We start from the raw sequence: 50717 nt of genomic DNA, 5'->3' as shown, positions 1-50717 counted from the left end.
TCTGACTCCTCTAATGATGAAACTCTTTTCCAAATTCGCTTCATCATAAGGAATTCAGATTCCTTTTACTTCTTTTCTTATGTCGAACTCACGTTATTTATGTAACTTTGGAATTTACTTCTATTCATCGAGAGTTGCTCTTGTAAGGAATCTGATTTTTGCTGGCTTACTAACGACGACTTCTAGTTTTTTGCAATGGTTTGTTCGAGGAGCGATATGCCCAGAACAACATTCCTATGCCTGCAGCAATCATCGGCAGTGACAGCCATTGTCCCATACTGACACCCAAGGTTAATACCCCCATGAAACCATCATCAGGCTCACGAAAAAATTCTGCAAACGAGCGGAATGTGCCATAACCGATCAAGAACATGCCGGAGGCAGCGCCTACTGGGCGTGGTTTACTTGAATAAATCCACAGCAAAATGAACAGCGCAATTCCTTCCAAAGCAAATTCATAAAGTTGGGAGGGATGACGCGGTAGATTATCGACGTGTGGGAAAATCATGCCCCAGGCAACATCTGTGGGGCGTCCCCATAATTCGCCATTGATAAAATTGCCGATTCGTCCCGCTCCCAACCCAAGTGGCACCAGAGGTGCAATGAAATCAGTCACTGCAAGCCATGTTAATTTGTGCTTATGGGCCAGTAACGCCATCGCCACGATGACACCGACAAAGCCACCATGGAATGACATGCCACCTTGCCAAATTGCAAATATTTCCAGCGGGTGCTGTAAGTAATAGCTGAATTGGTAAAACAGCACATGTCCTAGTCTTCCTCCCAGAATGACACCCAAGACGCCATAGAAGAGTGCATCATCGAGTAGAGTATTGGTAAATATTGCTTGCGGATTTTGCTTGATGCGATAACGGCCAAGCACAATGAACAGAAAGAAGCCAAGCAGGTACATCAGGCCGTACCAGTGAATGGAAAGGGGGCCAATGGAGATTGCGACCGGATCGAATTGGGGATGGATAAGCATGGGCTAGGTGCTGATTTACGGTAAAATGCACATTATACGGTAAGTAAGCTTATTACAGCAGTGCGTAGCTGCTTAATCAATTAGATTGCATTTTTGGTTTTTCAGGAGAAATCATGCCAGACAATAAACGTAGTCAAGCCATCACTCAAGGAGCAAAACGTTCGCCCAATCGTGCCATGTTGCGGGCAGTGGGCTTTGGTGATGGAGACTTTGATAAACCCATCGTGGGCGTTGCCAATGGATTTTCTACGATCACTCCCTGCAATATGGGGTTAAATGAGTTGTCCCTCAGCGCTGAGCGTGCCTTGAGAAAGGCAGGGGCAATGCCGCAAATGTTTGGCACGATTACGATTTCCGATGGTATTTCCATGGGAACCGAAGGCATGAAATATTCGCTCGTATCACGCGAAGTGATCGCTGATTCCATTGAGACGGCTGTGCAGGGAGAAAGCATGGATGGCGTGATTGCGATTGGTGGTTGTGACAAGAACATGCCCGGTGCCATGATTGCGCTGGCAAGAATGAATGTGCCGGCTATTTTTGTTTATGGCGGTACCATCAAACCAGGTCATTACAAAGATCGAGATCTGACGATCGTAAGTGCGTTTGAAGCTGTGGGACAGTATACTGCCCATAAAATCGATGACAAGGAATTACTGGAAGTGGAGCGGCATGCCTGTCCCGGTGCGGGTGCCTGTGGTGGCATGTTTACCGCCAATACCATGTCGTCTGCAATCGAAGTAATGGGAATGAGCTTGCCTTATTCGTCCACTATGGCGGCTGAAGATGAAGAAAAACAGATCAGTGCTGCACGTTCTGCAGAAGTTTTAGTCAACGCCATCAAAAAGCAAATTCTTCCACGCGATCTGATCACACGCAAATCACTGGAAAATGCCATCTCTGTGGTGATGGCAGTGGGTGGATCGACCAATGCAGTACTGCATTTATTGGCGATTGCGCATGCCGCCGACGTGGAACTGAGTATTGATGATTTTGAGGAAATCCGTGCAAGAGTACCTGTCTTGTGCGATCTGAAGCCGTCCGGGCGCTATGTGACAACTGATTTGCATCGAGCAGGTGGCATACCTCAGGTCATGAAGATGTTACTGGCGCATGGTTTGCTGCATGGTGATTGCATGACGATCAGCGGTGAAACGATAGCGGAAGTATTACGCGATGTACCCGAGAAGCCACGCCAGGATCAGGATGTCATCAGGCAATGGGACAATCCTTTGTATGCACAAGGTCACTTGGCCATCCTCAAAGGAAATTTGTCGCCGGAAGGATCGGTCGCCAAAATCACTGGCGTGAAAAATCCAAAAATTACTGGGCCTGCGCGTGTGTTCGATTCTGAGGAAGCATGTATGAATGCCATCCTTGCCAGGGAAATTAAGCCGGGAGATGTTGTGGTAATCCGTTATGAAGGTCCGAAGGGCGGACCGGGAATGCGCGAAATGTTGTCACCCACTTCGGCGTTGATTGGTGAAGGTTTAGGGGATTCAGTTGGCCTGATCACGGATGGCAGATTCTCCGGTGGAACCTACGGTATGGTGGTTGGACATGTCGCACCGGAAGCCTTTGTGGGAGGAATCATTGCACTGGTGAAGGAGGGTGATTCCATTACCATAGATGCGCCCCAACGTCTGTTGCAGCTCAATGTTTCCGAGGAGGAGCTCGCGCGACGCCGTGCGGCATGGCAACCGCCTGAGCCACGTTATAAACGTGGTGTGTTGGCGAAGTTTGCAAAACTGGTATCGACTGCCAGTCGGGGAGCGATTACCGATTAAAGAAATGACCGAGAGGTTGTGAAAACGAAGTTTTCACAACCTCTTAGCGGTGAATTACATTGCTAATCCTATGAATGCATATTCAATTATTTATTGAGCAATGCTATGCCCAACCATCTGGCAGGTGAAACAAGTCCTTATCTGTTACAGCATGCAGATAACCCGGTAGACTGGTACCCGTGGGGAGAGGAAGCACTCGTACTGGCACGTACCCAAAATAAGCCAATCCTGCTTTCTATTGGTTATTCTGCCTGTCATTGGTGCCATGTCATGGCGCAAGAGTCATTCGAGGATCAAGAAGTGGCAGCGGCGATGAATGAATACTTTATCAATATTAAAGTAGATCGTGAGGAGCGCCCTGACCTCGATCAGATATATCAGACAGCGCATTACATGCTTAATCATCGTTCTGGCGGCTGGCCATTGACCATGTTTCTCACGCCAGAACAGAAGCCTTTCTTTGGGGGTACTTATTTTCCTAAAGAGCCTCGTCATGGTATGCCTGGTTTTCTTGAGTTATTGCCAAAGATTGCTGAGATATATCGTACGCGTAGAGAAGATATTGAGCAGCAAAATAGTGCGCTACTGAAAATACTTGCGGAGACTTTACCAGCTACAAGTGTCAATATTTCTGTATTTTCTCGCCATCTTATTGAGCAGGCAGTCACTCAGCTGCTAGAAAACTTTGATCGAGAGTATGGCGGGCTTGGTTCTGCGCCAAAATTTCTTCATCCTGCAGAACTAAAATTCTGCCTGCAATGCTACTTCTCTGAAAATGATACCCAAGCACAATATATTGTGGCTTATACCTTGGAGAAAATGGCTAACGGAGGCATTTACGATCAGTTAGGGGGAGGATTTTATCGTTATAGTACAGATCAGTACTGGTGTATTCCCCATTTTGAAAAGATGCTGTACGACAATGGTCCCTTGTTACAGCTCTATGCCGACGCCTGGCTTGCAACCCGTAACTCCTTGTTTAAACGAATTGTAGAGGAGACAGCTGCCTGGGTGATGCGGGAGATGCAATTCGGACAAAAGGAAGGAGGCTATTACTCAGCTCTAGACGCTGATTCAGAACATGAAGAAGGAAAATTTTACGTCTGGGATAAAGATGAAATCGCATGTGTCTTGACAGCCGATGAATATACTGTAATCGCACCTTACTATGGTCTTTCGCGTCTTCCCAATTTTGAAAACAAATATTGGCATCTCGAAATCAATCAGTCTGTTGCAGCTATAGCTAACGATATGGGTATTAGCCAAGAGGAAGTGCAACAGCGGATTGAATCGGCGCGGCACAAGCTTTTCAATAAGCGGGAACAGCGCGTTCATCCTGGTCGTGACGAAAAAACCCTGGTTAGTTGGAACGGCTTAATGATCAAGGGTATGGCGCGAGCAGGTATGATTTTTGGAAGTAGCGAATGGATAAAATCCGCCATGCTGGCGGTAGATTTTATCCGCGCCACCCTCTGGAAAAATAACCGGCTACTCGCTACCTTCAAGGATGGCAAGGCGCATCTCAATGCATATCTCGATGATTATGCCTTTTTGCTAGATGGTCTGTTGGAGCTCATGCAAGTGGAATTTCGTCAATCTGATCTGGATTTTGCTATAGCGCTGGCAGAGGTATTGCTAGATCAGTTCGAAGATAAACAGCTAGGTGGGTTCTTTTTTACGAGTCATGATCATGAAAGGCTGATTCATCGACCTAAAACAGGTCAGGACAATGCGATTCCGTCTGGTAATGGTTTAGTAGCGATATCGCTCCAACGACTTGGCCATTTGCTCGGCGAATATCGTTATTTGCAATCAGCTGAACGAACACTTAAATTGTTTTATCCTGAAATGCGGCACCATCCAAGCGTTTACTGCAGTTTATTGATCGTGTTGAAAGAATGGCTTACGCTACCTCAAATTGTCATTTTGCGTGGGAAAGGCGCTCTCTTGAGTGAGTGGCATCGAGCACTGGTCTTGCATGCACCCGCTACGATTGTGCTGGCGTTACCGATGGAGTTAACCGGATTACCGCCAAGTTTGAATAAACCCTTATCCGTAGATCAAGGTGTCAATGCCTGGGTTTGTCAAGGTGAGAAATGTTTGCCAGAAATTACAGACTTACAGGAATTGCTGCAAGTCTGTAAAGTTAAGGGTAGAATGTTATTCCCTTTATAATTCAAATAAGGAAAAAATAAGATGAGAAAAGTTTTGTTAGGTGTAATGGCAGCATCTGCTGTATTGTGGATTAGCAATGTACAAGCAAGTGCTGAATTGGCAAAAAGCAGTGGTTGCCTGAACTGCCACAATGTTGACACCAAATTGGTTGGTCCAGCACTTAAAGATGTTGCTGCAAAATACGCAGGTCAAGCTGATGCAGCTACTTACTTGGCAGGAAAAATTAAAAATGGTAGCAGTGGAGTATGGGGAACCATTCCGATGCCACCTAACGCAAATGTTAGCGATGAAAACGCTAAGACTCTAGCGGAATTTATTCTGACGCTTAAGTAATACGAATCTTGGAGGGAAGGCCGATGCGTGCTAAAGGTGCATCGGCCTATTATTTTGTCCTGATAAAATACTCTGTATAATCCTAATTTCATTTCTAAATCAAACCTGACTTTGTCGGCTTCTCCGCTGTATTATTTATACTATCTGCGACTTACCTTCGCGTCATGTTTGATTTGGAAATGGAATAAAAAAACCGCTTTTAGGATTATTTTTATTTTGGAATGAGCGGCGTTCGTAGATAGTGTTATCCAAGGAAATATATTTTGGGCTATGGCTATCGAAAAAATTATCTTTGGTGCTGGTTGTTTCTGGGGTGTGGAGGCTACTTTTCGTGGCGTTCATGGCGTAGTTAATGTCAGGTCTGGGTATGCCGGTGGCCATACTCGCTTTCCTGCTTACCATGATGTTTGCTCAGATCAGACAGGCCACGCAGAAGTTGTGCTGGTAGAATATGATCCTTCGCTGGTTTCTTTTGAAAATTTACTTGATACTTTCTGGCATTGCCATAATCCTACTACCCTTAATCGTCAAGGGCCGGATGAAGGTTCTCAATACCGGTCAGTTATATTTTTTTATACACCGGAGCAGAAAGCTGCCGCAATAGCTTCACGAGACGCATTGCAGCAAAGCGGGCATTGGCGAGATCCGATCGTAACCGAAATTTTGCCTGCTTCTGAGTTTTATCCTGCGGAAGAATATCACCAACGTTATTTTGAGAAACATGGAGTGCATTAAAATAACTTTAATGGTTTCTCAGATTGAAAACATCATGAAGTGATTAGGCATACTAAATAAATATTGACTCACCTTAATAGAAATTTTCTTCTCAAAATGTAAGGGAAATTCAATATAATCATAATATGAGTAGTTTATTTATAATCAGTGCTCCTTCAGGGGCTGGTAAGACCAGCTTGATCAAAGCATTGCTTCAGGCTCGTATTGGTTTAAATCTATCGATTTCACACACCACTCGCCAACCACGCCCCAATGAAATAAATGGGCAAGATTATTTTTTTATCGATCGAGACACCTTTAATCAAATGTTGGAACGAGGAGAATTTCTTGAAAGTGCAGAAGTTTATGGGAATTTATATGGCACTTCACAACATTGGGTAAAGGAAACGATGGAATCAGGTCAAGATGTTTTGATGGAGATTGACTGTCAGGGAGCGCAGCAGGTACGGCAAATTTTTCCCGAGGCAGTAAGCATTTTTATTTTACCTCCTTCTCTAGCATTGTTAGAAGCTCGTTTGAAACAGCGTGGACAAGATGATCCAGAAACAATTGCGCGGCGTTTAAAGGCAGCCCGAGAAGAAATAAGTCAAGTGAACAAATTTGGTTACGTTGTGATCAATAATGAACTGGATGAAGCATTCAAAGATATTTGTTGTATTATTCGAGCAGAGCGCCTCAGAATGAAGCGTCAGCTTGTCAAACAGCATGCATTGTTAGCGCAATTTGCCTGAATAATATTTTTTAGTGAAATTTTTAACGAAAAAAGAAAAGGAATAAATTATGGCTCGTATCACTGTTGATGATTGTTTAAAAATTATTCCCAATCGCTTTGATATGACAATGGCTGCTACTGCCCGGGCAAGGCAGATAGCAATTGGTTCTGCTCCAATGGTAGATGCTGCTCGAGATAAGCCCACTGTCATTGCACTACGTGAATTGGCTAAAGGGAAGGTAGGACTTGAAATTCTTAATACCATCCGTTAAAAGATAAGTAGTAAGAAAATTAAACCATAACAGAAAAAAATTGAAATAATCTATAAGTAACAAATTTTCTGGCGATAGAACGTGTAGTATTATTAAATTGCCTATTAAAATTTTTTAATTTCACTCCTCTGATCTTGCATAATACAAAAATCACTATAAATTCAGGAGTATCCTGGATATATTATGTTGATTTTTATCTCAAACGTATTTGATCAGAAATATTTGTAATTCCAACATCGTAGTTACAATTACAGAAAAAAATCCATTTCCAAATCAAACATGACGCGGAGACGAGCCGCAAACAATATAAATAATACGGCAAGAAGAAGTCGATAAAGTCGGGCTTGATTTAGAAATGGAATAATCTGCTATTTGTAAAATAAAGTTGAATTAGCACCGCGAAAAATTGGGAAATGCTTATGTCAGAGTTTTCATTATCGAACTCTCATGTAATAACGTCTGGAGCTGAGTCGTTATTTTCTGAGGTATCGAAATATTTTAAGCCTGAAGATCTAGCTTTACTCAAGAATGCGTATTTTTTCAGTCATGGTGCTCATTCTGGGCAATTCCGTATGACTGGGGAACCTTATATTTCTCATCCCGTGACGGTTGCTCATATCCTTTGTGAACTCCATCTAGATGTAATCACGCTTGCTGCTGCATTATTACATGACGTTGTTGAAGATACGACTATCTCCAAGGAAGAAATTGCCGAAAGATTTGGCGTATCAGTTGCAGAGCTGGTAGATGGCGTCTCTAAATTGAAGAAGATTGAATTCCAGACCCAGGCTGATGCACAAGCTGAAAATTTCCGTAAGATGTTATTAGCTATGGCGCATGATGTAAGGGTTATCCTTATTAAATTGGCTGACCGCTTACATAATATGCGCACGCTGGAAGTTATGCGTCCTGAAAAGCAGCGTCGCATCGCACGGGAGACTTTGGAGATATATGCGCCTATTGCACATCGCTTGGGTTTAAACAGTATTTACCAAGAATTGCTGGAGCTTAGCTTTCGTTATTTCTATCCCAATCGTTACAAGGTGCTGGTGAAAGCAACTAAAGCAGCTCGTGGCAACCGTCGCGAAGTAGTGGGCAAAATTCTTGAAGCGATAAAAAATCGACTTAAAGATGCCGGTGTAGATGCCATTGTAACCGGGAGAGAGAAGCATCTTTATAGTATCTATAAAAAAATGCTTGAGAAGCATCTGAGCTTCTCGGAGGTGCTGGATATTTATGGCTTTCGTGTGTTGGTGAGGGATATTCCTTCGTGTTATCTGGCATTAGGCGCCTTACATAGTCTGTATAAACCCATCCCTGGTAAATTTAAGGATTATATTGCGATTCCTAAGCTTAATGGCTATCAATCGCTTCATAATACATTGCTGGGGCCTTATGGTTTGCCAATAGAAATACAAATTCGAACCTATGAGATGCATCGGATTGCTGAAATGGGCGTAGCTTCCCATTGGCTCTATAAAAGCAATGGTGCAGAGGTGAATGAGCTGCATCTAAAAACAAATCAGTGGCTAAAAAGCTTACTGGAAACCTTAAGCGATTCTTCCGATTCAATTGAGTTTCTGGAGCATCTCAAGGTCGATCTGTTTCCTGGTGAGGTCTATGTGTTCACGCCCCAAGGAAAAATACTTGAGTTACCAAGAGGTTCTACAGTAGTTGATTTTGCTTATGCGATACATACAGATGTGGGTAATTGTTGTGTTGCAGCAAAAATTAACGGAGAGAATGTGCCATTGCGTACTGAATTAATGAATGGCGATCGTGTTGAGATTGTAACTGCGCCCTATGGTAACCCCAATCCTGCCTGGCTCTCTTATGTTGCTACAGCAAGAGCGCGTTCAAGCATTCGTTATTTTCTTAGAACCATTCAATATGAAGAGTCAGTAAAGCTAGGTGAGCGTTTGCTCAATCAAGCTCTATCCTCATTTGGGATCAACCCTGATTCTATCACTGACACACAATGGGAAAGACTTGTCAGGGACAGCGGTGCTAAGTCAAAAAAAGCCTTACTTGCCGATATCACCTTAGGAAAACAACTTTCAGCCGTCGTTGCTAAGCGTTTAGTGGTACCTGGAGAATCAATATCTGAAGTCACTGGCGCCAGTAATCCCGTTGTGATTCTTGGGACGGAAGGTATGACAGTACAGTTTGCTCGATGCTGTTACCCTATTCCTGGGGATACGATCGTTGGGTTGATTAAAAAAGATCAGGGGTTAGTGATTCATGTCCATAATTGTCCGGTTGTGATGAGAATTCAGAGAAAATCCGAGAATGTATTGGATGTGACATGGGGCAAAGATATATCTGGAACTTTTGAAGTAGGCATTAACATGACAGTGGTAAATCAACGTGGTGTACTTGCTAGAGTCGCCGCAGAAATTGCTAGGGCTGATTCGAATATCGATGATGTCACTATGGAAAGCGATAAAGATTACACCATGATGCACTTCATTTTGCAGGCTAGGAATCGCCGTCATCTTGCTCAAATCATGCGAGGTTTGAGGCATATTCAGGAAGTTGTGAAACTTGGCCGAGCGAAGAATTAGGCGTGTATTGCCTAAAAAGCTCAGCAAGCAATCATTTTATAATGGTTTTTAGAATAGTTTAATTCGAAGCTCGCTCCTTCCGTGCTTTGTCAATTAATTCATTCAATACCTGAATCGTGTCGCGCGGTGTACCGCTCATCTTTCCACTAGTTAAATATTTTCCTTCAACCACTAAAGCCGGTACACCGGTTAATTTATATTGTCTTGTCATTTGTGAAATCTTTGCTACTTGATTTTGGACGGAAAAAGAATTATAGGCATTGATAAATTTTTCGCGCTCAATTCCTTGTTTTTCAATCCAATCAAATAGTACAGCTTCCTTCGACAAATCAATTTTGTCACGATGAATAGCTTTGTATATCTTATCGTGAAGTTCTTTTGTAATACCTAACGCTTCCATTGCATAGAAAGTTTTTGCTGCAGGTGTCCAATTAGCACGAAAAATTGCTGGAACATATCGAAATTTCACATCCTTGGGAGCATTCTTGCGCCAATTATCTATATGTGGATGTAATTCATAGCAATGTGGGCAGCCGTACCAGAAAAACTCAATGACTTCAATATTTCGTTGATCTTCAGTTGGCTGAGGATTCGCGAGAACAATATAATCGCGTCCTTCAATGATTTCTGCATGTGCAAGCAACATCCCTGAGAGACTAAGGGTAATGAATGTTAGGAAAAATTTAAAGAATTTATTCATATTTTATTTTGCTCTTCTATAAGTTGTTTAGCTAACTACTACCCGGTAATTAAGTTTACTCAATCAGGATTGCTATATTGCTATGGTGTTTTCTTGGGAGCTCTGACAAAACTGGCTTCTATTCCATTTTCTTGCAATGAAGCGCGTATTTGATCAATTTCAGTGATTTTTGCGTAAGGGCCTATACGAACTCTATATCGCGTACCTTTGTCAGAAGATTCTGCCGTTTGAACAGAAGCAATCACGCCGAGTAATGCCAGTTCTGCTTTCATTCTTTCCGCTTCACCTGAGTTTTTGTACGAGCCAATCTGTAGGAAATAATTACTTGCCGAGCTCGCATCATTTGTTACGGGAGGAGGTGACTGCTTCACCCCTTGACCGAATGGTTCTTCGGCTAAAGGCTCCTCTATGCCTGGGAGTATATTATAGAAATCAAAGCGAGGCTTATTCGCACTTACCTGATCAATTTCCTTGTTAACGCTATCATTCTGTGAGTTTTTGGCAATACTTTCGTGAGGTTTAGTTTTGGCTGATTTTTCTTCAGTTAGGAACGGGCTTGGAGCTTGATTGATTAATGCCCATACACCTATTGCGCTTGCTATGCCAAGCGCATATCCGATAAAGAGTCCTAGAATAAGTGAACCACTGCTTTTTGCGGTTGCCATACCCTTGGATTTGTAGTCTCTGCTCATGAAAATTCCTATACTATATATGATTTCTGCTACATTTTGCTGGGAGCGGTTACTCCTAATAATTTCAACCCATTTGCTAGCACCTGCTTAATAGCTGCAATCAATGCTAGTCTCGCTAGTTTAAGTGATTGTTCTGGCACGAGAAAACGAGTTGAATTATAATAACTATGGAATTCGCCAGCTAATTCCTTAAGATAGAAAGCAATCAGGTGAGGAGCGCGTTCCCTTGCCGCTGCTTCCACTATATCTGGGTAATCGATTAATTTTTGCAGAAGCATTAGTTCTGACTGGTTCGTCAACGAATCGGTATCAGCCATCGAGAGTGTGGTTTCATCTTCCCCCCATTGCATGAGTACACTATTTATGCGTGCATGGGCATACTGCACATAATATACTGGATTATCAGTGGATTGTGATTTTGCAAGATCCAAGTCAAAGTCCAAATGTTGATCGCTTTTACGTAATACATAAAAGAACCGTGCCGCATCATTGCCAACTTCTTGACGTAATTCCCGTAGTGAAACAAATTCTCCGGAACGGGTAGACATAGAAACTTTTTTGCCATCCCGATAGAGCACAGCAAATTGAACCAAAGCAATCTCAAGTTTATCGGGATCAAGCGCTAATGCTTCAATTGCACCTTTTACTCGCGCAATATAGCCGTGATGATCTGCTCCCCACACATTGATGATATAAGCAAAATTACGCTCAAATTTGTTGAGATGATAGGCTATATCGGAAGCAAAATAAGTATATTGCCCATTTTCGCGTTGTACTACACGATCTTTTTCATCTCCAAAAGAAGTAGAGCGAAACCAAGTAGCACCGTCTTGCTTATACAAAGTATTTTTTTCATCAAGTAATTGAGTAGCACGCGCAACCATGCCGTTGTCAAATAGCGATTGTTCTGAAAACCAGGTATCAAACTCCACACCAAATTCCATTAAATCATTGCGACAATCGCCTAGTTGTTCAGTCAGCACAAAATTGTGGATATAGGCGTAATCTTCTCCTAGCATTTTTTTTGCTATAGCGATCAACTGATCCAGGTGTTCATCAGCTGCAAGCTTTGTTTCAACTGGGACGAGTGTCTGTAATATTAAATTAGATTGGTGAACATAGCGGTTACCATGCGCACTATGAATTAACTTGGCCATGTCAGTTACATAGATGCCTTGATAGGCATTTTCGGGAAAAGGAAAGGTATATCCACATAGCTCAAGGTAACGTAGCCAGGTAGAGAGTGCCAATATATCCATCTGTCTACCTGCATCATTAACATAATACTCTCGAGTGACAGAATAACCATTGGCGGCCATGATGTTTGCCAAGCTGGCGCCATAGGCTGCACCACGCCCATGCCCAACATGTAGAGGTCCAGTAGGATTGGCAGAAACAAACTCAACCTGAATTTTCTTTTCTTTTCCTAAATTATTATGGCCAAATTTATCACCCTGTTGTAACACACCAGATAAAAACTGCTGTTTTGCTGAAACTTTCAAAAAGAGATTAATAAAACCACTGCCTGCGATTTCAGCTTTTTCCAGATAAGGGGAATCAGGTAACGCATCAATAAGTGCTGTTGCAATTTCACGCGGATTTTTGTGTAAATACCTGGTTAATTGCATTGCCAGATTACTTGAATAATCACCATGATTAGCTTGCTTGGGGCGCACTAATTCAATATTAATTTCGTAATTTTGAGGAAGAATCTTTTTGGTGGCCAGGAGCAGTAATTGGGAGAGATGGGATTTATAATTACATTGAGTTGATACTGTCATGATGAGAAAATCAATTTAATAAGGCGCTATTATAACGAGGAAGAGACAAGCCAAGTCTATAGTATTAATAGTTTGTACCCTAGGTGGTAGTAACTATTTACTATTTAATTTGCTTATCTCCTATTTTCTGGGTTTTAGTGTTCGCTAGCAGGTTATAATGTGTTAGGTTATAAATTTTCCTCGGAAAAATAAAGGTTATAAGCATGAGTGATTCAATGGTCAATCAAGAAGCGGTAACACTAGATGATTGCATACAGCATGCAAAAGAAGTGCTGAATGAACAGATCTCGCATATCAAGAGCAAACGTTATGATTTTGCTCCTCAATTCAAGGAAATGACAATCCAGCTTTATCTGGTCGGAGTGATGTGGCAGTTTTATGAAAAGCATGATTCTGCGGAAATAGCTCGTGAGAAAGCTTTCTCAACCCTATGTTCAATGATGATTAAGGACGGCATCAAACCTAAGCGAGCGCAAAAACAAGTAGACTTTCTAAAGAAAATGTCTAGTCTGGAAGACGGGGATGATGCTTTGGCGATAGCAATTGGTCATGAATCAAAACCGGGAGATGAGAGTTTGGCAGAGATTTTTGATCATTATGTTGATGAGGTTGGAGTTTCTGGTTCTTTATGGCGACATTATGATCTAGGGAAGAAAATCATATTATTTGGTGGATTATTGACGGGCTTTGCCGGAGTATGGTTTGTCACCATTTTTATGCCTGAAAGTAGCGATATTTTTATTTTAGCTTTTGGCTTACTGACAGCATTTCTTTTTGTATTTTCAGTGTCTCTGATCGGCTTGCTGATTTATCGGATTAAGTTCAAGAAAAGAAAACATTCGGAAACAACAGCTGCTGCAAAAGTAAAATGATATGAATTCTTAAGCATTCATTTTAATTTTCAGATAAGAATTAGCATCGTGTATTATCCAAATTTCTATCAAAGCAAGTACAGCTGCAATGGTTGTGAGCTACAAGATATCTTTTTGCGCAAGTATTCAATTTAGCCTATTTCTTATAAAGTAATGAATGCTGATATCCTTGACGGCAAAGTAATTGCGAGTAAAATCCGTACAGAATTAAAATTACGCGCTGAGAATCTTGCAAAGCATGGAATGCAGCCTGGTTTGGCTGTTATTCTAGTAGGCGATGACCCAGCTTCTGCTATTTACGTGCGTAATAAGGCCAAAGCCTGTAGAGAATCAGGAATTCGCTCTGAGGTTTACAATTTTCCTGGTAAAACATCTCAAGAGACCGTGCTTCAGCAGATCCATGCATTGAATGCAAATCCCGAGATTCACGGAATTTTAGTGCAGTTACCTTTGCCACCACACTTTGAGAGTCATCGAATCATTGCTGCCATCGCGATTGAGAAAGACGTGGATGGATTCCATCCTTGTAACGTCGGCGCACTCGCAACAGGCAATGCTTTATTTTTTCCCTGTACACCTTATGGTGTCATGATGATGTTAAAAGAGCGAGATGTGCTAATCGAGGGACAGCATGCAGTCGTTGTAGGGCGCAGTAATATTGTGGGTAAACCTATGGCATTGATGCTTCTGGAGAAAGGGGCTACAGTCACTATTTGTAGTTCTAAAACAAGAGATTTGGCTGAACATACCCGGAGTGCGGATATTTTAGTAGTGGCTACCGGGAAACCGCGTATGATTACTGCCGAAATGGTCAAGTCAGGCGCAACTGTGATTGATGTTGGGATTAACCGGATGGATGATGGGACATTATGCGGTGATGTGGATTTTACTTCGGTAAAAGAAAAAGCCGGCCATATTACCCCCGTTCCGGGAGGGGTTGGGCCTATGACGATTACCATGTTAATGAGTAATACCATTGAAGCAGCTGAGCGCGCCAGGGTGGCTACGTAATTTTTGTCTAAAACTGACCAGTATATTATTTCCAAACCATTATGAATTCACAGGATATTGATCCACAGGAAACACGGGAATGGCTGGAGGCATTGGAGTCTGTTCTTGTCAATGAAGGAGCGGAGCGCGCTCATTATTTATTGGAGAAATTGGTTGAAAAAGCACGACGTTCTGGTGCATATCTTCCTTATAGTGCCAATACGGCTTATATCAACACGATCCCAGTAGGTAAAGAGGAGCGTTCGCCCGGGGATCACGCCATAGAGCATCGTATTCGTTCTTATGTACGCTGGAATGCTCTGGCGATGGTTGCGCGCGCTAATCGAAATACAAATGTGGGAGGACATATCGCCAGTTTTGCCTCAGCAGCGACCTTATATGATGTTGGTTACAATCATTTCTGGCGAGCAGCGAACGAGCAGAGAGGAGGTGATCTCGTTTATGTTCAAGGGCACTCATCTCCGGGAATTTATGCCTATGCATTTCTGCATGGGGTATTAACTGAGGAGCAGCTTGATAATTTCCGTCAGGAAATAGGCGGAAAAGGATTGTCATCTTATCCCCATCCCTGGTTGATGCCAGATTTCTGGCAATTTCCAACCGTCTCAATGGGATTGGGGCCACACATGGCAATTTATCAGGCACGATTTATGAAATACCTGGATAGTCGCCAATTAGCCAACACCGAGGGTCGCAAGGTCTGGGCTTTCACGGGTGATGGTGAAATGGACGAGCCTGAGTCGCTAGGAGCAATTTCACTTGCTTCACGCGAAAATCTGGATAACCTGATTTTTGTGGTGAACTGTAACCTCCAACGTCTTGATGGTCCTGTCAGGGGTAACAGCAAAATCATACAGGAATTGGAGGCAACATTTAGAGGAGCAGGCTGGAATGTTATCAAAGTAATTTGGGGTTCCTATTGGGATCCTCTTCTGGCAAAAGATACTAAAGGACTTCTTCAGCAACGCATGATGGAATGTGTGGATGGAGAGTATCAAACTTTCAAAGCGCGAGACGGTGCTTATGTCAGAAAGCATTTTTTTGGTAAATACCCTGAGTTACTCGAAATGGTTGCTAATATGTCAGATGATGATATTTGGCGGTTAAATCGGGGTGGGCATGATCCGCACAAGGTTTATGCTGCATATGCTGCTGCAGTCAAACATCGAGGGCAGCCTACCGTGATACTTGCCAAGACTGTCAAGGGGTACGGTATGGGTGAGTCGGGCGAGGCACAGAATATTACTCATCAGCAGAAGAAAATGGGCACGACCTCACTCAAGGCATTTCGTGATCGATTTGGTCTGCCTGTGCCGGATGACAAAATCGACGAGATTCCCTACCTTAAATTTGACAAGGATTCGCCGGAATTTACTTATATGCAAGCCCGACGTAAGGCCTTGGGTAAGTTTTTGCATCATCGTCGACGAAAGGCAGAAGCCTTGCAAACGCCCCCTTTGTCAGCATTTGAAACTTTACTGAAAGGTAGTGGTGAAGGACGAGAATCTTCTACTACAATGGCATTTGTGCGTATTCTTAATATTCTGACCAAGGATAAAAATATCAGTAAACATATCGTGCCTATCGTCGCGGATGAGTCACGAACGTTTGGTATGGAAGGAATGTTTCGCCAACTCGCTATCTGGTCATCAAAAGGACAACTTTATATCCCCGAGGATGCTGAACAGCTTATGTTTTACAAAGAGGATAAGCATGGTCAGATTCTCCAGGAAGGTATCAACGAAGCTGGAGCCATGTCTTCCTGGATTGCAGCAGCTACTGCATACAGCACACATGGTGTGCAGATGATTCCTTTTTATATTTATTATTCTATGTTCGGCTTTCAGCGTGTCGGAGATCTTATTTGGGCTGCGGGCGATATGCGCTCTCGTGGTTTTCTGCTAGGTGCCACAGCTGGGCGAACCACATTAAATGGCGAAGGTCTGCAGCATGAAGATGGCCATAGTCACCTTGCTGCTTCTACTATTCCAAACTGCATATCTTATGATCCTACTTATGCCTATGAACTAGCGGTGATCATACAGGATGGCTTGCGGCGCATGTATCAAGAACAGGAAGATGTGTTTTACTATATTACTGTGATGAATGAAAATTACGCTCAACCTGATCTTCCTAAAGGGGTTGAGCAAGGTATATTGAAAGGAATTTATTTGCTTAGGGAAGGCAGTAAGCGTAGTAAAGGAGCACGAATACAACTGCTTGGTTCAGGGACGATATTGCGTGAAGTTATTGCAGCAGCAGACATTTTACAAAAAGAATACAATGTTGTCGCAGATATTTGGAGTGTCACAAGCTTCACTGAATTGCGTCGTGAAGCACTCAGTATTGCACGCTGGAATATGTTGCACCCAACTGAACCTGCTAAATTATCCTATGTTGAAACTTGTTTGAAAGATCGCGAAGGACCTGTGGTGGCTGCAACTGATTACATGAAGATCTATGCAGATCAGATACGCGCATTCATTCCAAGGCGCTATTGTGCGCTGGGTACGGATGGGTTTGGGCGTTCTGATACGCGCGAGAAACTCAGACATTTTTTCGAAGTGGATCGCTATTACATTGCGGTTGCGGCACTTAAGGTCTTATCAGAAGAAGGCAAGGTCCCGGCAAAACAGGTCGCTCAGGCAATCAAAGCGTTTGGTATCGACCCGGATAAGCCAGATCCCGTTACCCAATAGACGGCGAGTATATTTAAATACCCAAGAAAGTGATCATTTTGTGGTTGATAGATATAGATTGAATGTAAACTGAGGAAAGCGTGTGAGCGAAATTAAAAAGGTACAGATTCCTGATATTGGCGACTTTAAGGATGTGCCAGTCATAGAAATACTCGTCAAAGCCGGTGATAACATCAAGGCTGAGGATTCGCTTATTACGCTGGAATCAGATAAGGCTACAATTGAAGTTCCTTCGCCTTATTCCGGTGCTGTCAAGGAAATTAGTATCAAAGTAGGTGATAAGGTTTCTGAAGGCTCTGAAATTCTTGTCATGGAAGTAGCTCCTTCTGAAGAAGAGAGTAAGGTTATTACTACTGAGGCTGAGGCTGTTCCGGCTGAAGAAATAGTAAGTATCAGCGAGACTGTGAGCACTAAACCTGAAACCGCACTTGAAGTTACTCCCCCAAGTCAAGAAATCTATCAGAGCAAGCCATTACAGCTGCCTGCACAGTTTACAGAAGTGAATCAGTCCAAACTTATTACTGCGGGCATGCCCCATGCCGGCCCATCGGTTAGACGTTTTGCCAGGGAATTGGGTGTGGATTTAAGCAAGATTGTTGGAAGCGGCCCAAAACAGCGGATACTGAAGGAAGATATCCAGGCTTTTGTCAAACGAGAGTTGATGAAATTACAAAAGCCAGGGCTAGGTGGTGGGCTTGATTTATTACCATGGCCTCAGGTCGATTTTGCAAAATTTGGACCCATTGAATCAAAGCCGATAACTCGTATTAAGCAAATTTCAGGCGCTAATCTGCATCGTAATTGGGTCATGATTCCACATGTGACCCAGTTTGACGAGGCTGATATTACGGATCTAGAGGCGCTCAGAAAAGAATATAACGAAAGTCATCGGAAGAATGGAATCAAACTAACCATACTTGCTTTCCTCACGAAAGCCGTAACTGCAGCATTGAAAAAATATCCCGAGTTTAACGCCTCACTGGATAGGAGTAATGAAGAATTCTTTCTGATACTTAAACGCTACTATCACCTGGGATTCGCGGTAGATACGCCCAATGGTCTTGTCGTGCCTGTTATTCGCGATGCTGATCAGAAAGGTGTGATTGCGATAGCTGATGAGCTAGGGAGACTTTCTTCACTTGCGCGAGAAGGAAAATTAAAACCGACTGATATGCAAGGGGCTAGTTTTACCATTTCTAGCCTTGGCGGGATAGGTGGTACAGCCTTTACACCTATTATCAATGCTCCTGAAGTTGCAATCTTGGGGGTCTCGCGAGCAAGTTTGAAGCCAATTTATCGTAATGGAGAGTTCATTCCTCGTCTGATTCTTCCTCTGTCGCTATCTTATGATCACAGAGTGATTGATGGTGCATCGGCTGCTCGTTTTACTTCACATTTGGCGAGTATATTGGCGGATATGCGCCTTGCATTATTTTGATAATTTCTGATATGGTCATAAAATAGCATTATTCTGCTAATAGTGCGTATTTCTCAACATTTCTTCCTCTGAATTACTTCTTAAACGATGTCTGATGATCCGTTCTCCCTAATCGGAATTTATGGAGGGACATTTGATCCAGTGCATTTTGGACATTTAAGGGTTGCAGAAGAGCTTGTTGAAATTTTACAACTGGATGAAGTTCATTTTCTTCCTGCAGGGCGTCCACGCTTGCGGAATGAACCGGTTGCTTCGCAGCATCACCGTAAGGTCATGCTTCATGAAGCTATTCGTGATAACAGAAGATTTTTTCTAGATGATCGAGAGCTCAGGCGTTCTGAAGAAAGTTATAGTGTGGAATCGCTGCGTGAGTTAAGAGATGAATTCATAGGAGAAAAGGTAGCATTCTGTTTTATTATTGGAGTAGACGCATTCCTGAAGCTGCCAGATTGGCATCTTTGGCGTGAGTTGTTTGAATTAAGTCATTTGGTAATCGTCAATCGTCCAGGTCATATTTCTGTTATGAATCAAGCGTGTTTACCACCGAAGTTACGAGATGCATGCTTAGATCGCTGGACAGATGATGTAAACGCCTTGAGGCGTGTATCATCCGGGTTTGTTTTTACAGCCGTGACCACATTATTGGATATTTCTTCAACAACCATCAGAACCTATATCGCAGCAGGAAAAAGTGCACGTTATCTGCTTCCCGATAATGTATTGAATTATATTGGCACACATCATGTTTACACGAGGAAAAATGAAAACAGATGAGCTATTAAGGGTAGTCATTGCTGCATTAGAAGATTTGAAGGCGCAAGATATTCTTGTATTAGAAGCGGGGAAGATTACCTCATTATTTGATTACATGATCATTGCTAGCGGAACTTCAACCCGCCAGACCAAAGCGTTAGCTCATCATGTACAGGAAAAAGTAAAAACCGCGGGAGGTAAAGTCTATAGTATCGAAGGCGAGCAAGCTGGCGAATGGTTATTGGTGGATTTAGGCGATGTCGTTGTGCATATCATGCAGCCCGCCATTCGTGAATACTACGATTTGGAATCGTTATGGGCAGAGTCCAGCGCAGTCAAGAAAAAAAATTCCTTGAGGTAATATGAGAGGGCAAGCGCATCTAAATAATGAAACTCTATATCCTAGCCGTAGGGAATAAAATGCCCGATTGGGTGGCTGCCGGCTTTATGGAATATACCCAACGCATGCCAAGGGAAATACCCATTCATCTGATCGAAATTAAACCAGAGAAACGAGGCAGTAAGCAAAACGAACAGTTGTTATTTGCTGAGAGCGAACGTATCGAGGCGGCAATACCATCGACTTGTTACATTGTTGCCATGGATGAGCAAGGTAAACAATTCACTACAATCCAGTTAGCTGAGACATTGGTTGACTGGATGAGAAATGGTAGAGATATTGCATTTATTATTGGGGGTGCAGATGGATTGCATCGTAATATCAAGAGTATGGCTAATGAAATGCTGGCACTTTCAAGACTTACACTTCCCCATGGTCTAGTACGTGTATTATTGGCAGAGCAACTTTATCGAGCTTTATCAATTATCAGGCAACATCCTTACCATCGTGTGTAGCTTGCGGTAGATTGTTTCTAAGTTGTAGCGAGTCTACTGTCTAAAAGAAATTATTAAAAAATAAATTGAAATAAACACTCACTCTATAAGCTTCTATAAACTTTAAACATTATGACGCTTGCTGGAAATTATATCTATCTGGCTTCTCGTAGTCCCCGTCGAAGGGAGCTGCTGAAACAAATTGGGGTAAGGCATAGCGTGTTGCTCATGCGAGAAGCTGCATCTCGGGCTGTTGATGTTGATGAGACACCCTTTCTGAACGAATCTCCAACTGATTATGTTTATCGTATTACTCATGCTAAGGCGGAGGCAGGGAGGTTACGTCTGATACAGCGCAAGTTGCCATTGTTTCCTGTCTTAGTTGCTGATACGATCGTTACATTGGATGGATGTATTTTCGGGAAACCCAGAGATGCCGCTCATGCCGAGGAGATGTTGGCTGCACTTTCGGGCAGAACGCATCAGGTATTGACTGCTATCGCTCTGAATCTGCAGGGTAATATCAAAAATCGTTTGTCAATCACTACAGTGCGGTTTCGCGATATTGGTAAACGAGAGATTCAAGCATGTATTGCAAGTGGTGAGGCTTTTGATAAAGCAGGGGCTTATGCAATCCAAGGTATGGCAGCTGCATTTATTGTTGAGATTTTTGGTAGTTATAGTGGAGTCATGGGGCTACCATTATTTGAGACGGCTCAATTACTGGAAGAGTCAGGAATAAAACTATTTTCCTGAGAACCAGGAAATTAGATTGTGCTATACCTTCTAAATGAGTAACGAAATTCTTATCAATGTTACACCACAGGAAACACGTGTTGCTGTTATAGAGCAAGGTGTTGTGCAAGAATTACATATAGAGCGAGCGAGCAGCCGGGGTATTGTTGGTAATATTTACAATGGTCGGGTTAGCCGTGTACTACCTGGTATGCAATCTGCCTTTATCGATATCGGCATGGAACGAGCAGCATTTCTCCATGTGGGAGATATTAAGGAATTAAGTTCAAATGGTACAGAGGATAGACCCATTGAGAGATTACTGCACGAGGGAAACAATATCCTCGTTCAAGTGATTAAAGACGCAATTGGAACAAAGGGGGCAAGACTTTCTACTCAAATCAGTATTGCTGGGCGAATGCTTGTTTATTTACCGCAAGAATCTCATATTGGTGTTTCTCAGCGTATTGAAGATAATGTTGAGCGTGAATTATTGCGCGAGAAACTGCAACATATTCTTCCGGCTGATATCAAGGGAGGCTACATCATACGAACGATGGCCGAAGCGGCAAGCGAATCAGATCTGCATGCAGATATAGAGTACCTGCACAAGCTTTGGCATGATATTCAGAATAAGGCGTTAACAGTTAATACTCCTGCGCTCCTTTATCAGGATTTAGATCTAAGTCATCGTGTTTTGCGCGATTTTGTTGATGATGATACATACCGCATCCTGGTAGATTCACGCGAAACTTTCCAGAAATTGATCCCTTTTGCTCAAAACTATATGAGCAATGTTGTAAGCAGAATCGATCATTATACCGGGGAGCGCCCTCTCTTCGATTTATATGGCGTCGAAGAAGAAATTGAACGATCACTCGCTCGGCGAGTTAATCTGAAATCAGGCGGTTATGTCATTATTGATCAGACCGAAGCGCTGACTACCATGGATGTCAATACGGGTGGCTTCATTGGTGTGCGTAATTTTGATGACACCATATTTAAGACCAATTTGGAAGCAGCACAGGTCATAGCGCGGCAACTCCGTTTACGCAATTTGGGAGGCATCATCATCATCGATTTTATCGACATGGAGGATGAAGAGCATAAAAAGGCAGTATTGGCAGCTTTCAACAAAGCTTTGATGAGAGACAGGACACGTATGACGGTCAATGGATTTTCTACCTTAGGTTTGGTAGAGATGACACGGAAACGCGCGCGAGAGAGTCTTGCTCACATTTTATGTGAGCCATGTCCAACTTGCCAGGGACGAGGGCAAATCCGGACAGCGCAAACGATCTGTTATGAAATCTTACGTGAGTTGTTACGGGAGTCACGACAATTTGAAGCTAATGAATTTCGTATTCTTGCTTCGCAGCAAGTGATCGATTTATTTCTGGATGAGGAATCACAAAATTTGGCTCAACTTGCTGATTTTATTGAAAAACCTATTAGCTTACAAGTGGAAGCGTCTTACACACAAGAGCAATATGATGTTATTTTGATATAAATTCAGGAATGAATACTGAGATTGTCGGGGGAAGGTAATTCCATTTCCAAATCAGACATGACGCAAGAGCGAGCCGCAGACAGTATAAATAATACGGCAAGGAGAAGTCGACAAAGTCAGGTTTGATTTAGAAATGGGATTACAGGGTTACCGAGCAAAGGATAAGCGTTAATCCCAAAGCCTTTGCCCGGAGTTATAACTTAATTATGCATAGCAACGTAGCCGACGTGAGAATTTTTCTAGAACTTCAATTCCACTTTCTTCTGCACGATGGCACCAATCTTCGAGTTGTTTAACTAATTCATCTTTCGAAGCGGCAGAGCGTTGCCATATAGCTGCAAGTTCCTCGCGCATCGTATAAACCTTATCAAGGTTCTTGGTTTTACTTAAAACCAGATTTAGTTTGATACGTTCTTCTTCTTGCAAGGTTTTCGCATCTGCCAATATCCAGCGTTTCAGTGTGTTTCCATCTATCCCATGCTGGGAAGCGGCTTCTCGTAAATGTTCCACTTCTTTCTTGAGCATTGCCTTGAGAGACTGGGTATATTTCGCCAGCACCTCATAACGATGGGCAATAACTGCCTGGAGGGTATCAGAATCACACTTGGTTTTGGTTTTGTTGATGTTAAGCTTAGGTGCAATTTTCTTGACGGTTGCTAATCCCATCATTTCCAGAATACGTATGTACAACCAGCCAATATCAAATTCAAACCATTTATTGGATAGTCTGGCTGAAGTAGGGTAGGCATGATGATTATTGTGTAATTCTTCTCCCCCAATCAGAATGCCCCAGGGAGAGACATTGCGACTGGCATCTTCTGCTTGGAAATTACGATATCCCCAATAGTGACCAATGCCATTAATGACTCCCGCAGCGAATATAGGCGTCCACATCATTTGTACTGCCCATATAGTAATACCAATAGGGCCAAACAGAATGAAATTGATAATTAGCATCAGCCCAATACCAGATGCGCTAAATTTTGTATAAACGTTGCGTTCTATCCAATCATCTGGTGTACCGTGCCCGTACCTTTCCAAAGTTTCTTTGTTTTTTGCTTCTAAGCGATAAAGTTCTGCTCCTTCGGACAATACTTTTTTAATTCCAAAGATCTGAGGGCTGTGCGGATCATCTAAAGTTTCACATTTTGCGTGATGCTTGCGGTGAATAGCGGTCCATTCTTTGGTAACCATACCGGAAGTCAACCATAGCCAGAAACGAAAGAAATGACTAGGGATAGGATGCAAATCCAATGCTCGGTGAGCCGAATGCCGATGGAGATAAATCGTGATGCTTGCAATCGTGATATGGGTAATGACTAATGTAACGACGATATACCCCCACCACGGTAAATCAATTAATCCAGATAATGCTGAAACAATGTCTATGTCCATAATATTATTTTAATTCCTCCTTTTAAAAACGGGCCATGGTCGAATAATGCAATCTAAAGAGATGTATAAGGTTAGTCAAGAAATTTCGTGACAATTTATTACAGAAAAGTTATGCAATTTTTTTGCTTGTTATTTTACGTGGAAATCGAAATTGTTTAATAGATATCCAAGCAGGAAATTATTTAATAATCCTCCACTTACCTGGTGGAAGACCTGCCAGTCTGTACTTACCAATAGTAGTGCGAATCAATCGTAGGGTGGGGAATCCAATCGCTGCAGTCATATGACGTACTTGTCGGTTTTTACCTTCTGTAAGGATAAGTTCTAACCAGGAAGTAGGGATATTTTTGCGAAAGCGTATGGGTGGATTTCGTGACCAAAGATGATCCGGTTCATGTATGAGACGTACTTTTGCGGGTTGGGTTCTATAACCTTTCAATATTATTCCTTCACATAATTGCTGGAGATCTGATTGATCGGGTATACCCTCTACTTGCGCCCAATATTTCTTCGGTTGCTTGAACCTTGGATCGCTAATTTTATGTTGTAATTCCCCATCATCGGTGAGGATGACTAATCCTTCGCTATCGGCATCTAGTCGTCCAGCTGGGTAAAAATCAGGTATGGGAACAAAATCTTTTAATGATTGATATCCAGCCTGGGGTGTAAATTGACAAATTACTCCGTACGGCTTATTGAAAAGAATCAAGTGTGCCATGACTCAATTCCAGCGGGAGAATGTATTGTTATGTTTACACCATATCGGGAGAAATAACGGCACGCAGGATGGTATTTTCAGTATCGGCGCTTTGTTTATAGCTAAACCACCAGATTGCTCCTTTTTTGATGCTAAAGCCGGCGTGGTTTTGGCAGATCAATGAAGCAGCAACATTTCCCAAAGTGGGCTGATGACCAACTACCAGAATTGAACTTTCCTCGTAGGGCCAGTTAGCAGCGGCAAGTATTCTATCGGCAGTGGTGCTGGTTCCTACTTCCTGCGTAGTTTCAAAATGATTGCTCAGTGCCAAAGCAGTCTGTTGAGCTCGTTTTGCGGGACTGACCATGATGCGTGTGTTTTTAGGTAGTCTAGGTTTGAGCCATTGAGCCATATTGTGAGCCTGCTTTAATCCTTTCTCAGTCAGTTTGCGTGCAGTGTCGGGGAATCCATCTTCTGCTTCTGCATGGCGCCACAAGATAAGTTCCAAATTGTCCTCCTTTAGCATAGATAACGGCTAGAGTTGATCGATCATATAGTTTCCGCCCAAAGATCATGTTCGTCAGAATGTGTGATACGTACTTTTACTACGTCACCTTGTTGTAGTGAATGCCCGTTTTCAACATAGACCAGCCCATCGATTTCCGGTGCATCAGCATGACTGCGTGCGACTGCACCTTGCTCATCGACCTCATCAACCAGCACCTGTATAGTCTTGCCTACCTTCTGTGCAAGCCGTTGTGCGCTGATTTTTTCCTGTAACGTCATCAAGCGCGCTAAACGTTCTTGCTGCAATTCAGGCGGAATATGATTGGGTAAACTATTGGCGACTGCACCGTCAACTGGCGAATACATGAATGCACCGACTCGATCCAGTTGAGCTGCCTTAAGAAAATCCAGTAGTTCTTCAAATTCTTGTTCTGTCTCCCCCGGGAAACCAACGATAAACGTACTCCGCAGCGTGATGTCAGGGGAGATTTTGCGCCATTGTTGGATACGGGCAAGCACATCCTCACTATCAGCAGGGCGTTTCATAAGCTTTAAAATACGTGCATTTGCATGCTGAAAGGGGATATCCAGATAGGGAACTATCTTACCTTCTGCCATCAGCGGAATGAGTTCATCGACATGGGGATAGGGGTAGACATAATGCAGGCGTACCCATACACCTAGTTCTCCCATAGTTTGAGCAAGTTCAGTGATGCGTGTTTTAACAAATTTACCTTTCCAGAAGCCGCTGCGGTATTTCAGATCAACGCCATAGGCGCTGGTATCCTGTGAAATGACGAGTAATTCCTTGACACCAGCATCCACCAGGTTCTGCGCTTCCTGCATGATATCGCCTACCGGGCGACTGACAAGATTGCCGCGCATACTGGGAATAATGCAAAAGGTACAGCGATGGTTACAGCCCTCGGAAATTTTTACATAGGCATAATGTTTGGGTGTCAGCCTTATCCCCTGTGGCGGTACCAGATCAACATAAGGATCGTGCAATTTGGGTAAATACGTATGAATGGCCTCCATGACCTCATCGGTTGCCTGCGGACCCGTGACAGACAGTACATTGGGATGTGCCTGCTTCACAATATCCCCTTTCGCGCCAAGACAACCGGTGACAATGACTTTACCGTTTTCGGTGAGCGCCTCGCCAATAGCATCGAGTGATTCAGCAATGGCACTGTCGATAAAACCACAAGTATTGACCACAACCAGATCTGAATCTTCGTAGTTGGGTGAGATAAGATAACCTTCTGTCCGCAAACGTGTCAGGATGCGCTCGGAATCAACGGTTGCCTTGGGGCAGCCAAGTGAAACGAAACCAACGCGTGGGATTTTATTGTGCATATTCATTTATTTATTGCTAAAGATGAAGATCGACTGATTAAAATTATAAAGAAAGCAGGATAATCAAGGATAAAAACTTACTCTGTTTCTAAATCAAACCTGATTTTGTTGGCTTCTCCTTGCCGTATTATGAATACTGTCTGCGGCCCGCTCTTGTGTCATGTTTGATTTATAAAATGGAATTACATTTGCATCTTTTTGGGGTAGGTGCACTATTTTAAAACAAATTGACTGTTAAATAAGCTGATATTGGAGCATTATCAAGATCATAAAGTGGTAATGGATAAGCGGGTGATGGTAGTTGCCAGGTCCGTATCAGTCGTGCCATTGCGGAAATTCAGGTAAAGTTTTGAAAAATGCAAGGTCGTGGTTGGGCCATAGCTGCGCATTCTCGATGAGAGCAAGTGATTTAAGCTTACGAATACTGGAGAGTGCTTGCTCTACGTTATCCTGCCAGCAGCAGCCAGGCGCAATCTCATCAGTCAGATTTTCATTCAGATCGGCTGCATCACCACAGAGAATGACCGGACGGCCTTTGGGCAAGTGTATGAACAGCGACATGTGCCCTGCAGTGTGACCGGGCGTAGTAATGGCCTCTACTCCTGGAGCTACTTCGTATTCATCCGTTTGTAAGTACCATTGATCCGAGTTAGCCAGTTCATCTGCAAATACTCCGCTATCTAGCCCTGTCCGGGCCGCTGTCAGCTCATCCTGATGAATGTGAACCTCACATCCAGGCAGATCACACAAACCGCCTGCGTGATCGAAATGCAGATGACTGATAAATACTAAATCAATATCGGCAGGCGTTAAGCCTAATCGTTCAAGATAGTGGGGAACACGTTGGTCTGCCTGCATCCTGGGCGTTTCTACAGTAGAGTGGATTGAAGTAAAATAGCGTGTACGAAGAGCGGGGTTAGCCAATTTCCGGTAGTCGCACCCTGCGTCATACAAGATACGCCCATTGGGTGTTTCTATCAGATAAGCCAGAATAGGCGCTTCAATCCACTGTCCATGGCCACGATTACGCGTTGAAATGATTTTCTCATAGCGGATGTTTCCGGTAAGCAACGTCCAGATTTTGAGTGCATGGGGCATTTTCTTAATAACCGTAGCCAGTGATTTAGTTAGCGTGTGATCGGTTTATATCTGATCCGTTTCGGTTTGGCGCCTTCTTCACCCAGTCGCTGACGTTTATCTGCTTCATATTCCTGATAATTACCGGCATAGAAGGTGACCTGGGAATTACCTTCAAATGCCAGAATATGCGTCGCAATACGATCCAGAAACCAGCGGTCGTGCGAAATGACCAGTACGCAACCTGCAAATTCCAACAGTGCATCTTCCAATGCCCGCAGTGTTTCCACGTCGAGGTCATTGGATGGCTCGTCGAGCAGCAGCACGTTGCCGCCAGAAATCAATGTCTTGGCTAAGTGTAACCGCCCCCGTTCGCCCCCGGAAAGCTGTCCTACCATTTTTTGCTGGTCTGGTCCTTTGAAATTGAAGCGACCAATGTAAGCACGAGATGGCGTTTCATATTTGCCGACAGTGAAGATATCGTTCCCATCTGACACAGCTTCAAAGACAGTTTTGTTGCTATCGAGGATATCACGCGACTGATCGACGTAAGCAAATTTGACTGTTTCGCCGATTTTAATCTCACCCGTATCCGGTTGTTCACGACCGATAATCATGCGAAATAAGGTTGATTTACCTGCACCATTGGGACCGATGATACCGACAATGGCACCGGGTGGTATTTTGAAGCTCAAATTATCAATTAACAATTGATCGCCAAATGCTTTGGAGACATTGGTAAATTCAATGACTTCGTTACCCAGTCTATCGGCCACCGGGATAAAGATTTCCTGTGTTTCGTTGCGTTTTTGATATTCCTGAGAGTTGAGCTCTTCAAAACGGGCAATCCGCGCCTTGGATTTGGCCTGTCGTCCCTTGGGATTTTGTCGTACCCACTCCAGTTCCTTTTTGAGCGCTTTCTGCCGGGCAGATTCGGAAGATTCTTCCTGTTTGAGGCGAACTTCTTTCTGCTCTAACCAGCTTGAATAATTGCCTTTCCAGGGAATGCCCTGACCGCGATCGAGTTCCAGTATCCATTCGGCGGCATTGTCCAGGAAGTAACGATCGTGCGTCACGGCTACGACTGTACCAGGAAAACGCACCAGAAATTGCTCCAGCCACTCCACAGATTCAGCATCCAGGTGGTTGGTAGGTTCATCCAGCAATAACATGTCCGGTTTTGATAACAGCAGCCTGCACAGTGCTACACGTCGTTTCTCACCACCTGAAAGATTCTTTATGACAGCATCCCATTCAGGGAGACGCAGCGCATCAGCGGCTACTTCCATTTGCTGAGCAGTATCACCCCCACTTGTTGCAAGGATGGCTTCCAGTCGTGTCTGCTCTGCAGCCAGCGCATCAAAATCTGCATCCGGTTCAGCATAAGTCGCGTAAATTTCTTCCAGTTTCTGCTGAGCGCTGAATATATCACCTAATCCTTCCTGGACTGCTTCACGTATAGTCTGTTCCGGATTAAGCTGTGGTTCCTGCGGTAAATGTCCAATCTTGAGATGAGGCATTGGCGTGACTTCACCTTCAAAATCCTTGTCTGCACCAGCCATGATTTTTAATAACGTCGATTTACCTGAGCCATTTAACCCCAGTAATCCTATTTTTGCGCCGGGAAAGAAACTGAGTGAAATATCTTTAAGAATCGTGCGTTTAGGTGGAACAACCTTATTTACACGATTCATGATCAAAACATATTGAGCCATAAAGTATGGGAAAAGATGTGGATTATTAAGAACTTGGATTTAATCGTTACTCTAAAATTTGGGCTTTTATTACTGCCAGGCAGCAGACACCAAATGAACTTCGTGTCTAGCTGCTAAATTACATCATATTTTACCAGCCCATCCCATCTACTGGGAGTTAATTCAATTATTACTCATTTGATGATTACTCCATTAAATCCAGATTTTCTATAGCTTGGTGTTTCTAAAAGATCTAAAGGAAGTCATTAGAGTAAGCAACTGATTATTATGTAAGTTATGACTTATTTAAAATAGATAGGTAATCACTATATTACTAAGCGTTTAGTCGATAATTTTGAGGTGCGACCAAAATCAATTACCGGCAGCGCCTACTCTCTATAGCTAATAAGATAGTGACCGACAAGACACTACAGTGAGCGCGTCTATCCAGATACAGGTATTATCAAGGATTTTGTGAGCTATTTTCCTAGCTTGGATGGGGCTGGGCGTCAATATTGATATTGTTATCATTATGAGACTCACAAACATCACAAATGTTCCCCATTTTTTGATAAAGTCTTAGACAGATTATTGAAATAAATCGTATATTAGTATTGATTTTTCAGACTTTGATTTTAATTAAAAATTAGCCTTTACGTATTTGCACGTATTTAATTATTTTCAATTTTAATATAGTCTTTAATTATTAATATTTGGCAATTTACCTGGATGGAATCAGTGATTTAATATTCTGAGCTGTATCGCTGGATATCACTGTTTTTATAAGACAAAAAGGATTACCAGATGGGGCGCGAGATGAAGCACTATTATCACATACCATGGGGGTGAGCCGCTTGAGCAAACTGCAAGCCTTCATGTCTGAGACCATCAAATTCCTTTTAGAAGTAGTGTCTGAACGTCCTGCTCATTCAATTCCGATTGATACGGTAAAAACCATTATTCATCTTGGCGTTAAGGAGAAGATTCGGGGGTTTTTCCCAAAGAAGGAATATTGAATTAAACAAAAACGAACTACAGGGAGAAATATTATGAGAGTTCTAGTTTATTTCAGATCAGGTGCTAGTCAAGTATTTATCGTTCCTCAAGATATTCCTGCTGTTGAATTTAGACGAGTCGCAGAAGCTGTAGGAGGATACGTTCATAGAGTAGAATTCATTCAGAAAAAAGCGAAATTACAAAAAATGAATACGTTCTCGTATTAGCAAAATAAATTTCTTCGACTTTATATTTCATTTCTAAATCAAACCTGACATTGTCGGCTTCACCTTGCCGTATTATTTATACTGTCTGCGGCTCGCTCTTGCGTCATGTTTGATTTGGAAATGGAATGACTCAAAAAAACGTCAACCTAATCAGGCTGGTTTATAATGCTTCAAATATTCCAGCTGCTCCCATCCCGCTGCCTACACACATTGTAATCATGCCATATTTCAGGTGATGTCGACGTAAGCCGTGCAGCAGCGTCGCGACGCGGATTGCGCCCGTTGCGCCAAGTGGATGACCCAGTGCAATAGCCCCTCCCAGGGGATTCACTTTGACTCGATCCAGTCCTAACTCATTGATAACAGCGAGGCTCTGTGCAGCAAATGCTTCATTCAGTTCAATCCAGTCAAGATCTTCCAGTTTCATACCAACTTGTTTCAGTACCTTGGGAATCGCCTTGGTTGGACCAATTCCCATTATTTCGGGTGGAACGCCTGCTACTGTATATCCAATAAACCGCCCAATTGGCTCTAAATTGAAGCGTTGTAATGCGGTTGCGCTCATGAGCACTACTGCACCTGCACCATCTGACATTTGTGAACTATTTCCTGCCGTGACCGAGCCGCCGGCTGCAAAGACTGATTTCAATTTTGCAAGCGCTTCTAAACTGGTATCGGCGCGAGGTCCTTCATCGGTGTCTTTCACAGATTTCACAGTTATGACTTCGTGTGAAGTTAAATCCGGTTTTTTTTCTTCGATCGGGTAGGGAGCAATTTCCTGTTTGAATTCGCCCGTTTCGATTGCTTTCAAGGCTCGTGTGTGGCTCATCAACGCAAACTCATCCTGCTGTTCACGAGAGACTTTCCATCGCTGAGCCACTTTCTCGCCGGTGATACCCATTCCATATGCAATAGCTACATTTTCATCGTGCATGAACATAGCTGGATTCAAGGCAACCTTATTGCCCATCATTGGTATCATGCTCATGCTTTCAGTACCACCCGCAATCATCACATCCGCTTCCCCCAGGCGAATACGGTCTGCAGCCAATGCAACTGTCTGCAACCCGGACGCACAAAAGCGATTGACTGTCATGCCTGATACGCTATTGGGCAATCCAGCCAGCAACAATGCCACACGCGCTACATTGATTCCTTGTTCCGCCTCCGGCATGGCACAACCGACGATCACATCTTCGATTGCAGCCGGATCAAGTCCCTCACATTGTTTCAACACTGCTTGCAGGACGTGGACAAGCATGTCATCGGGGCGAACATTTTTAAACATTCCGCGTGGGGCTTTACCGACGGGTGTGCGTACAGCAGCGACGATATAGGCATCCTGAGTTTGTTTGTTCATGGTTTTCTCCATCAATCTTTAAATAAGGATCTAATCACGATGACTAATTTCTGAGTGGTTTCCCTGTTTTCAAGGTGTGCGCGATACGCGCTTGAGTTTTCTCTGTTGCCAGCAATTCAATGAATGCTGTTCTCTCCAACCTGAGAAACCACTCTTCATCAACCAGACTGCCCGGCGTCAAGTCACCCCCACACATGACATGGGCGATTTTGCTGCCGATCAGATAATCGTGCTCAGAAATAAAGTGCCCCTCTAGCATATTGACTAATGTTCCTTTGATTGTCGCAATCCCAGTAGATCCTGCAACTGGGATTCCGCGCGGTATCAAAGGTGGACGATAACCTGATTCTGCCAGGGCAAGTGCTTGTATCTTCGCTGCGTGAAGAAGCTCAAAACGGTTCATGATGATCGGATCAGCCGGCAGTAAATAGCCTAGTTCTTTTGCTCCCTCAGCACTTTTTGCGAGTTGAGCCATTGCGACTGTCTGGAAATAATGTTTCAGTTGGGGAAAAGGATCACCATCTATTGCATTTCGTGCTGCTCTTAACGCCAGTTCTTTGCAGCCCCCACCGGCAGGCAATAAGCCCACGCCTGCCTCAACTAGACCGATATAGCTCTCCAGTGTGGCTACGGCGCGATCACAATGCATCACGAACTCACAGCCTCCTCCCAGAGCAAGCCCATCAACAGCTGCCACCGTTGGAATCGTGGAGTATCGGAGATGCTGCGATAGCTGCTGAAAGCGCGTGATCAGCGTTTCTACTTCCGCAAGCTTACCAGCCATCAGAGCATCCGCCAGATCCAGGCTACGCGCAGCCTGCAGAATGGTCGATTGAGCTGTTTTCTTGACCTTCTTCATGAATTGATCAAAAGCAGAAGGTGGCTCCTCGCTTTTTGGTTTTTCACTGGCTTTCTGCAGATTGGCACCTGCCGAGAAAGGGGGGTCGGTTTGCCAAATCACAAGTGCACGCCAATGACGTTCTGCCTCCTCGATTGCCTGCTGTAACCCATTGAGCACTTCGATATCGATTGTATGCATCTTACTTTTGAAGCTGACAATCGCAATTTCATCGCCGGTATGCCACATCCGAACAGCATCTGTTTCAAAGATGGTTTCACCGTATTTCCTTTCTTCACCCGCCAAGCGATCAGGAAACACTTGTCTGCGATATACCGGCAATGTTGATCGTGGTTGCATTGCATGCGCTAGCGGTGCGTAGGAGCCTTGCGTGGTATGTACACCTTGTGCGGCATTTTGTCCTGCCTCCTGGACCCAGGCAGGGAGGAGAGTGTTACTCATGCTCTTGCCTGCAGCGATATCTTCATTGATCCAGGCAGCTATCTGATTCCAACCGGCAGTTTGCCAGATTTCAAATGGCCCCTGATTCCAGCCAAACCCCCAGCGAATCGCGAGATCAAGATCACGTGCATTATCTGCAATTGTGGCCAAATGTACAGCGCAGTAATGGAACAGATCACGATGTATTGCCCACAAAAATTGAGCTTGTGGATGCTCGCTGGTTCGCAAAGCTGCAAATTTTTCGACTGGATTCTTTTGCTTGAGTAGCGATTCAACATCGCTATCCAATGTATCTTCAGAAAGACGGTAAGTATTTGTAGCTAAATCGAGTACCTGAATTTCTTTATTAATTTTTTGATAGATTCCTTTTCCTGATTTTTGGCCGAGTGCGCCTTGATCGATCAAGGTTTGTAACCAACTGGGAGTGATGTAATAGTTATGCCAGGGATCATCGGTCAGTGCTTTATGCATGGTATCAATGACGTGTGACAGAATATCCAGTCCTACCACATCTGCAGTGCGGAAAGTGGCGCTCTTAGGGCGACCAATGAGGGACCCCGTCAGCTTGTCAACCAGATCAAAGCCTAAGCCAAATTCTCTTGCATGATGCATAATCGCCAGCATGGAAAACACACCTACACGGTTAGCGATAAAGTTAGGTGTATCTTTCGCACGAATGACTCCTTTCCCCAGATAAGTCACTAAAAATGCTTCCAGATCATCAAGTATTCTGACGTCGCTCTCTTTGCAGGGAATCATTTCGACCAAATGCATATAGCGCGGTGGATTAAAAAAATGGATACCGCAAAAGTGATGACGTAATTCCTCAGGGAAGGCTTGCGCCAATTGATTAATCGATAAACCAGACGTATTGCTCGCAAAAATGGTATGCGGACCGAGATGAGGCGCAACCTTAGTATACAGATCGGTTTTCCAATCTATACGTTCAGCGATCGCTTCGATAACAAGATCACAGTCCGTGAGTAACCCGAGATGCTGATCATAATTGGCGGATTGAATACAAACTGCTTTGGAAGCTATAGATAACGGAGCAGGCTCGAGTTTTTTTAGTTTCTCGATTGCTTTCGCTGCTGGCGCACTGGGATCGCCAGATTCAGCGGGCAGCTCAAATAACAGTGTTTCAATGTTAGCATTTACCAAATGCGCTGCAATCTGCGCCCCCATGACTCCTGCACCCAGTACTGCGGCTTTGCGCACAATAAAGCGATAGTCACTCAATTTTATCCCTCCGCTCGATCTGGTTATTGGATGAAGCTGCTAAGGCAGCACATTCCTGCATAATTCCTTGATTACATCTTATTCAGATGACTATTTCAAGCTCTTTGATCAAAAGATTACAAGTATGAACTTCAAAGAGCAAGCGGGAACCGTTTCATTTCTGTAAAGATTGATGTTAATTACGCAAGCAAAATAAGGTACAAGCATTTGTCGTTCTGTTTCTTTCTTTTCAGATTGTTCAGCTTGTATTCATGATCCCCAGTATAAAGTGATCAGCAACAGAAGAAAGATAGAAAGATATTCTGATCAATAAAAAAACAACTAAGGAGGTGTAACATGAAAACGAGAACTAAAATAAGCATACCAGTAAAATTATTATCTGGAATGTTATTGAGCGTTGCTTTAACGATTCCCATGGTGGTTGAAGCTGGCAGAGGCCATCATCGCCACCACCACCATCACCATCATCATCGCCACCATCATCATGATCATGGTCGTCACCATCATCATGACCATCGTCACCACCATCATCATTACAATACACGGAATATTTATTACAACCAACCCTATTATCCTCCCGCTTATGGTGGTTATTATGGCGCAGTACCGGGAAACTTTTTCCTCGGCATTAACACGGGGAATGCCCGTTTTATGTTAGGCTATTAACTGGAGTATTTTACCAGACCGACGCTTATATCAATGCAAAGAAGGAAGAATCAAGATATGAGGGTATCTTATGGATAAAACTAACTTGCACTGACTGGCCTTTACTGGCGCTAGGCGGTCGTTTTATGGCATTTTTTTTGTGCCTCTGCTTCACATCAATAGACTCGGTTATTAGTTTGACCGCAGTACACGCAAATCTGCGCACAGAACGCTTCACTCTCTCATTCTGCGTCCTGGCGAAATATTCGGGCAAGGATCGCCAGATTCAGCGGGCAGTCCAAATAATAATGTTTTATTATTTAGCATTGACCAAATGTGCTGCGATCATGCGTACCCATGATTCCTGCAAATAGCAAATCCTATTTTTTATTCTTTTCTGATTGTTCAGCTTGTGTTTATTATCTCCAGGATAAAGTGATCACCAACAGAAGAAATTCTGATCAATAAAAATAATCAAGGAGGCATACCATGAAGATGAGAACTAAAAGGAATACGCTAATAAAATTGTTAGCTGCATTGTTGTTGAGTGTTGCGCTAGCGGTTCCCATGGTAGTTGAAGCTGGAAGAGGTCACCACTACTACCATCATCATGACCATGACGATGACTATGACGATGACTATGACGATGATTATGATGATTATCATGAACATCATTATTACGACCCCGGACCAGGATATGGTGGTTATGGCCGGCCGCATCATCACCATAATCATTACATTACGCGGAACATTTATTATGACCAACCTTATTATCCACCCGTTTATGGCGTAGCACCGGGTAACTTTTTCCTGGGTATTGGCACGGGAGATGCCCGTTTTATGTTAGGCTATTAAGGATCATGCCCGGTGTAGAAAACGTTATTCTGCCACCGGCTGGCTTATAGCTATTAGAGAATGATGACATATCGATATTGCTTGGTGATTGCTATTTTTATTGCATTCTTTATGCCTGCGATCACTCTTGCACAGAAAAATTCTCCTTATTATCAACCAAGCACTCAGCATACGGAAATTTCCCAACAACAAGCAGTTACCATTGCACAGCAACATATTCCAGGGCGCCTTTTATCTGTCCAGCGTGCGTCTGATAGCTATCGTGTCAAGATTTTAAGTAGCAGAGGAACTGTACGCATTGTGACAATAGACGCTAATAGTGGTGCGGTTATCGCTACTCATTAATACTCATTAAAACAGAGAGTATCTCCATGCAATTCTGCCCAACTGGATTATCAAGTTTGCAGATCTTTACTGAATAAACACTTAACCTAAAAACCGCAGTTGACCGCTTGATTGGAGAGTTAATCCCATGATATATAGAGGTATTTTAGAGATTTTCTTGTTCACTGGAATAGTGAGGCCGCTACAAGGTGCATCGTATGTCTCTCCAGGCACGAATACGGCGTTGCTCTTTGTTGTGGGGGGCGACCCTGCGATTTCATCGCGCCTTGCCTCGCATCTGGATCACCACACGCTCCATCCCGTCCAACTGCGGTTTTTAGGTTTAACACAATATCTGATTATTTAAGCTACTCGATTGACATCATGCGAATCTTAGTTATTGAAGATGAAACCAAGTTGCAAAAGCAAATTAGTCAGCAACTGGAAGCGGATGGATACATGGTCGATACTTGTGATAACGGTGAGGAAGGTTTGTATATCGCAAGTGAGTATCCATTAGATGCAGCTATTGTTGATATCGGTTTGCCTGGTTTATCTGGCCTAGAAGTTATTGCTGCTTTACGAAAGCGAGGAAGCTTGCTGCCCATACTTATTCTTACAGCACGCAATAGCTGGCAAGATAAGGTTAAAGGTTTGGAGATGGGTGCGGATGATTATCTTGCCAAGCCATTTCAAATGGAAGAATTACAAGCCAGACTCAAGGCACTGCTGCGTCGTGCAACTGCCATTCCGAGTACAACGTTGAAGTCTGGACCTATTACACTGAATATGACCGAACAAACGGTTAAATTAAGTGATGACCTCGTTGATCTGACTACTTTTGAATATCGCTTACTGGAGCATTTTATGCGTCATCAGGGTGAAGTCATTTCAAAACAGACACTTACTGATTATCTTTATTCCCACGATGATAATCATGATAGTAATGTGTTAGAGGTTATGATTGGACGTTTGCGCCGTAAACTTGATCCTGACGGAAAGCTTAACCCAATAGAAACGTTACGTGGACGTGGCTATCGCTTTGCGATCAAATCCTCATCATCATGAAATCACTTAATCAGCGTATTCTATTCAGTGCCTCATTGGTACTTTTTATCTTTATTGTGGGTACTGCGTTGACGCTGGATCGTGCCTTTTACGATAGTGGTCAGAGGGCGCTACAAGATCGGATGCTTGGCAAGCTTTTTCTACTGATGGGGGAGGTTGAAGTGGATGACAATGGTAGTTTATCCATGCCAGAAGAGCTCCCGGCTTTAATTGAATTCGAGCAGCTCAATTCAGGTGTTTATGCATTTATTACTGATCAGACAAATACCCCTATCTGGAGATCGTTTTCTACTTTGAGTATCCCCATACCGGCACGAGCCATTCTATTAGAGGGAGAGAAAAAATTCGAGCAGATTACGCTTAATGATGAGCCACACTTCATTTATAGTTTTGCTGTAGACTGGGAAACAGATGGGGGTGATTATCCGCTTACTTTTCATGTGATCATGGAGAGTATCTCGCTTGAAGCGCAAATAGACAGCTATCGTAGAGATTTGTGGGGCTGGCTGGGGGTGATGGGATTATTATTATTGATTATGCAGATGCTGGTGTTGCATTGGGGACTTCGACCGATGCGACAGGTTTCGTCAGAGCTGAATGCCGTTGAATCAGGAGTGCAAGAAAGTGTGCAAGGGATCTACCCAGTCGAATTAAAACGCCTTACCGACAATATCAATTCGTTGATTCAACACGAACGAAAACATCAACAGCGTTACCGCAATGCACTAGCCGATCTAGCGCATAGCCTTAAAACACCTCTGACTATTCTGCGAGGTGCAAGCAGAACTGAAAAACTTTCACAGAATATGCAAACTGTTCTCGATGAACAGATCGATCAGATGGATAGCATTATTCAGTATCAGTTACGTCGTGCTGCGACAGCTGGTAGCTCGCCTGGAACAAGGCTGACTGCATTACGCCCAGTTGTTGAGAAAATTGTTAATACGGTCAATCGCGCCCATTTCGAGAAATGTCCAGAGATTGTCATTGAAATTGAGCCTGAGCTTTGTTTGAGGATGGATGAGGGTGATTTGATGGAGCTGCTCGGGAATTTAATTGATAACGCATTCAAATGGTGTCGGCAAGCGGTTGCCATATCAGCCCAGTATGCACACGATGATATCGTGCTCAAAGTAGAAGACGATGGTCCCGGTATCAAACAGGAAGAAATAGGCAGGCTCCTCGAACGAGGAGTCAGAGCTGATCAAGCGATGCCAGGCCATGGTATCGGCTTGGCCATTGTTCGGGATATTGTTCAGGCGTACGATGGTGCCTTATCTATCGGGCCGAGCAGGAACATTGGTGCATCTTTTATCATCAGAATAAAGCGTTAATAGAAATTCTTGCAAATCAGGCTATTTCAGTCTTAAATTGTGCATCTTTTTATTGATGCGCAATGATCGTCTACTTGAGTCCTCTGCGTTTGTAATGCGTCAAACAAGAAAGGATGTGAGATAATTACGAACAAGCACTCTACTAAGCTCATATAAGTAATAACAGACCATGAACTATCCGCTGCGGTAAACATTGCTGATTTCTGAATTGAAAAAACAGAGCTTAAATACTGCGCAGCCTTCATCCCATTAAACCAGTTGAGAAACCAAGCATGGCTAGATTTATCGCATTGATTCCTGCTGCAGGCTCCGGTTCGCGCATGAATAATCAATTGCCAAAACAGTATTTATCTTTGGCTGGTAAACCAATGATTTATCATGCCTTGCATACATTGTGCAGTTCCTCGCGTATCTTCAAGGTATTTGTTATTCTTGCCCCGGATGATAATGAATGGGGCCATTACGATTGGTCATCCTTTTCTGACAAACTGGCCGTGCGGTATTGCGGAGGGGCAACGCGCGCTGACAGCGTATTGAATGGATTGAAGTCAATGCAAGCAGACGCGCCTATCCGTCATGATGATTGGGTCCTCGTGCATGATGCTGCACGTCCTTGCCTGACTATCTCTCAGCTTGATCAACTCATTGATGTGCTGGCAGTAGATGAGGTTGGCGGGTTATTGGCTATTCCGGTCGCGGATACCTTAAAACGCGCTGATCCAAATCAACGTGTTATGTGTACAGAATCCAGAAATGGTTTATGGCAAGCGCAAACGCCGCAAATGTTTCGCCTGGGTCTTTTAATGGATGCGCTGGGTAAAGTGGATAGTACCACTATAACGGATGATGCCAGCGCGATCGAGGCTTTGGGGTTTCGTCCCAGATTGGTGCTGAGCGATGCTTATAACTTCAAAGTCACTTATCCTCAAGATTTGGCTTTAGCAGAACTTATTTTGCAAAAAAGGGAAACGAAGTGAAGAATATAAGAGTTGGCCAGGGTTTTGATGTGCATCAACTGGTAGAAGGTCGCGATCTGATCATTGGTGGGGTAACGATTCCTTACGAGAAAGGATTATTGGGGCATTCTGACGCGGATGTACTGCTGCATGCGCTGTGTGATGCATTAATCGGTGCAGCTGCATTAGGCGATATCGGTCAGCATTTTTCAGATAAGGATGCACGTTATAAAGATATTGACAGCCGCGTGCTATTACGTGAGGTGTACCGGTTGTTGATCAGCAAACGCTACAGGGTCATCAATATCGATGCAACTATAATTGCACAGGCACCTAAAATGGCCCCGCACATCCTGGCGATGGTTGCTAACATTGCCCAAGATTTGAATATGTCTGCCAGCGATATTAATATCAAGGCAAAAACTGCGGAGAAACTGGGTTTTGTAGGCCGGGGAGAGGGAATTGTGGCCGAAGCCATCTGTTTGATCGCGAAAACTGACGACATTTGTGATTGAAGCAAATATTTCTCCAGAAGAGACCATAAAAGTTTTTTTTGCAGTCTGGCCTGATGCCGCTGCTCAAGAAAAACTGAGTAAACTAGCCGGCCAACTGGCTAGCCTTTGTAGTGGCAGGGAAATCCACCCCTTCCTGATCCATCTCACCTTGGTATTTATTGGGAATGTAACTAGCCAGCAACTAGAAACGCTGCGCCAGGTAGCGAATGAAGTCAAGCAATTAAGCTTTGATTTGACTATGGATGAAATTCAATACTGGCAGCATAACCGCATTGTTCATGTTGGCCCAAGCCAATGTCCTGCAGAGCTTTCTGCATTGGTAAACGATTTGCAGAATAGATTGTCTCAGGCAGGTTTCTCGCTTGAAAAACGCCGCTATATTCCGCACATTACTTTGGTAAGAAAAGCTTTATGCAAAAATTTGCCAAATTTGACAACTTCGATTACCTGGCACGTCAATGAATGGACATTGGTGCAATCCAAACAGACCGATCAGGGCTCTGTTTATGTTTCACTTGATCGCTGGCCTCTGAAAGAAGTTTGATGCGGTATCACATTGTTCTTCAGAAAGATTCCTTTAGTTTCCAATGAAAATTCTAGCACTTGATACTTCTACTGAATATTGTTCACTGGCACTGTGGCTGGAGGGTGAGACGCTGAGCAGGGAAGTATTGGCTGGGCAAAAGCATACTGAATTGCTGCTGCCGATGCTGCAGGAAATGCTGGCTGAATCCGGGCTGGCTTTGACTCAATTAGACGGCTTTGCTTTCGGTGCCGGTCCAGGATCATTTACGGGTGTACGGATAGCGTGTGGCATAGTGCAAGGGTTGGCGTTTGCGACAGATCTGCCTGTTATTGGGATCAGCACGTTGGAAGCAATGGCGCAAAGAATTGGTGCAAGCCACGTCATGACAGCGCTTGATGCGCGTATGGGTGAAATTTATTATGCCGCTTATATTCAAGCGGCTGATGATTGGTCAATTGTACAAGCACCCATACTCTGTTTGCCCCAACATATCCCTCAGCCTCCGGGTGAGGGCTGCTGGGTTGGGTGTGGCAGCGGTTTTGATCAGTACCATGAGCTGCTAAGCCAGCTCTATAGCAACAGTTTGTGTCGAATTGAGTTGGGGTGTTATCCGCACGCTCAAGAAATTGCGCTGCTCGCTGCTCCAAAATTGATGAAAGGATTAGGCATTGCTGCCGAAGAGGCTGCTCCTGTTTATATACGAAACAAGGTGGCTTTGAAGGAAAGCGAGCGATGAGTGATTCCTTGCAAGAAGTCTATCACATCCGGGAAATGCGCTTGGAGGATGTGCGTCGTGTCATTCTCATTGAACGTGAAATTTTTCTTTTTCCCTGGACAGAGATGAATTTTGCTGACTCGATCACAGCAGGTTACCACTGTCGCGTAATAGAGTTAAATGATTTGCTTATCGGTTACGGTATCATGATGATAGGTCCAGATGAGGCCCATATTCTGACGATTGGCATCTCAGCTCAATGGCAGCATCAGGGCTGGGGTCGCAGGCTGCTGCAGTATTTCATTGATCTTGCCGGACAACAGCAATCTGTAGCAGTATTGCTGGATGTGCGCATGTCCAATAGCGTTGCGGCCAATTTATACCGACAACTAGGTTTTGAACAAATCGCGATTCGTAAAGGATATTATCCTGCCATGTGTGGGCGTGAAGACGCGCTGGTGATGAGACTGAAGTTATGAGTCAACGACGCAAAGAGATATTAAGAGAACTCGGTTTGACCCCTATTTGGCGTCGGAGGGGAGATAATGCTCTGAGCGAGCCAGCACCATCGACTTTGACGATTGATCAGTCTGTTCCAGTAGTCAATGCCACAATAACAGCAACTAATGATCGAGAAGCGCAAATTTCAAGGATGGATTGGGCGCAGCTCAAAGCTGCAGTTGCTGGCTGTACGGCATGCCCGCTCTGTCAGTCAAGAACGCAAACGGTGTTCGGAGTGGGTGATGAACAGGCCGATTGGTTGTTTATCGGTGAAGGACCCGGTGCGAAAGAAGATGAAATAGGAGAGCCGTTCGTTGGTCAAGCAGGTAAATTGCTTGACAATATGCTGAGGGCTATTCAATTGCAGCGCGGTGATCGGGTTTATATCACCAATATCGTAAAATGCCGCCCGCCTAATAATAGAAATCCTGAGCCCAGCGAGGCTGAGCAGTGCCACCCTTATCTGGCACGACAGATTGTATTGATTAAACCCAAGCTTATTGTTGCATTAGGAAAAATTGCGGCACAGAATTTATTGCATACCAATGAAAGTATTGCCAATCTCCGTGGCAAGTTACATTATTATTCAGATATTCCTTTGATCGTTACTTATCATCCCGCCTATCTATTACGCGCACTCGCAGAGAAAGCCAAGGCATGGGAAGATTTATGCTTTGCCAAAGCAACTATGCAATCCTTGTTAACGCAATGATTTTCTCGGTAAAGCAGTTATTCCATTTCTAGATCAAACCTGACTTTGTCGGCTTCTCCTTGCCGTATTATTTATACTGTCTGTGGTTCGCTCTTGCGTCATTTCTGATTTGGAAATGGAATTACATGATAATCATCAATGTATTTTATGCATACCAATCATATGAAGTGAATCCTGCTTGCTTTGATTAAACAGGTGCCATTTATGGATGAGAATCATGGTCACAGCCACAAATAAACCAAATAGCGCAATTACAACATAAATATGCACATCCAGCATGATGAGCAGCGCATACAGCGATATCATGACAAGAATACTGAGATTCTCGTTGAAATTCTGCACTGCGATCGAATGACCGGCGCCCATTAAAATATATCCGCGATGCTGTAGTAGGGCATTCATTGGTACCACAAAAAAACCAGCCAGACTACCGATCAAAATAAGCAACACAATCGCAATCCATAAATCTCGCACAGTAATCATTATCATAACGACTAAGCCCATGGCAATACCGAGTGGAATGACTTTTGCTGAATCGCGCAGAGTGATTAATTTAGCAGCCAAGACCGCTCCGAGCGCAATGCCGAGTGCCACTACACCTTGTAATTGCGCCGCTTCATTGAGTGGAAAGCCAAGTGCGATATCAGCCCATTTCAAAACAATAAACTGCAAAGTGGCGCCTGCTCCCCAGAACAAAGTTGTGACAGCAAGCGAGATTTGTCCAAGCTTGTCGGTCCATAATAACTTGACGCAATGTGCAAATTCGTGGATCAGAAATGACGGATTCTTTCTGAGTATTCGATGATCAATCCCTGTATTGGGTATGAATAAATTAAAAGTGGCTGCAATCATATAACACACTGCAACAAGCAGAAGAGCTACTTCTATTGGTGTATTTAATAGCCCTATATCAATGAAAGGAAAATCAAGCGATAGCAAGACAGACGAAATGGCTGGGGTGATGAGAAGCCCACCAAACACTGTGCCAAGTACGATAGACGCTACAGTTAATCCTTCAATCCAGCCGTTGGCAATGACCAATTTTTCCGGTGGCAACAACTCAGTCAATATGCCGTACTTTGCAGGAGAATAAGCAGCTGCACCCAACCCCACTATAGCATAGGCTCCAAGCGCAAAATACTGATGCATGGCAAGGAACAGAAGGGCACAGCCAACGATTTTAATCGAGTTGCTGATAAGCATGACCCGCCCCTTAGCCATGGAATCAGCAAATGCACCAACAAAGGGTGCCAGGATAACATAGAACAGCACAAATACGAATTTGAGCATGGGGGTAAGAAAAGCGGGGGCATGCAAGTCAGTTAATAGCGCGATCGCTACTACCAATAATGCATTATCAGCTAATGACGAAAAAAATTGTGCCGCCATTATCGTAAAGAATCCGCGCTCCAAGTGTCCTCCTTAAATAACCTCGATTTAAAATCTTTCAGTAATGCTTATTAGAAAGTAGCAGTTTATATCCTGAAATAAATAGCTACCCGTAAGCTGAATAATACCTTTTATGTGCTTCATTTAGATGAATATTTTATTTCGTCTTAGCAAGACGGCAAAATATCAATACTATGGCGGTAACTCTCCTGAATGATAGTTCCCGTGAAACCAGGCTGTTATGGATTGCTGGCTAGACTCTCAAGGTATTCTACCCTTACTTGACCAAGACCATGTAAACCAATCTTTTTAGCCGCACCATGTGATAGGTCAATTAATCTGTTTCTTTTGAAAGGACCACGATCGTTGACAACGACATCGACGGTACGGCCATTACTAAGATTGGTAACCCTTACTTTGGTGGGCAAGGGGAGGGTCTTATGTGCAGCAGTCAGCCCTTGCGGATTAAAACGTGTACCCATCGCAGTTCGATTACCCGATTCTTTGCCATACCATGAAGCAATTCCTTTCTCACGATAACCTGCTGCTGAGGACATTGGATAATATGTTTTACCTCCTACTTTATAGGGTCTATTGTACGATGCATTATTTTTATAGGGTGCAGCTTGCTTGGTCCGGGATACTGATGAGGTAGGAGTTTTTGTGGGAGTAGAACAGCCACTGAATAAAAAGACGAGCAGCAATATCAATATCCCAGTAGTGCTTGAACGTGGTAGCTTGCTAGTCGTTCGCAATTCTATAAACTTGATCGTAAATAGTTCATAAACTGGATTTGTTTTTGTTTTAAGTAGACTGAATCTTGATTCTATTATCGTCATCATCACCTTTGTTATCTTTTTTAAGGTTGTTCAATAGCATTTTGATTTCGGCTAGAGAACATTTAGCTCAGACTGAACGTTATTAGATTAGCTTTGTTTCAGATTTCACAAACTTTCCCAACTATTGGAATCAAATTGTGTAACTCATTGCAATGAGGAACACCAGATTTAATATCATAACAATCGTTTCTCATTTGGCCAAATATGATAGAGCTAAATTATTTATTGTTGTACTAGAAAATTTATGCTTGCCCAGAATTTTTGAAGATTGATGCTAATGATATGAAGAAACAACAAAAATTTTCGATTAAGTAATTTTGGTGTTTACGATGCAGAGGCTGGAGGAAGGTAATTAACAGTTGTTACTTTGGCAGGATATGCGCCGGATACCCTGGTAAATCTTAATAGTATCAATCTAGTCGGCTTGATACAGTCAGGAACTGGGTTTATCTTGTAATCAGGCAAATTGACTCAATAAGCGCTACAATATTTCTTTGATTATATATTTTGGATTGTAAACGTATGGAAGTAGAACAACTCAATAGCCTGATTCATGACCTCGCCGATCTCAGTGATCGAGAAAAATCATTGCGGAGGTATCTTTGACTTCGATAATAAGAAGCTACGCCTGACTGAAGTCACGCGGCAGGCAGAAGATCCAGCAGTCTGGAGCGATGCTCAGCGTGCTCAGGAGCTAGGGCGCGAGAAAAAAATGCTGGAAAGTGTGGTATCGATGCTTGAGGCGATCGACAGGCAGTTACAGGATGCCGATGAATTACTGCAGATTGCGAAAGAAGAAAATGACGAAGCAACTTTGCAAAGCATTGTATCTGACGTCGCGCAACTCGAGAAGAAGGTAGCGGATATGGAGTTCCGCCGCATGTTTTCAAATCCTATGGATCCCAGCAATTGTTTTGTCGATATTCAATCTGGTTCAGGGGGTACAGAGGCCCAAGATTGGGCATCCATGTTGGAAAGAATGTATTTACGCTATTGCGAGCGCCGCGATTTTGCAGTAGAGGTGCTTGAAGAGTCTGCGGGCGACATCGCAGGAATTAAAAGTGCCACGCTCAAAGTGACGGGTGATTATGCCTATGGCTATTTACGGACCGAAACAGGAGTACATCGCCTGGTGCGTAAATCACCGTTTGATTCGGGTAACCGCCGTCATACCTCTTTTGCCAGTGTATTCGTTTACCCGGAAGTCGATGATAGTATCGAGATTGACATCAACCCAGCAGATTTGCGTGTGGATACCTTCCGAGCATCTGGAGCAGGTGGTCAGCATATCAATAAGACCGACTCGGCTGTCCGGATTACCCATCTTCCTACCAATATCGTGGTGCAATGCCAAAGTGGTCGATCCCAGCATCGGAATAGAGCAGATGCCATGGCCATGCTGAAATCACGTCTCTACGAGGCAGAATTGCGGAAGCGTAATGAGACCAAGCAAGCGGTAGAGGATGCTAAGACTGATATCGCATGGGGTTATCAGATCCGTTCCTATGTGCTGGATCAATCTCGCATTAAGGATTTACGGACTAATGTTGAAATCGGCAACACGCAAGCAGTACTTGATGGCGATCTGGATGATTTTATCGAAGCCAGTTTGAAACAGGGTGTTGATGCTGTCTAAATTTAGAAAAAAGAACAGACCACAATCTAACTTCTGTTAAATTGTAGTCTGTTTACGGAGGAGTTTCACATGTTAATTTTTACCTGGGTGATCAGAGATCAAAGATAATCGTACCTGCGGTAATATCATTCAAATTGATACCAACTAGATTAATAGACGCATCTTGGCCAAACTCAATAGTAGTACCATCCGTTGTTTGATTAATATTTGTAATAAATGAAACGAGTTGCTCGATACTATTGATTCCAAATTTTCCAGAATCAAAGAATAAGTAATCTTCACCAATAGTAAAATCATTCACTTGGAAATGACCCAATGTATAAAAGCCAAAGGTGTCGTTTCCTTCTTTACCAGTAAGATCGTTATTTACGACATTGTTATTATTTCCTCCCGAACCTGGGATTACATTATCGTCAGGAGGAGTGACCAGCGTATCCGGATTCGATGAGTTATCAGTGACCGTATTGGGTTCAGGAGCTGGTGTTGGTTCAGTAGTGGGTGTTGATTCAGGAGTCGGTGTTGGCTCAGAAGTTGATATTGACTCAGAAGTTGCTGCTGGTACAGGAGCTGGTGTTGATTCAGGAGCTGGAGTTGGCTCAGAAGCTGGTGCTGGTTCAGGAGTCGGTGCTGGTACAGGAGTTGGTGTTGGCCCGGGAGTTGGTGCTGGTACAGGAACGGGCGTACTATCACCCGTGACTGGATCAATCAGATCCTGCTTGATATTCTTGCTACCGATGCTAACTTGCTGAGTGGTTGTAGTAAATCCGTTACCAGCAAAACTGACTGTATAGTTTCCAGAAGCGAGCTCCAATTCATAACCGCCAGCTGAGCTGGTCTGTGTCGTTGTGACAATGCCAGTTGCATTATTTTTGGCACTCACAGTAAAGTTGCCTAACCCTTCATTGATATCGTAATGCTTATCGCCATCCAAGTCATCAAATGCAACCCCTGTCAGAAAAGGATTTGTTGCCGTTTTGGCAAAATCTTGCGTAACGAAAGCACCTTCGTAACTGCTGTACGGACCAACTTCTAGACCAACCCCAATTTCACGGAAATTGTCATTTAAGATATTGGCCCTATGACCAGATGAATTCATCAACGAGGTGTGTAATTGCTCCACTTCATCTACCAGACCAGCCGGTGCGCTGGTGCTCCTCCAGCCGATATTTTCTCCCCAGGTCCAAGCGCCGGAGAATGTGTAACCTGCTGCTCCCATACGATCACCAGCGCTTGATCCACCTGCGCCTGTGTGAGAGAAAGTGTCGGTTGCGATCATCCAGCTGCTATGATTTTCTGCCGCTTCATTCAGATCACCATCGAAGGCGAGAGGTTGAGCACCAACCTTAGCACGTTCAGCATTAATAAGTTCCAGCATGTATTGCTCATAAGCATTTGCTTGAGACATAAATGTGACTCCATTTTTTGGATTTGTAGAATTTAAAGAGTAAAGAGTATTGTTCTAAAAGCAGTTTTAGCTTTTTGCTTATAGAGCAAAACTCTTTAGTCTCCTTCTACAAAAGGCAATATCTATGCCAAAAAATATTTATGCTAAGAGAATCAGTTACTTTTGTTTTCTTTAAAAATAAGAAAGAAATCTGAATGTCTCTGCTCAGCTACATAAAAGTTAGTAAATTTAATTAATACTATGTTTTATAGTAGTTTTCTTATGTGGTCGTAAGGAGACAATTTATGCAAATTGAGTTAACAATTTACTCGAATCCAGTATGAACGACGTTAAAAGCCGATGTGATGCTACTTTTTGGGTTTAGAAAATGATCTTAAAAAATGGTTGGCTTGCGTAAAATCACTTTCTAGCCTAAAAACTGCTATAAGGACTTTATCCGTAAATGCAAGGTGAATTTTTTTCCCTTAATGGGATTGGAGCGAATACATAGTTCCCTGCTATTGCCAGCTGGAAAGGGCCCGACAAACATAACAACTTTGTTGATGTTAATGTCAAAAGTTTAGAAAATATACGAAAACCATATAGTTATTCCATTTCTAAATCAAACCTGATTTTGTCGGCTTCACCTTGCCGTATTATTCATACTGTCTGCGGCTCGCCTTCGCGTCATGTTTGATTTAGAAATGAAATTACTTGTTAGGCCAACACGGAGGAAGCTGTGAATACTATTTCATATTTTGAAATCCAATCCGCTCATCCAGAAGCTGCAGTGAACTTCTATCGAGAGATTTTCGGGTGGCGGTTTACGAAGGATGAGAATATACCGATTCCATACTGGCGCATTGAGACTGATGGGATTCGAGGCGGTTTACTTCATCGGCCAGCTCTGACGCCACCGCAGGAGTGTGGAACAAACGCATACGTGTGCTCAGTCGAAGTGGTAGACATCGACACATTAGCTGACAAAATAGCATCGCTTGGTGGCCAAGTCGCGTTACCGAAATTCGCGGTTCCTGGCGTGTGTTGGCAAGCATACTTTATTGACACTGATGGAAATACGTTCGGACTCTTTCAGTCCGATCCCGAAGCGCGCTAGTAGGATTCTCAACATCGCAAATGAAATGGCATTTGCCTGGTAGAAATGTATAAGGTGTGCAGTTTGTAGTGTATCTGGTCCAAAAATCATGATCTATTCATCATATTTGTGGATCTAGCAAATTTTGTTATGATGAAAACTAAATCGACGTAATTTTATAAAACATAAAGAGATAGTATGCAATTTGCCGTGTTAGATTTCATTTTTGACGTAATATATTGCGTCATTTCGGACGTTTAATTCTATTAGGCCGCATTAGAACGTTGTCCTGAATGCATGTATAGAGCAAGCCATGGGAAGGTTCCCGCTGATGAGGCGCTGTTATGGCGCTACGTATCCTTTTCCAAGTTCGTAGACCTCCTTCAACGCAAGCAGCTGTACTTCTGCCGACTAGACAAGCTGCAGATGCTTGACCCGCATGAATATTCCAATATTAGTCCGATATTTGGACTCACAGACCCAAGCACCCTAGACCCTTCTCGCTCAGGAGCCTTAGTCGGCCAGCCCGAGGAAGTGCAACAAGCAGTATTGGCGCACTATGCGACTCAACGTGCTGAGCTGGAAAAGTACAACAGGCACGTACTTGACCTTGAAATGCGGCACATGGCGGCACAAGCAGTTTGCTGTTGGCGCCATGACTCATCTGAGTCCCACGCAATGTGGCAGGTGTACGCACCTTCCGCTGAAGGAATCGCAATTCGCACGACAGTAGAGCGCCTGAAGGCTTCCATAGCGGACAAGCGTTCAATTGACATTGGCATGGTTTCCTACTACGACAGTTCTGGACACTTCCCCACCGAGAAAAAAGACGTCGGTCAGCTCAGAGTCGTATCGGCCGCCCAGACCAATGTGGATCAGTGCCTTCACAAGCAGCCATGGTATGAATATGAACGAGAGCTGCGGGTGCTTCTCATCAACGAGAGATTTCCCGAGCCGCTGGCTCCGCCGGAGCTGTACGTTGATGTGAATCTTGATATTCTCCTAGATGCCATCGTGCTTAGTCCAACGGCACCATCTTGGTTTGAAAACGTTGTTCGCAACGTTGCTGGCTCATACATAGATCGCATCGCACGATCTGCAATGGCACAGCCACGGCCGATATACCAGACCCAGACGGCCTTAGGCAGGGTACGGCAGTGAGGCGTGCAATATCGTCATCACTTAGGAGAGCCATACATGATCAAGTACATAAAAGGTATCAGTCATTGTATAGTGCATGAAGTGCATATCACTATCATCTTTTACTAGAAACGACAAAGGCAAAATCTATCTCAAATATAATGTTCATTATAGTACTGTTAGTCAGTTAATTCGTTCATTCTGCAAGATGCAATGACTGACACCTTTTGCACCTTTTCTGACTATGTTATGCCTACTGCCTTAGGGGTAATCACTATCATCTTTTGCTAGAAACACTAAAGGCAAATCTATCTCAAATATAATGTTCATTACAGTATTATTAATCGGTTAATTCGTTCATTTTGCAATATACAATGACTGAACATCCCATTTAAATTTTCAAGCGATTTTTGTAATCTATTTACCGAGTTTCGTATTTTCTCCCTTGCTTGGTCATTGACCAGATGACCCTTACCAAATGGCGGCCTAGAGCTCGAATTGCTTGATTGTGTTTTTTGCCCTCGGCGCGTTTTTTGTCATAATACTGACGCGATGCCGGAACACAGGCAATATGCCGCGCTACAGCCACCATCATGGCTGCTTTCGCTCTGGTATTGACTTGACGTGGTGTTTTGCTACTGAT

Annotated in this window: 47 protein-coding genes and 1 pseudogene; 32 read left to right on the top strand and 16 right to left on the bottom strand. The window is 43.5% G+C overall.

The genetic code is table 11. The features are described 5' to 3' along the window. Positions 1-169: 169 nt before the first annotated feature. Positions 170-985 (bottom strand): prolipoprotein diacylglyceryl transferase, encoded by an 816-nt coding sequence (lgt, locus tag BLV54_RS04970; RefSeq protein ID WP_090568638.1) that lies wholly within the window; start codon positions 983-985, stop codon positions 170-172. A 113-nt stretch (positions 986-1098) separates the two neighbouring features. On the opposite strand from lgt, the gene ilvD reads away from it, so the two are divergent. The 7 genes from ilvD (at position 1099) to BLV54_RS04935 (ending at position 9563) form a co-directional block, all read left to right on the top strand. After that, entirely contained in the window at positions 1099-2772 is a 1674-nt protein-coding gene (gene ilvD, locus BLV54_RS04965; RefSeq protein WP_090568636.1) for a dihydroxy-acid dehydratase, read from the top strand. Positions 2773-2877: 105 nt separating this feature from the next. Then, positions 2878-4947, top strand: a complete 2070-nt coding sequence (locus BLV54_RS04960) for a thioredoxin domain-containing protein (protein WP_090568633.1) — start codon at positions 2878-2880, stop codon at positions 4945-4947. A 21-nt stretch (positions 4948-4968) separates the two neighbouring features. Further along, positions 4969-5280, top strand: a complete 312-nt coding sequence (locus tag BLV54_RS04955; protein WP_090568630.1) for a c-type cytochrome — start codon at positions 4969-4971, stop codon at positions 5278-5280. 270 nt (positions 5281-5550) lie between these two features. Continuing rightward, positions 5551-6015 (top strand): peptide-methionine (S)-S-oxide reductase MsrA, encoded by a 465-nt coding sequence (gene msrA, locus BLV54_RS04950; protein WP_090568628.1) that lies wholly within the window; start codon positions 5551-5553, stop codon positions 6013-6015. Positions 6016-6140: 125 nt separating this feature from the next. Next, positions 6141-6746, top strand: coding sequence for a guanylate kinase (gene gmk, locus BLV54_RS04945; RefSeq protein ID WP_090568626.1), 606 nt, complete (start codon positions 6141-6143; stop codon positions 6744-6746). Positions 6747-6795: 49 nt separating this feature from the next. Beyond that, positions 6796-6999: a DNA-directed RNA polymerase subunit omega gene (gene rpoZ / locus BLV54_RS04940; protein WP_090568623.1), complete on the top strand. Its 204-nt coding sequence runs from the start codon at positions 6796-6798 to the stop codon at positions 6997-6999. 419 nt (positions 7000-7418) lie between these two features. Continuing rightward, the gene (locus BLV54_RS04935) at positions 7419-9563 is read left to right on the top strand and encodes a RelA/SpoT family protein (protein WP_090568618.1); all 2145 of its coding nucleotides are present in this window, start codon (positions 7419-7421) and stop codon (positions 9561-9563) included. Between the two features lie 58 nt (positions 9564-9621). Here the strand turns inward: BLV54_RS04935 and BLV54_RS04930 are convergent, their stop codons facing one another. From BLV54_RS04930 to argS, 3 genes are all read right to left on the bottom strand, one after another. After that, positions 9622-10263 carry a thiol:disulfide interchange protein DsbA/DsbL gene (locus BLV54_RS04930; protein WP_090568615.1) on the bottom strand — a complete coding sequence of 214 codons (642 nt, stop codon included), beginning with the start codon at positions 10261-10263 and terminating at the stop codon, positions 9622-9624. Positions 10264-10343: 80 nt separating this feature from the next. After that, positions 10344-10955: an SPOR domain-containing protein gene (locus BLV54_RS04925; RefSeq protein WP_090568612.1), complete on the bottom strand. Its 612-nt coding sequence runs from the start codon at positions 10953-10955 to the stop codon at positions 10344-10346. A gap of 29 nt (positions 10956-10984) precedes the next feature. After that, entirely contained in the window at positions 10985-12736 is a 1752-nt protein-coding gene (argS, locus tag BLV54_RS04920) for an arginine--tRNA ligase (RefSeq protein ID WP_090568610.1), read from the bottom strand. Between the two features lie 215 nt (positions 12737-12951). On the opposite strand from argS, the gene BLV54_RS04915 reads away from it, so the two are divergent. From BLV54_RS04915 to rng, 9 genes are all read left to right on the top strand, one after another. Beyond that, positions 12952-13608: a hypothetical protein gene (locus tag BLV54_RS04915; RefSeq protein ID WP_256329137.1), complete on the top strand. Its 657-nt coding sequence runs from the start codon at positions 12952-12954 to the stop codon at positions 13606-13608. Between the two features lie 153 nt (positions 13609-13761). Continuing rightward, positions 13762-14619, top strand: coding sequence for a bifunctional methylenetetrahydrofolate dehydrogenase/methenyltetrahydrofolate cyclohydrolase FolD (gene folD / locus BLV54_RS04910; RefSeq protein ID WP_090568604.1), 858 nt, complete (start codon positions 13762-13764; stop codon positions 14617-14619). 41 nt (positions 14620-14660) lie between these two features. After that, positions 14661-17318 (top strand): pyruvate dehydrogenase (acetyl-transferring), homodimeric type, encoded by a 2658-nt coding sequence (gene aceE / locus BLV54_RS04905; protein ID WP_090568601.1) that lies wholly within the window; start codon positions 14661-14663, stop codon positions 17316-17318. A gap of 82 nt (positions 17319-17400) precedes the next feature. After that, positions 17401-18756, top strand: coding sequence for a dihydrolipoyllysine-residue acetyltransferase (gene aceF / locus BLV54_RS04900; RefSeq protein WP_090568600.1), 1356 nt, complete (start codon positions 17401-17403; stop codon positions 18754-18756). Positions 18757-18843: 87 nt separating this feature from the next. After that, positions 18844-19530 (top strand): nicotinate-nucleotide adenylyltransferase, encoded by a 687-nt coding sequence (gene nadD, locus BLV54_RS04895; protein ID WP_090568597.1) that lies wholly within the window; start codon positions 18844-18846, stop codon positions 19528-19530. Next, complete coding sequence (gene rsfS / locus BLV54_RS04890) at positions 19517-19870, top strand: ribosome silencing factor (protein WP_090568594.1); 354 nt, start codon at positions 19517-19519, stop codon at positions 19868-19870. Before nadD ends, rsfS begins: the two co-directional genes overlap by 14 nt. Positions 19871-19896: 26 nt before the next feature. Next, positions 19897-20364 (top strand): 23S rRNA (pseudouridine(1915)-N(3))-methyltransferase RlmH, encoded by a 468-nt coding sequence (gene rlmH, locus BLV54_RS04885; protein WP_090568591.1) that lies wholly within the window; start codon positions 19897-19899, stop codon positions 20362-20364. Between the two features lie 111 nt (positions 20365-20475). Continuing rightward, positions 20476-21099 (top strand): Maf family protein, encoded by a 624-nt coding sequence (locus BLV54_RS04880; protein WP_090568588.1) that lies wholly within the window; start codon positions 20476-20478, stop codon positions 21097-21099. Between the two features lie 34 nt (positions 21100-21133). Beyond that, the gene (rng, locus tag BLV54_RS04875) at positions 21134-22588 is read left to right on the top strand and encodes a ribonuclease G (RefSeq protein ID WP_090568585.1); all 1455 of its coding nucleotides are present in this window, start codon (positions 21134-21136) and stop codon (positions 22586-22588) included. A gap of 204 nt (positions 22589-22792) precedes the next feature. On the opposite strand, the gene BLV54_RS04870 is transcribed toward rng, so the two are convergent. The 6 genes from BLV54_RS04870 to ettA form a co-directional block, all read right to left on the bottom strand. Next, positions 22793-23983 carry a DesA family fatty acid desaturase gene (locus tag BLV54_RS04870; protein WP_090568583.1) on the bottom strand — a complete coding sequence of 397 codons (1191 nt, stop codon included), beginning with the start codon at positions 23981-23983 and terminating at the stop codon, positions 22793-22795. Positions 23984-24161: 178 nt separating this feature from the next. After that, a complete protein-coding gene (locus tag BLV54_RS04865) occupies positions 24162-24701 on the bottom strand; it encodes a pseudouridine synthase (protein WP_090568580.1) in 540 nt (179 codons plus the stop codon). A gap of 34 nt (positions 24702-24735) precedes the next feature. Further along, entirely contained in the window at positions 24736-25188 is a 453-nt protein-coding gene (gene sixA, locus BLV54_RS04860) for a phosphohistidine phosphatase SixA (protein ID WP_090568578.1), read from the bottom strand. 41 nt (positions 25189-25229) lie between these two features. Further along, positions 25230-26546 (bottom strand): 30S ribosomal protein S12 methylthiotransferase RimO, encoded by a 1317-nt coding sequence (gene rimO, locus BLV54_RS04855; protein WP_090568641.1) that lies wholly within the window; start codon positions 26544-26546, stop codon positions 25230-25232. Between the two features lie 315 nt (positions 26547-26861). After that, positions 26862-27644 (bottom strand): N-acyl homoserine lactonase family protein, encoded by a 783-nt coding sequence (locus tag BLV54_RS04850; protein WP_090568575.1) that lies wholly within the window; start codon positions 27642-27644, stop codon positions 26862-26864. Between the two features lie 29 nt (positions 27645-27673). Next, a complete protein-coding gene (gene ettA, locus BLV54_RS04845; protein WP_090568572.1) occupies positions 27674-29338 on the bottom strand; it encodes an energy-dependent translational throttle protein EttA in 1665 nt (554 codons plus the stop codon). Between the two features lie 833 nt (positions 29339-30171). Between ettA and BLV54_RS15965 the strand changes: the two genes are divergently transcribed. Beyond that, positions 30172-30333: a hypothetical protein gene (locus BLV54_RS15965; protein ID WP_176969677.1), complete on the top strand. Its 162-nt coding sequence runs from the start codon at positions 30172-30174 to the stop codon at positions 30331-30333. A 367-nt stretch (positions 30334-30700) separates the two neighbouring features. Here the strand turns inward: BLV54_RS15965 and BLV54_RS04840 are convergent, their stop codons facing one another. Both BLV54_RS04840 and BLV54_RS04835 read right to left on the bottom strand, forming a co-directional pair. Beyond that, positions 30701-31900 carry an acetyl-CoA C-acyltransferase gene (locus tag BLV54_RS04840; RefSeq protein ID WP_090568569.1) on the bottom strand — a complete coding sequence of 400 codons (1200 nt, stop codon included), beginning with the start codon at positions 31898-31900 and terminating at the stop codon, positions 30701-30703. A 43-nt stretch (positions 31901-31943) separates the two neighbouring features. Beyond that, positions 31944-34439 carry a 3-hydroxyacyl-CoA dehydrogenase/enoyl-CoA hydratase family protein gene (locus tag BLV54_RS04835; protein ID WP_090568567.1) on the bottom strand — a complete coding sequence of 832 codons (2496 nt, stop codon included), beginning with the start codon at positions 34437-34439 and terminating at the stop codon, positions 31944-31946. Between the two features lie 336 nt (positions 34440-34775). Here BLV54_RS04835 and BLV54_RS04830 point away from each other — a divergent pair, with 336 nt between their 5' ends. The 12 genes from BLV54_RS04830 (at position 34776) to BLV54_RS04780 (ending at position 42590) form a co-directional block, all read left to right on the top strand. Then, on the top strand, positions 34776-35105 hold the full coding sequence (locus tag BLV54_RS04830; protein ID WP_090568564.1) for a hypothetical protein: 330 nt from the start codon (positions 34776-34778) through the stop codon (positions 35103-35105). A gap of 468 nt (positions 35106-35573) precedes the next feature. Further along, positions 35574-35939 carry a hypothetical protein gene (locus BLV54_RS04825; RefSeq protein WP_090568561.1) on the top strand — a complete coding sequence of 122 codons (366 nt, stop codon included), beginning with the start codon at positions 35574-35576 and terminating at the stop codon, positions 35937-35939. Positions 35940-35999: 60 nt separating this feature from the next. Next, a complete protein-coding gene (locus BLV54_RS04820) occupies positions 36000-36284 on the top strand; it encodes a PepSY domain-containing protein (RefSeq protein ID WP_090568558.1) in 285 nt (94 codons plus the stop codon). Between the two features lie 127 nt (positions 36285-36411). Next, positions 36412-36630 (top strand): hypothetical protein, encoded by a 219-nt coding sequence (locus BLV54_RS15445; protein WP_143032420.1) that lies wholly within the window; start codon positions 36412-36414, stop codon positions 36628-36630. A gap of 17 nt (positions 36631-36647) precedes the next feature. Beyond that, entirely contained in the window at positions 36648-37331 is a 684-nt protein-coding gene (locus BLV54_RS04815) for a response regulator transcription factor (protein ID WP_090568555.1), read from the top strand. Then, positions 37328-38665, top strand: a complete 1338-nt coding sequence (locus BLV54_RS04810; RefSeq protein WP_090568553.1) for an ATP-binding protein — start codon at positions 37328-37330, stop codon at positions 38663-38665. Before BLV54_RS04815 ends, BLV54_RS04810 begins: the two co-directional genes overlap by 4 nt. A 272-nt stretch (positions 38666-38937) precedes the next feature. Then, positions 38938-39642 carry a 2-C-methyl-D-erythritol 4-phosphate cytidylyltransferase gene (gene ispD, locus BLV54_RS04805; RefSeq protein WP_090568550.1) on the top strand — a complete coding sequence of 235 codons (705 nt, stop codon included), beginning with the start codon at positions 38938-38940 and terminating at the stop codon, positions 39640-39642. Further along, complete coding sequence (gene ispF / locus BLV54_RS04800) at positions 39639-40136, top strand: 2-C-methyl-D-erythritol 2,4-cyclodiphosphate synthase (protein ID WP_090568548.1); 498 nt, start codon at positions 39639-39641, stop codon at positions 40134-40136. Before ispD ends, ispF begins: the two co-directional genes overlap by 4 nt. Beyond that, positions 40129-40680, top strand: coding sequence for an RNA 2',3'-cyclic phosphodiesterase (thpR, locus tag BLV54_RS04795; RefSeq protein ID WP_090568545.1), 552 nt, complete (start codon positions 40129-40131; stop codon positions 40678-40680). The genes ispF and thpR overlap by 8 nt, the downstream gene beginning before the upstream one ends. A 43-nt stretch (positions 40681-40723) precedes the next feature. Then, on the top strand, positions 40724-41398 hold the full coding sequence (gene tsaB / locus BLV54_RS04790; RefSeq protein WP_090568542.1) for a tRNA (adenosine(37)-N6)-threonylcarbamoyltransferase complex dimerization subunit type 1 TsaB: 675 nt from the start codon (positions 40724-40726) through the stop codon (positions 41396-41398). Then, complete coding sequence (rimI, locus tag BLV54_RS04785; RefSeq protein ID WP_090568539.1) at positions 41395-41856, top strand: ribosomal protein S18-alanine N-acetyltransferase; 462 nt, start codon at positions 41395-41397, stop codon at positions 41854-41856. The genes tsaB and rimI overlap by 4 nt, the downstream gene beginning before the upstream one ends. Further along, positions 41853-42590 (top strand): uracil-DNA glycosylase, encoded by a 738-nt coding sequence (locus tag BLV54_RS04780; protein ID WP_090568536.1) that lies wholly within the window; start codon positions 41853-41855, stop codon positions 42588-42590. The genes rimI and BLV54_RS04780 overlap by 4 nt, the downstream gene beginning before the upstream one ends. Positions 42591-42725: 135 nt before the next feature. Here the strand turns inward: BLV54_RS04780 and lplT are convergent, their stop codons facing one another. Then, positions 42726-44003: a lysophospholipid transporter LplT gene (gene lplT / locus BLV54_RS04775; RefSeq protein ID WP_090568533.1), complete on the bottom strand. Its 1278-nt coding sequence runs from the start codon at positions 44001-44003 to the stop codon at positions 42726-42728. A 215-nt stretch (positions 44004-44218) separates the two neighbouring features. Beyond that, positions 44219-44821 carry a septal ring lytic transglycosylase RlpA family protein gene (locus BLV54_RS04770; protein ID WP_256329133.1) on the bottom strand — a complete coding sequence of 201 codons (603 nt, stop codon included), beginning with the start codon at positions 44819-44821 and terminating at the stop codon, positions 44219-44221. Positions 44822-45340: 519 nt separating this feature from the next. On the opposite strand from BLV54_RS04770, the gene prfB reads away from it, so the two are divergent. Beyond that, positions 45341-46454, top strand: a protein-coding gene (gene prfB / locus BLV54_RS04765; protein ID WP_143032419.1) for a peptide chain release factor 2 whose coding sequence is annotated in 2 segments (ribosomal slippage) — positions 45341-45421 and positions 45423-46454 — 1113 coding nt in all. Because the reading frame shifts where the segments join, the coding sequence is not laid out codon by codon here. Between the two features lie 91 nt (positions 46455-46545). Here the strand turns inward: prfB and BLV54_RS17090 are convergent. Next, the gene (locus tag BLV54_RS17090; RefSeq protein ID WP_090568525.1) at positions 46546-47859 is read right to left on the bottom strand and encodes a CAP domain-containing protein; all 1314 of its coding nucleotides are present in this window, start codon (positions 47857-47859) and stop codon (positions 46546-46548) included. A 718-nt stretch (positions 47860-48577) separates the two neighbouring features. On the opposite strand from BLV54_RS17090, the gene BLV54_RS04755 reads away from it, so the two are divergent. Together BLV54_RS04755 and BLV54_RS04750 are read left to right on the top strand one after the other, a co-directional pair. Beyond that, positions 48578-48955 carry a VOC family protein gene (locus BLV54_RS04755; RefSeq protein WP_090568521.1) on the top strand — a complete coding sequence of 126 codons (378 nt, stop codon included), beginning with the start codon at positions 48578-48580 and terminating at the stop codon, positions 48953-48955. Positions 48956-49360: 405 nt separating this feature from the next. Continuing rightward, entirely contained in the window at positions 49361-50095 is a 735-nt protein-coding gene (locus BLV54_RS04750; RefSeq protein ID WP_176969676.1) for a DUF2971 domain-containing protein, read from the top strand. A gap of 400 nt (positions 50096-50495) precedes the next feature. Here the strand turns inward: BLV54_RS04750 and BLV54_RS04745 are convergent. Beyond that, positions 50496-50717, bottom strand: a pseudogene (locus tag BLV54_RS04745) (IS110 family transposase); the annotation flags it as partial.

This window comes from Nitrosomonas sp. Nm33 (genome assembly GCF_900107265.1).
GTDB lineage: Bacteria > Pseudomonadota > Gammaproteobacteria > Burkholderiales > Nitrosomonadaceae > Nitrosomonas.
This window is presented reverse-complemented; position numbering and strand designations above follow the sequence as displayed.

Bases quoted from the DNA above. Each gene is read 5' to 3' on its own strand.
- rimI (WP_090568539.1), top strand. From the start codon at position 41,395: ATGAGTGATTCCTTGCAAGAAGTCTATCACATCCGGGAAATGCGCTTG.
- rsfS (WP_090568594.1), top strand. From the start codon at position 19,517: ATGAAAACAGATGAGCTATTAAGGGTAGTCATTGCTGCATTAGAAGAT.
- BLV54_RS04825 (WP_090568561.1), top strand. From the start codon at position 35,574: ATGAAGATGAGAACTAAAAGGAATACGCTAATAAAATTGTTAGCTGCA.
- BLV54_RS04815 (WP_090568555.1), top strand. From the start codon at position 36,648: ATGCGAATCTTAGTTATTGAAGATGAAACCAAGTTGCAAAAGCAAATT.
- ilvD (WP_090568636.1), top strand. From the start codon at position 1,099: ATGCCAGACAATAAACGTAGTCAAGCCATCACTCAAGGAGCAAAACGT.
- BLV54_RS04780 (WP_090568536.1), top strand. From the start codon at position 41,853: ATGAGTCAACGACGCAAAGAGATATTAAGAGAACTCGGTTTGACCCCT.
- rimO (WP_090568641.1), bottom strand. From the start codon at position 26,546: ATGCACAATAAAATCCCACGCGTTGGTTTCGTTTCACTTGGCTGCCCC.
- folD (WP_090568604.1), top strand. From the start codon at position 13,762: ATGAATGCTGATATCCTTGACGGCAAAGTAATTGCGAGTAAAATCCGT.
- tsaB (WP_090568542.1), top strand. From the start codon at position 40,724: ATGAAAATTCTAGCACTTGATACTTCTACTGAATATTGTTCACTGGCA.
- BLV54_RS04955 (WP_090568630.1), top strand. From the start codon at position 4,969: ATGAGAAAAGTTTTGTTAGGTGTAATGGCAGCATCTGCTGTATTGTGG.
- BLV54_RS04870 (WP_090568583.1), bottom strand. From the start codon at position 23,983: ATGGACATAGACATTGTTTCAGCATTATCTGGATTAATTGATTTACCG.
- BLV54_RS04850 (WP_090568575.1), bottom strand. From the start codon at position 27,644: ATGCCCCATGCACTCAAAATCTGGACGTTGCTTACCGGAAACATCCGC.
- ettA (WP_090568572.1), bottom strand. From the start codon at position 29,338: ATGGCTCAATATGTTTTGATCATGAATCGTGTAAATAAGGTTGTTCCA.
- aceE (WP_090568601.1), top strand. From the start codon at position 14,661: ATGAATTCACAGGATATTGATCCACAGGAAACACGGGAATGGCTGGAG.
- msrA (WP_090568628.1), top strand. From the start codon at position 5,551: ATGGCTATCGAAAAAATTATCTTTGGTGCTGGTTGTTTCTGGGGTGTG.
- BLV54_RS04865 (WP_090568580.1), bottom strand. From the start codon at position 24,701: ATGGCACACTTGATTCTTTTCAATAAGCCGTACGGAGTAATTTGTCAA.
- rpoZ (WP_090568623.1), top strand. From the start codon at position 6,796: ATGGCTCGTATCACTGTTGATGATTGTTTAAAAATTATTCCCAATCGC.
- nadD (WP_090568597.1), top strand. From the start codon at position 18,844: ATGTCTGATGATCCGTTCTCCCTAATCGGAATTTATGGAGGGACATTT.
- BLV54_RS04935 (WP_090568618.1), top strand. From the start codon at position 7,419: ATGTCAGAGTTTTCATTATCGAACTCTCATGTAATAACGTCTGGAGCT.
- BLV54_RS04750 (WP_176969676.1), top strand. From the start codon at position 49,361: ATGCTTGACCCGCATGAATATTCCAATATTAGTCCGATATTTGGACTC.
- ispD (WP_090568550.1), top strand. From the start codon at position 38,938: ATGGCTAGATTTATCGCATTGATTCCTGCTGCAGGCTCCGGTTCGCGC.
- BLV54_RS17090 (WP_090568525.1), bottom strand. From the start codon at position 47,859: ATGTCTCAAGCAAATGCTTATGAGCAATACATGCTGGAACTTATTAAT.
- lgt (WP_090568638.1), bottom strand. From the start codon at position 985: ATGCTTATCCATCCCCAATTCGATCCGGTCGCAATCTCCATTGGCCCC.
- BLV54_RS04810 (WP_090568553.1), top strand. From the start codon at position 37,328: ATGAAATCACTTAATCAGCGTATTCTATTCAGTGCCTCATTGGTACTT.
- argS (WP_090568610.1), bottom strand. From the start codon at position 12,736: ATGACAGTATCAACTCAATGTAATTATAAATCCCATCTCTCCCAATTA.
- BLV54_RS04770 (WP_256329133.1), bottom strand. From the start codon at position 44,821: ATGATGACGATAATAGAATCAAGATTCAGTCTACTTAAAACAAAAACA.
- BLV54_RS04930 (WP_090568615.1), bottom strand. From the start codon at position 10,263: ATGAATAAATTCTTTAAATTTTTCCTAACATTCATTACCCTTAGTCTC.
- rlmH (WP_090568591.1), top strand. From the start codon at position 19,897: ATGAAACTCTATATCCTAGCCGTAGGGAATAAAATGCCCGATTGGGTG.
- BLV54_RS04915 (WP_256329137.1), top strand. From the start codon at position 12,952: ATGGTCAATCAAGAAGCGGTAACACTAGATGATTGCATACAGCATGCA.
- BLV54_RS04960 (WP_090568633.1), top strand. From the start codon at position 2,878: ATGCCCAACCATCTGGCAGGTGAAACAAGTCCTTATCTGTTACAGCAT.
- BLV54_RS04925 (WP_090568612.1), bottom strand. From the start codon at position 10,955: ATGAGCAGAGACTACAAATCCAAGGGTATGGCAACCGCAAAAAGCAGT.
- BLV54_RS15445 (WP_143032420.1), top strand. From the start codon at position 36,412: ATGATATATAGAGGTATTTTAGAGATTTTCTTGTTCACTGGAATAGTG.
- BLV54_RS04820 (WP_090568558.1), top strand. From the start codon at position 36,000: ATGATGACATATCGATATTGCTTGGTGATTGCTATTTTTATTGCATTC.
- BLV54_RS04840 (WP_090568569.1), bottom strand. From the start codon at position 31,900: ATGAACAAACAAACTCAGGATGCCTATATCGTCGCTGCTGTACGCACA.
- BLV54_RS04880 (WP_090568588.1), top strand. From the start codon at position 20,476: ATGACGCTTGCTGGAAATTATATCTATCTGGCTTCTCGTAGTCCCCGT.
- gmk (WP_090568626.1), top strand. From the start codon at position 6,141: ATGAGTAGTTTATTTATAATCAGTGCTCCTTCAGGGGCTGGTAAGACC.
- rng (WP_090568585.1), top strand. From the start codon at position 21,134: ATGAGTAACGAAATTCTTATCAATGTTACACCACAGGAAACACGTGTT.
- BLV54_RS04830 (WP_090568564.1), top strand. From the start codon at position 34,776: ATGAAAACGAGAACTAAAATAAGCATACCAGTAAAATTATTATCTGGA.